This window comes from Delftia sp. WSY_16, assembly GCF_043104415.1.
In the GTDB taxonomy this organism is placed as follows: Bacteria; Pseudomonadota; Gammaproteobacteria; order Burkholderiales; family Burkholderiaceae_C; genus Comamonas; species Comamonas tsuruhatensis.
In genome coordinates, this window is record NZ_JBICKS010000019.1 from 624,709 (window position 1) to 679,813 (window position 55,105).

At 66.1% G+C, this 55,105-nt stretch carries 54 protein-coding genes and 1 tRNA gene (2 of these 55 running past the window's edge); 14 read left to right on the plus strand and 41 right to left on the minus strand.

Annotated elements, in window-relative coordinates; all coding sequences use genetic code 11:
* A protein-coding gene (gene secA / locus ACF8O7_RS12245; protein WP_016451020.1) for a preprotein translocase subunit SecA crosses the window boundary here: on the minus strand, positions 1-395 show its beginning. It extends 2,353 nt beyond the left edge of the window; the window shows 395 of its 2,748 coding nt (coding positions 1-395); its start codon is at positions 393-395; its stop codon lies off the left edge, out of view.
* A gap of 310 nt (positions 396-705) precedes the next feature.
* On the opposite strand from secA, the gene ACF8O7_RS12250 reads away from it, so the two are divergent.
* Positions 706-1,011 (plus strand): hypothetical protein, encoded by a 306-nt coding sequence (locus tag ACF8O7_RS12250; RefSeq protein WP_016445601.1) that lies wholly within the window; start codon positions 706-708, stop codon positions 1,009-1,011.
* A gap of 69 nt (positions 1,012-1,080) precedes the next feature.
* Here ACF8O7_RS12250 and ACF8O7_RS12255 read toward each other — a convergent pair.
* The 6 genes from ACF8O7_RS12255 to petA form a co-directional block, all read right to left on the minus strand.
* A tRNA-Thr gene (locus ACF8O7_RS12255) sits at positions 1,081-1,156 on the minus strand.
* Between the two features lie 99 nt (positions 1,157-1,255).
* Entirely contained in the window at positions 1,256-1,786 is a 531-nt protein-coding gene (locus ACF8O7_RS12260; protein WP_017405520.1) for a ClpXP protease specificity-enhancing factor, read from the minus strand.
* Between the two features lie 110 nt (positions 1,787-1,896).
* The gene (locus tag ACF8O7_RS12265; protein WP_012207298.1) at positions 1,897-2,508 is read right to left on the minus strand and encodes a glutathione S-transferase N-terminal domain-containing protein; all 612 of its coding nucleotides are present in this window, start codon (positions 2,506-2,508) and stop codon (positions 1,897-1,899) included.
* A 104-nt stretch (positions 2,509-2,612) separates the two neighbouring features.
* Entirely contained in the window at positions 2,613-3,368 is a 756-nt protein-coding gene (locus ACF8O7_RS12270) for a cytochrome c1 (protein WP_016445599.1), read from the minus strand.
* Positions 3,369-3,385: 17 nt separating this feature from the next.
* Positions 3,386-4,801, minus strand: a complete 1,416-nt coding sequence (locus ACF8O7_RS12275) for a cytochrome bc complex cytochrome b subunit (RefSeq protein WP_016451018.1) — start codon at positions 4,799-4,801, stop codon at positions 3,386-3,388.
* A gap of 14 nt (positions 4,802-4,815) precedes the next feature.
* Complete coding sequence (petA, locus tag ACF8O7_RS12280) at positions 4,816-5,412, minus strand: ubiquinol-cytochrome c reductase iron-sulfur subunit (protein WP_016445597.1); 597 nt, start codon at positions 5,410-5,412, stop codon at positions 4,816-4,818.
* A 149-nt stretch (positions 5,413-5,561) separates the two neighbouring features.
* On the opposite strand from petA, the gene mscL reads away from it, so the two are divergent.
* Positions 5,562-5,990 (plus strand): large conductance mechanosensitive channel protein MscL, encoded by a 429-nt coding sequence (gene mscL / locus ACF8O7_RS12285; protein WP_012207302.1) that lies wholly within the window; start codon positions 5,562-5,564, stop codon positions 5,988-5,990.
* 92 nt (positions 5,991-6,082) lie between these two features.
* On the opposite strand, the gene pdxA is transcribed toward mscL, so the two are convergent.
* The 3 genes from pdxA to ACF8O7_RS12300 all read right to left on the minus strand — a co-directional run bounded on the left by pdxA (position 6,083) and on the right by ACF8O7_RS12300 (position 9,406).
* Entirely contained in the window at positions 6,083-7,144 is a 1,062-nt protein-coding gene (pdxA, locus tag ACF8O7_RS12290) for a 4-hydroxythreonine-4-phosphate dehydrogenase PdxA (protein WP_392443417.1), read from the minus strand.
* A gap of 101 nt (positions 7,145-7,245) precedes the next feature.
* A complete protein-coding gene (locus tag ACF8O7_RS12295; protein ID WP_392443420.1) occupies positions 7,246-8,007 on the minus strand; it encodes a Nif3-like dinuclear metal center hexameric protein in 762 nt (253 codons plus the stop codon).
* Between the two features lie 73 nt (positions 8,008-8,080).
* Positions 8,081-9,406, minus strand: coding sequence for an MFS transporter (locus ACF8O7_RS12300; RefSeq protein WP_016445594.1), 1,326 nt, complete (start codon positions 9,404-9,406; stop codon positions 8,081-8,083).
* A 299-nt stretch (positions 9,407-9,705) separates the two neighbouring features.
* Here ACF8O7_RS12300 and ACF8O7_RS12305 point away from each other — a divergent pair, with 299 nt between their 5' ends.
* Complete coding sequence (locus ACF8O7_RS12305; RefSeq protein WP_034364763.1) at positions 9,706-10,857, plus strand: S1C family serine protease; 1,152 nt, start codon at positions 9,706-9,708, stop codon at positions 10,855-10,857.
* Positions 10,858-10,927: 70 nt separating this feature from the next.
* Here the strand turns inward: ACF8O7_RS12305 and ACF8O7_RS12310 are convergent, their stop codons facing one another.
* On the minus strand, positions 10,928-11,830 hold the full coding sequence (locus ACF8O7_RS12310) for a D-hexose-6-phosphate mutarotase (RefSeq protein ID WP_227472463.1): 903 nt from the start codon (positions 11,828-11,830) through the stop codon (positions 10,928-10,930).
* 85 nt (positions 11,831-11,915) lie between these two features.
* On the opposite strand from ACF8O7_RS12310, the gene ACF8O7_RS12315 reads away from it, so the two are divergent.
* Positions 11,916-13,100, plus strand: a complete 1,185-nt coding sequence (locus ACF8O7_RS12315) for a spherulation-specific family 4 protein (protein ID WP_034364765.1) — start codon at positions 11,916-11,918, stop codon at positions 13,098-13,100.
* Between the two features lie 85 nt (positions 13,101-13,185).
* Here ACF8O7_RS12315 and hisA read toward each other — a convergent pair whose 3' ends face one another.
* From hisA to ACF8O7_RS12455, 28 genes are all read right to left on the minus strand, one after another.
* Complete coding sequence (gene hisA / locus ACF8O7_RS12320) at positions 13,186-13,926, minus strand: 1-(5-phosphoribosyl)-5-[(5-phosphoribosylamino)methylideneamino]imidazole-4-carboxamide isomerase (protein ID WP_016445590.1); 741 nt, start codon at positions 13,924-13,926, stop codon at positions 13,186-13,188.
* Positions 13,927-13,987: 61 nt separating this feature from the next.
* Positions 13,988-14,656, minus strand: a complete 669-nt coding sequence (gene hisH, locus ACF8O7_RS12325; protein ID WP_126310909.1) for an imidazole glycerol phosphate synthase subunit HisH — start codon at positions 14,654-14,656, stop codon at positions 13,988-13,990.
* An 81-nt stretch (positions 14,657-14,737) separates the two neighbouring features.
* Positions 14,738-15,343 (minus strand): imidazoleglycerol-phosphate dehydratase HisB, encoded by a 606-nt coding sequence (gene hisB / locus ACF8O7_RS12330; RefSeq protein WP_016445588.1) that lies wholly within the window; start codon positions 15,341-15,343, stop codon positions 14,738-14,740.
* On the minus strand, positions 15,340-16,464 hold the full coding sequence (hisC, locus tag ACF8O7_RS12335; RefSeq protein WP_017405474.1) for a histidinol-phosphate transaminase: 1,125 nt from the start codon (positions 16,462-16,464) through the stop codon (positions 15,340-15,342). The genes hisB and hisC overlap by 4 nt, the downstream gene beginning before the upstream one ends.
* 53 nt (positions 16,465-16,517) lie before the next feature.
* On the minus strand, positions 16,518-16,955 hold the full coding sequence (locus ACF8O7_RS12340; RefSeq protein ID WP_016445586.1) for a PIN domain-containing protein: 438 nt from the start codon (positions 16,953-16,955) through the stop codon (positions 16,518-16,520).
* Positions 16,952-17,257 (minus strand): hypothetical protein, encoded by a 306-nt coding sequence (locus tag ACF8O7_RS12345; RefSeq protein ID WP_174538854.1) that lies wholly within the window; start codon positions 17,255-17,257, stop codon positions 16,952-16,954. Before ACF8O7_RS12345 ends, ACF8O7_RS12340 begins: the two co-directional genes overlap by 4 nt.
* Positions 17,258-17,334: 77 nt before the next feature.
* On the minus strand, positions 17,335-18,651 hold the full coding sequence (gene hisD, locus ACF8O7_RS12350; protein ID WP_034364866.1) for a histidinol dehydrogenase: 1,317 nt from the start codon (positions 18,649-18,651) through the stop codon (positions 17,335-17,337).
* 13 nt (positions 18,652-18,664) lie between these two features.
* A complete protein-coding gene (gene hisG, locus ACF8O7_RS12355; protein ID WP_017405470.1) occupies positions 18,665-19,309 on the minus strand; it encodes an ATP phosphoribosyltransferase in 645 nt (214 codons plus the stop codon).
* A complete protein-coding gene (murA, locus tag ACF8O7_RS12360) occupies positions 19,306-20,574 on the minus strand; it encodes a UDP-N-acetylglucosamine 1-carboxyvinyltransferase (protein ID WP_016445582.1) in 1,269 nt (422 codons plus the stop codon). Before murA ends, hisG begins: the two co-directional genes overlap by 4 nt.
* A 104-nt stretch (positions 20,575-20,678) precedes the next feature.
* A complete protein-coding gene (locus ACF8O7_RS12365) occupies positions 20,679-20,927 on the minus strand; it encodes a BolA family protein (protein WP_012207326.1) in 249 nt (82 codons plus the stop codon).
* A 126-nt stretch (positions 20,928-21,053) separates the two neighbouring features.
* Positions 21,054-21,809: an ABC transporter permease gene (locus ACF8O7_RS12370; RefSeq protein WP_016445581.1), complete on the minus strand. Its 756-nt coding sequence runs from the start codon at positions 21,807-21,809 to the stop codon at positions 21,054-21,056.
* Positions 21,806-22,735, minus strand: a complete 930-nt coding sequence (locus ACF8O7_RS12375) for an ABC transporter ATP-binding protein (protein WP_013800798.1) — start codon at positions 22,733-22,735, stop codon at positions 21,806-21,808. The genes ACF8O7_RS12370 and ACF8O7_RS12375 overlap by 4 nt, the downstream gene beginning before the upstream one ends.
* A 73-nt stretch (positions 22,736-22,808) precedes the next feature.
* Positions 22,809-23,096 (minus strand): lipid asymmetry maintenance protein MlaB, encoded by a 288-nt coding sequence (locus tag ACF8O7_RS12380; RefSeq protein ID WP_016445580.1) that lies wholly within the window; start codon positions 23,094-23,096, stop codon positions 22,809-22,811.
* Positions 23,097-23,116: 20 nt separating this feature from the next.
* Positions 23,117-23,758: a phospholipid-binding protein MlaC gene (locus ACF8O7_RS12385; RefSeq protein WP_016445579.1), complete on the minus strand. Its 642-nt coding sequence runs from the start codon at positions 23,756-23,758 to the stop codon at positions 23,117-23,119.
* Between the two features lie 115 nt (positions 23,759-23,873).
* Complete coding sequence (locus ACF8O7_RS12390; RefSeq protein ID WP_046239369.1) at positions 23,874-24,674, minus strand: VacJ family lipoprotein; 801 nt, start codon at positions 24,672-24,674, stop codon at positions 23,874-23,876.
* Positions 24,671-25,156 carry an outer membrane lipid asymmetry maintenance protein MlaD gene (mlaD, locus tag ACF8O7_RS12395; protein ID WP_016445577.1) on the minus strand — a complete coding sequence of 162 codons (486 nt, stop codon included), beginning with the start codon at positions 25,154-25,156 and terminating at the stop codon, positions 24,671-24,673. Before mlaD ends, ACF8O7_RS12390 begins: the two co-directional genes overlap by 4 nt.
* 43 nt (positions 25,157-25,199) lie before the next feature.
* Positions 25,200-25,982, minus strand: a complete 783-nt coding sequence (gene mlaE, locus ACF8O7_RS12400) for a lipid asymmetry maintenance ABC transporter permease subunit MlaE (protein ID WP_016445576.1) — start codon at positions 25,980-25,982, stop codon at positions 25,200-25,202.
* Positions 25,979-26,818 carry an ABC transporter ATP-binding protein gene (locus ACF8O7_RS12405; RefSeq protein ID WP_034364774.1) on the minus strand — a complete coding sequence of 280 codons (840 nt, stop codon included), beginning with the start codon at positions 26,816-26,818 and terminating at the stop codon, positions 25,979-25,981. The genes mlaE and ACF8O7_RS12405 overlap by 4 nt, the downstream gene beginning before the upstream one ends.
* A 218-nt stretch (positions 26,819-27,036) precedes the next feature.
* The gene (locus ACF8O7_RS12410) at positions 27,037-27,825 is read right to left on the minus strand and encodes an amino acid ABC transporter ATP-binding protein (protein ID WP_392406271.1); all 789 of its coding nucleotides are present in this window, start codon (positions 27,823-27,825) and stop codon (positions 27,037-27,039) included.
* Entirely contained in the window at positions 27,806-28,459 is a 654-nt protein-coding gene (locus ACF8O7_RS12415; RefSeq protein ID WP_012207336.1) for an amino acid ABC transporter permease, read from the minus strand. Before ACF8O7_RS12415 ends, ACF8O7_RS12410 begins: the two co-directional genes overlap by 20 nt.
* Before the next feature lie 131 nt (positions 28,460-28,590).
* On the minus strand, positions 28,591-29,397 hold the full coding sequence (locus tag ACF8O7_RS12420) for an amino acid ABC transporter substrate-binding protein (RefSeq protein WP_016445573.1): 807 nt from the start codon (positions 29,395-29,397) through the stop codon (positions 28,591-28,593).
* A gap of 208 nt (positions 29,398-29,605) precedes the next feature.
* Complete coding sequence (pelG, locus tag ACF8O7_RS12425; protein WP_016445572.1) at positions 29,606-30,979, minus strand: exopolysaccharide Pel transporter PelG; 1,374 nt, start codon at positions 30,977-30,979, stop codon at positions 29,606-29,608.
* The gene (pelF, locus tag ACF8O7_RS12430) at positions 30,979-32,535 is read right to left on the minus strand and encodes a GT4 family glycosyltransferase PelF (protein WP_392443423.1); all 1,557 of its coding nucleotides are present in this window, start codon (positions 32,533-32,535) and stop codon (positions 30,979-30,981) included. The genes pelG and pelF overlap by 1 nt, the downstream gene beginning before the upstream one ends.
* Entirely contained in the window at positions 32,532-33,554 is a 1,023-nt protein-coding gene (locus ACF8O7_RS12435) for a hypothetical protein (protein ID WP_392443426.1), read from the minus strand. The genes pelF and ACF8O7_RS12435 overlap by 4 nt, the downstream gene beginning before the upstream one ends.
* Positions 33,547-34,926 carry a PelD GGDEF domain-containing protein gene (locus ACF8O7_RS12440; protein WP_016445569.1) on the minus strand — a complete coding sequence of 460 codons (1,380 nt, stop codon included), beginning with the start codon at positions 34,924-34,926 and terminating at the stop codon, positions 33,547-33,549. Before ACF8O7_RS12440 ends, ACF8O7_RS12435 begins: the two co-directional genes overlap by 8 nt.
* Positions 34,927-34,948: 22 nt before the next feature.
* Positions 34,949-35,500 (minus strand): hypothetical protein, encoded by a 552-nt coding sequence (locus ACF8O7_RS12445; protein ID WP_016445568.1) that lies wholly within the window; start codon positions 35,498-35,500, stop codon positions 34,949-34,951.
* Between the two features lie 25 nt (positions 35,501-35,525).
* Positions 35,526-39,374 (minus strand): tetratricopeptide repeat protein, encoded by a 3,849-nt coding sequence (locus tag ACF8O7_RS12450; protein ID WP_392443428.1) that lies wholly within the window; start codon positions 39,372-39,374, stop codon positions 35,526-35,528.
* Positions 39,340-42,159 (minus strand): bifunctional glycoside hydrolase 114/ polysaccharide deacetylase family protein, encoded by a 2,820-nt coding sequence (locus ACF8O7_RS12455; RefSeq protein ID WP_392443430.1) that lies wholly within the window; start codon positions 42,157-42,159, stop codon positions 39,340-39,342. The genes ACF8O7_RS12450 and ACF8O7_RS12455 overlap by 35 nt, the downstream gene beginning before the upstream one ends.
* A 234-nt stretch (positions 42,160-42,393) precedes the next feature.
* On the opposite strand from ACF8O7_RS12455, the gene galE reads away from it, so the two are divergent.
* The 10 genes from galE to tatC all read left to right on the plus strand — a co-directional run bounded on the left by galE (position 42,394) and on the right by tatC (position 49,068).
* On the plus strand, positions 42,394-43,404 hold the full coding sequence (galE, locus tag ACF8O7_RS12460; protein ID WP_074921477.1) for a UDP-glucose 4-epimerase GalE: 1,011 nt from the start codon (positions 42,394-42,396) through the stop codon (positions 43,402-43,404).
* Between the two features lie 76 nt (positions 43,405-43,480).
* A complete protein-coding gene (gene hisF, locus ACF8O7_RS12465) occupies positions 43,481-44,281 on the plus strand; it encodes an imidazole glycerol phosphate synthase subunit HisF (RefSeq protein WP_126310912.1) in 801 nt (266 codons plus the stop codon).
* 244 nt (positions 44,282-44,525) lie between these two features.
* The gene (gene hisI / locus ACF8O7_RS12470) at positions 44,526-44,924 is read left to right on the plus strand and encodes a phosphoribosyl-AMP cyclohydrolase (RefSeq protein ID WP_174538852.1); all 399 of its coding nucleotides are present in this window, start codon (positions 44,526-44,528) and stop codon (positions 44,922-44,924) included.
* A complete protein-coding gene (locus ACF8O7_RS12475; RefSeq protein ID WP_016445563.1) occupies positions 44,921-45,334 on the plus strand; it encodes a phosphoribosyl-ATP diphosphatase in 414 nt (137 codons plus the stop codon). The genes hisI and ACF8O7_RS12475 overlap by 4 nt, the downstream gene beginning before the upstream one ends.
* Complete coding sequence (locus ACF8O7_RS12480; protein ID WP_013800783.1) at positions 45,331-45,723, plus strand: membrane protein; 393 nt, start codon at positions 45,331-45,333, stop codon at positions 45,721-45,723. The genes ACF8O7_RS12475 and ACF8O7_RS12480 overlap by 4 nt, the downstream gene beginning before the upstream one ends.
* Before the next feature lie 19 nt (positions 45,724-45,742).
* Positions 45,743-46,774 carry a patatin-like phospholipase family protein gene (locus ACF8O7_RS12485; RefSeq protein WP_016445562.1) on the plus strand — a complete coding sequence of 344 codons (1,032 nt, stop codon included), beginning with the start codon at positions 45,743-45,745 and terminating at the stop codon, positions 46,772-46,774.
* A gap of 42 nt (positions 46,775-46,816) precedes the next feature.
* Positions 46,817-47,179, plus strand: a complete 363-nt coding sequence (locus ACF8O7_RS12490; protein WP_016445561.1) for a histidine triad nucleotide-binding protein — start codon at positions 46,817-46,819, stop codon at positions 47,177-47,179.
* Between the two features lie 155 nt (positions 47,180-47,334).
* Positions 47,335-47,574 (plus strand): Sec-independent protein translocase subunit TatA, encoded by a 240-nt coding sequence (gene tatA / locus ACF8O7_RS12495; RefSeq protein ID WP_016445560.1) that lies wholly within the window; start codon positions 47,335-47,337, stop codon positions 47,572-47,574.
* Between the two features lie 21 nt (positions 47,575-47,595).
* The gene (gene tatB / locus ACF8O7_RS12500; protein WP_016445559.1) at positions 47,596-48,093 is read left to right on the plus strand and encodes a Sec-independent protein translocase protein TatB; all 498 of its coding nucleotides are present in this window, start codon (positions 47,596-47,598) and stop codon (positions 48,091-48,093) included.
* A 150-nt stretch (positions 48,094-48,243) separates the two neighbouring features.
* The gene (gene tatC, locus ACF8O7_RS12505; RefSeq protein ID WP_016445558.1) at positions 48,244-49,068 is read left to right on the plus strand and encodes a twin-arginine translocase subunit TatC; all 825 of its coding nucleotides are present in this window, start codon (positions 48,244-48,246) and stop codon (positions 49,066-49,068) included.
* Between the two features lie 210 nt (positions 49,069-49,278).
* On the opposite strand, the gene ACF8O7_RS12510 is transcribed toward tatC, so the two are convergent.
* Both ACF8O7_RS12510 and ACF8O7_RS12515 read right to left on the minus strand, forming a co-directional pair.
* The gene (locus ACF8O7_RS12510; protein ID WP_016445557.1) at positions 49,279-50,754 is read right to left on the minus strand and encodes a glutamate synthase subunit beta; all 1,476 of its coding nucleotides are present in this window, start codon (positions 50,752-50,754) and stop codon (positions 49,279-49,281) included.
* A 69-nt stretch (positions 50,755-50,823) separates the two neighbouring features.
* Positions 50,824-55,105, minus strand: partial view of a glutamate synthase-related protein gene (locus ACF8O7_RS12515; RefSeq protein WP_392443433.1) — the 3' portion only. 449 nt of this gene lie beyond the right edge of the window; the window shows 4,282 of its 4,731 coding nt (coding positions 450-4,731); its start codon lies beyond the right edge, outside the window; its stop codon occupies positions 50,824-50,826.

Consider the following 55,105-nt stretch of genomic DNA (forward strand, 5'->3'; position numbering starts at 1 on the left):
TTCACCGTCACCACGTGAACGCCATTGCCCGACAGTGCGTTCAGGTAGACCGGCAGCGTGGCGGTCAGCGTCTTGCCTTCGCCGGTGCGCATTTCCGCGATCTTGCCGTAGTGCAGTGCCATGCCGCCCAGCAACTGGACGTCGAAGTGGCGCATCTTCATGACACGCTTGGACCCTTCGCGCACCACGGCGAAGGCTTCGGGCAGCAGGTCGTCCAGCGACTCTCCCTTGGCCACACGCTCCTTGAATTCCTGCGTCTTTGCGCGCAGATCCTCGTCGCTGAGCTTCTCGTAGTCGGGCTCCATCGCATTGATGCGAACGACCGTCTTGCGGTATTGCTTGAGAAGCCGATCGTTTCGGCTGCCGAATAGTTTGGTGAGGAAGTTGGTGGCCATGCGAAAAAGACACACCGCCACCCGCTGAAGCGGACTGCGGTGTGCCTGGAATCCCTAGATTGTTGGATTTCAGATGGGGCCGCTCCACCTGCCTGCAAGTACCCTGCTGGAGAACACATGCGGCCGGGCTGAAGCGAGAACCGAACAATTGATTCTAACTGTCTCTGTCCAACCCTCTTCCAGGCAGGCCGACGCATGCGGCCGCAGAGCCCTGAACCCGAATTCCCGGACCCGCGTCGCCCTGCAGATGCTGCTATAACGAGGGTCCCGGCTGGCGCATGCCTACGCTGCCTGACCAGCCTTCAAGCCCATGACCTTCACACGCCGCAACCACGCCGTCACCGCCCTGCACGCTGTCGAGAACTCGCCGACACTGGCCCGGCTCGCCCAGCTCACACGCGACTCCAGCAATCGCCTGACGGCCATCCTGCCCCTGGTGCCGCCGCTGCTGCGCGACAGCCTGCAGGCAGGCCCCATCGAGGGCAGCACCTGGTGCCTGCTGGTGCGCAACAACGCGGCAGCGGCCAAGATACGCCAGCTGCTGCCGGCCATGGCCGCCCACTTGCGCACCAAGGGCTGGGATGTGGCCGAGATCCGCCTCAAGGTCCAGGCCTGACCGGCCACTGAAGAGCGGCTGCTGAAATCGGGGCACGGAAATGAAAAAAGGCCTCCTGAGGAGACCTTCTGGTGCCGGTTGTCGGATTCGAACTGACGACCTACCGCTTACAAGGCGGGTGCTCTACCAACTGAGCTAAACCGGCGAAGCACGCATTCTAGCGCAGAAAAATGCTGCCTCGGACTTTCCCGATGGGGCCAAGCACGCTTGCGGGAGCAACGGCATGCGCGCCGATGCGAAAAACCTACTTGACCAGCTTCAGCGAAGGCCGCGTGCCCGAAGGCGGCGGCGTGCGCGGGGGCTCTTCGTCATCACCTTCGCTGTGGATGCTCACCAGCTGCACCACGCGCTCGTCGGATGCAGGCTCGGCCGGCACCTCAGCGGCGGCGTCCTGTGGCACAGGCTCATCGGACGCCTGCCCGGGCGAAACATCGTTGTCGGCTTCGGCCTCAGGCTCCGGCGCCGGGAAAGCCATGCCTTGCCCGGTCTCGCGTGCGTAGATGGCCATCACCTGCTCCACGGGCACCATGATTTCGCGGGGCTTGCCGCCAAAGCGGGCCGTGAAGCTGATGAAATCATTGCCCATCTGCAGGCCGCTGGTGGCGTCGTAGCTGACGTTGAGCACGATCTCGCCGTCGCGCACGAACTCGCGCGGCACCTGCACATTGCGGTCCACACGCACGGCGATGTGGGGCGTGAAGCCGTTGTCGGTGCACCACTCGTACAGTGCCCGGATCAGGTAGGGGCGGGTGGAAGTTGCTTCGGGGGCAGTCATGACGATCCCAGGAAATGAGTGGTCTGAGTGGTCGGAACACGAAAACGGGCAGGATGGCGACCGGTTGACCGCCTTCCCTGCCCGTGCAATCAGTCGTCAACCGATGCGAATTACTTGCGCATCACCTTCTCGGAAGGCGTCAGCGCTTCGATGTAGGCAGGGCGCGAGAAGATGCGCTCGGCGTACTTGAGCAGCGGGGCGGCGTTCTTGGACACCTCGATGCCGTAGTAGTCCAGGCGCCACAGCAGCGGGGCGATGGCCACGTCCAGCATGGAGAAGTTCTCGCCCAGCATGTACTTGTTCTTGAGGAACACGGGAGCCAGCTGCGTCAGGCGGTCGCGGATGTGGGCGCGGGCCTTCTCGATGGCCTTTTCGTTGCCCTTGACGTTGCGCTCCTCGAGCGTGCTCACGTGGACGAACAGTTCCTTTTCGAAATTCAGCAGGAACAGGCGCACGCGGGCGCGGTCCACCGGGTCGCCGGGCATCAGCTGGGGGTGCGGGAAGCGCTCGTCGATGTACTCGTTGATGATGTTCGATTCGTACAGGATCAGGTCGCGCTCGACCAGGATGGGCACCTGGCCGTACGGATTCATCACGCTGATGTCTTCAGGCTTGCTGAACAGGTCCACATCGCGGATCTCGAAGTCCATGCCTTTTTCGAACAGGACGAAGCGGCAACGGTGTGAAAAGGGGCAGGTCGTTCCCGAATAAAGCACCATCATGGTGGAGGCTCCTAAAAATCAAAAAGAGTGGGTCGCTCGCGGCGCCCACTCTGCACACAGTTCAGCCGCAGCAATTGCTTGCACGGCCTTCTGCAGTCACGGTTTTATTTGACGTCTTTCCAGAACGCGGCGTTGAGGCGCCATGCGATGAAGATGAAGACCGCCAGGAAAAGCAGCACACCCACGCCAATGCGGGTGCGGCTGTTCTGTGCCGGCTCACCCATCCATTGCAGGTAGTTCACCAGATCGCCAACTGCCTGATCGTACTGCACTGCGCTCATGCTGCCAGGAGAGACCTGCTCCCACCCCTTGAAAACCTGGGTCTTCACACCGTGCTCCTCGGCTTCTTCGAAGATGGCGCGGCGCTCGCCCTGCAGTTGCCACAGCGCATGGGGCATGCCTACGCTGGGGAAGGCCAGATTGTTCCAGCCCGTGGCCTTGGTGTCGTCGCGGTAGAAGGTGCGCAGGAAGGTGTAGAGGTAGTCGGCGCCCGTGCCGTTGTGGCCGGCACGCGAACGTGCGATCACCGTCAGGTCCGGAGGATTGGCGCCGAACCACTCCTTGGCTTCCTTGGGGTTGATGGCCGCCTTCATGGTCTCGCCGACCTTATCGGTGGTGAAAAGCAGGTTGTCCTTGATTTCCTGCTCGGTCAGCCCGATGTCCTGCAGCCGGTTGAAGCGCATGAATGCGGCCGAGTGGCAGCTCAGGCAGTAGTTGACGAACAGCTTGGCGCCGTTTTGCAGCGATGCCGTGTCATTCGTCTTGCCCGGGGCCTTGTCCCAGGCGATGCCGCCTTCGGCAGCCTGTGCACCGGTCACGATGCCCAGGGCCGCGATCAACGTGAGAATCAGTTTCTTCATTGTTGTTCTCTCCAGCTTCAGTGCGGCTTGAACGTCACACGATCGGGAACGGGTTTTGTCTTGCCCAGACGGCTCCACCAGGGCATCAGCAGGAAGAAGCCGAAGTAGAACAGCGTTCCGACCTGGGACACGCGCTCGCCGATGGGCGAAGGCGGCTGCACGCCGAGATAGGCCAGGATCACGAAGTTGATTACGAAGATGCCGTAGAGATACTTGTGCCAGCTCGGGCGGTAGCGGATGGACTTGACCGGGCTGCAATCGAGCCAGGGCAGCGCGAACAGGATGATCACGGCACCGCCCATCACCACCACACCCCAGAACTTGGCATCGATGGACAGCATCATGGCGATGACACCCAGGGCCACGATGGCGACCACACCCTTGACGGCGGCCGGCAGGCGCGACTTGAGCACGCCAAAGCCCGCACCCAGCACCACGCAGGCGATGAGCACGTACATCATCTCGCTGGTGATGGCACGCAGCATCGAGTAGAACGGCGTGAAGTACCAGACCGGCGCAATGTGCGAAGGCGTCTTCAGCGGATCGGCCGGGATGAAGTTGTTGTACTCCAGGAAGTAGCCGCCGAACTCGGGCGCGAAGAACACCACGGCCGAGAACAGGAACAGGAACACCGTCACGCCGAAGATGTCGTGCACCGTGTAGTAGGGATGGAAGGGAATGCCGTCCAGCGGATGGCCCTTGGCGTCCTTGGGCGCGTTGGGGCCCTTGATCTCGATGCCATCCGGGTTGTTGGAGCCCACATCGTGCAGCGCCAGCAAGTGGGCCACGACCAGGCCCAGCAGCACCAGGGGCACGGCGATCACGTGGAAGCTGAAGAAGCGGTTGAGCGTGGCATCGCCCACCACGTAGTCGCCACGGATCAGCAGCGCCAGGTCAGGGCCGATGAAGGGAATCGCCGAGAACAGGTTCACGATCACCTGGGCGCCCCAGTACGACATCTGGCCCCAGGGCAGCAGGTAGCCCATGAAGGCCTCGGCCATCAGCACCAGGAAGATGGCGCAGCCGAAGATCCAGACCAGTTCGCGCGGCTTGCGGTACGAACCGTACAGAAGACCGCGGAACATGTGCAGATAGACGACGACGAAGAAGGCCGACGCACCCGTGGAGTGCATGTAGCGGATCAGCCAGCCCCAGGGCACATCGCGCATGATGTACTCCACCGAGGCGAACGCCTTCTCGGCGTCCGGCTTGTAGTGCATCACCAGGAAGATGCCGGTGACGATCTGGATCACCAGCACCAGCAGCGCCAGCGAGCCGAAGATGTACCAGAAGTTGAAATTCTTCGGAGCGTAGTACTCCGACATGTGCACGCGATAGGCGTCGAAAGCCGTGGGAAAACGGTTCTCGAACCAGTTCGTGAGCTTGGCGCCGGCGGGCGCATTCGGATCGATGTCCTTGAATTCGTGGGCCATTGTTCTTGTCTCCCTCAAGCCTTGTCTTCACCAATGAGGAGCTTGGTCTCCGACAGGTACATGTGCGGCGGCACCTGCAGGTTGTCGGGAGCCGGCTTGTTCTTGAAGACACGGCCAGCCATATCGAAGGTCGAGCCATGGCAGGGGCACAGGAAGCCGCCCTTCCAGTCGCTGGGCAGCGAGGGCTGGGCGCCCGGCTGGAACTTGTCGGAAGGCGAGCAGCCCAGATGCGTGCAGATGCCGACGACGACCAGCACTTCGGGCTTGATCGAGCGGGCCTCGTTCATCGCATAGGGCGGCGTGAACTCTTCAGGGTGGCGCTTGGATTGGGGATCGGCCAACTGGCTGTCCAGTTCGGGCAGCTCCTTGATCTGGTCAGGCGTGCGCTTGATGATCCAGACGGGCTTGCCGCGCCACTCGACCGTGAGCTTCTCGCCGTCCTTGAGGGCGGAGATATCGACCTCCACTGCAGCCCCGGCGGCTTTGGCCTTCTCGGATGGCTGGAAGGTGCTCACGAACGGGACGGCTGTCGCCACGCCGCCCACCGCACCAGCGCACGCCGACGTGATGATCCACGTCCGCTTGCTGGAGTCGATTGGAGTGTCACTCATGGGGTTCCTCGAACTACGTCGCTTGAGTTGGGGTCAACAATAAATTGTAGCGGGGCGAGTATGGTTATTCCATGCTGCTTGTGCCGTTGACAGGCTCCAAAGCCGCGCAATACTGCGCTATCTCAAACTCTTTCCAGATGGAGCCAGCCATGGGCATGATGCAGGAATTTCGTGAGTTCGCAGTTAAGGGAAACGTGGTAGATCTCGCCGTGGGCGTCATCATTGGTGGAGCGTTTGGCAAAATCGTCGATTCCGTGGTAAACGACCTGATCATGCCGGTCGTGGGCCTGGTTTTCGGCAAGCTGGACTTCTCCAATCTGTTCGTCGTGCTGGGCAGCGTACCCCCCGGAACGGCGATGACGCTCGATGCGCTCAAGAAGGCCGGCGTCCCCGTATTTGCCTATGGAAACTTCATCACGGTGGCAGTGAACTTCATCATCCTGGCCTTCATCATTTTCATGATGGTCAAGCAGATCAACCGCCTGCGCCGCGAGGCACCGGCAGCCCCCGCTCCCGCGCCCGTCACCCCCGAAGACATCGTGCTGCTGCGCGAGATTCGCGACAGCCTCAAGCGCTGAAATCCGTGTTTTGACGCAAATCAAAACGCCCGTGGCATGGTTGCCACGGGCGTTTTCCATTACTGCGAATTCCCGATGCTTGGGCTAGCCATTCAAGCCGCCAATTTGCGCGCCATTCGCACGGCCTCAATCAGGCTTCCGGCCTCTGCAACACCCTGCCCCGCAATATCGAAAGCCGTGCCGTGATCCGGACTGGTGCGTACCAGCGGCAGCCCCAATGTGACATTCACGCCTTTTTCCACGCCCAGGTACTTCACGGGAATCAGTCCCTGGTCGTGGTACATGGCCAGCACCGCGTCGAACTCGCCGGGATGGCCGGGCGCATTGCGGGCGCGCATGAACACCGTATCGGGCGCAAAAGGCCCGTGGGCGTCCAGGCCCTCGGCGCGCGCCTGGGCGATGGCCGGGGCAATGATCTCCACCTCCTCGCTGCCGAACAGGCCGCCCTCGCCCGCATGCGGGTTCAGCCCTGCCACACCGATCCGCGGCGGGCGGCCCAGGCTGCGAGACAGGGCCTCATGCGTGATGCGCAAGGTCTGCAGCAGGTTGTCCTTCGTTACCGCATCGATCGCCTTGCGCAGCGAGGTATGGATGCTGACCAGCACCGTGCGCAGCTCATCGTTGGCCAGCATCATGCGCACCGGCATGTGCGACAGCTCCACGCCCGCGTGCCGGGCCGCCTCGAATTGCAGCAATTCCGTGTGGCCGGGGAAGTCCACGCCTGCGGCATGCAGCGCCTCCTTGTGCAGCGGCGCCGTCACCAGAGCCGCGATCTCGCCGCGCAAGGTAGCCCGCGCAGCCCAGACCACGCAGCGCGCGGCCGCGTCACCGGCGCTGGCGCTCACCTGCCCCCAGGGCGCAGGACCGGGCAGCCCGGGCAGCTCCAGCAAAGGGATGCAATGGGGCGGCACCTGCCACAGTTGCCCAGCCGACTCGATGACGGCCACGGGCATGGGAATGGCGTTGTCGCCATCGCGCGCACGCGCCGCCACGGCGGCTGCCCGGCGCAGCGTCTGCAACTCGCCGACGACGAAGCAGCCGCGCATCTGCTCGGGCGCGTCCATGAACGCCTTGGCAATGGTCTCGGGCCCCACCCCGGCAGAGTCGCCCTGGGTGATGGCCATCAAGGCCGTGGACTGTGTGGAATCAGGCATTTTCAGTATCCGGATCAGGCAAGCCGGGCATTCGCGCCGCGCTTGCAGCAAAAGGCCTCGCCCCCTGGGCGGGCCAATAGTGGGCCACTAACAGGCCAGCATCAGGCCGGATTGTCGATCTCGATGAAACGGTGCTCCAGCCCCAGCTCCAATGCCACCTGGCCCGCCAGGGCCGGCGCGCCGTAGCGCTCCGTGGCATGGTGGCCTGCCGCCAGGAAGGCCACGCCCGTTTCCCGGGCCAGATGCGCCTGCGGCTCGGAAATCTCGCCCGTGATGAAGGCATCGGCCCCAGCGGCAATCGCGGCCTCGAAGAAACCTTGCGCGCCGCCCGTGCACCAGGCAATGCGGCGAATGGGGTGATTGGGGCGCAGGCGCTCTCCCCCCACGCAGACAGGCGTGCGCCCCAGCGCCTGCTCCACATGCCTGCCCAACGCAGCCGCATCGGCAAAATCCGCTGCCGCCATCCAGCCCAGGTTCTGCTCGCCAAACGTTGCCTGGCCCTCAAGCCCCAGTTGCAGGCCCAGCTGCGCGTTGTTGCCCCACTGCGGATGGGCATCCAGCGGCAGATGGTAGGCAAAGAGATTGATGTCGTGGGCCAGCAGCAGGCGGATGCGCTCCTTGAGCCAGCCCGTGATGCGGCCATCCATGCCGCGCCAGAACAGGCCGTGGTGCACGAAGATGGCATCGGCCTGCGCCTCGATGGCCGCCTCGATCAGCGCGCGGCTGGCCGTCACCCCGCTGACGATGCGGCGGATCTCGCCGCGCCCCTCCACCTGCAGGCCGTTGGGACCATAGTCCTTGAAGCGCTCGGGCTGCAGCAAACCGTCGAAGTGGGCCAGGAGTTCTTGTCGCGTGGTGCTCATGAAAGGATTGTCAGCGATCCATGCGGCGCCCAGGAAAAAGGGCAGCCATGCTGCCCTCATTCCACTGCCAAGCTCAGCCGCGCCTGGGTTGCCAACCACGGCAGGCCAGGGGCCAGAAGCCGATGGCCGCGCCCAGGATGCCCATGGCCGCCACATAGTGCGCAGGCGCCATCACATCAACCTGCTGCCACACGGACACCAGCATGGGCGTCATGCCGCCGAACACCGCATAGGCCATGTTGTATGCAAAGGACAGGCCCGTGAAACGCACCTCGGCCGGGAAAGCGCGCACGCCCACCACCGGCAGCAGCGCAATGCTGCCCACGAAAAAGCCCACCAGCGCATAGCTCCACACCAGCGAGGACGCCGTGCCCGGCAGGTTCAGATAGAACGCATAGGCCGTCACCGTCATGCCCAGCCAGCCCGTGACCATGGCCACACGCGTGCCCATCCGGTCGGACAGCCAGCCCCAGAACACGCAGCCCAGCGTCAGCGTCACCGTGGCCACGGCATTGGCCTTCATGGCCAGGGCCGCGTCGATGTGGAAGACCTTTTGCAGATAGGCCGGAGTGAACAGCACCACCACCACGATGGCCGTGGACAGCACCCAGGTCATCAGCGCCACCAGCACGCAGGCCTGGCGGTGGTCGCGCACGATGGTCTTGAGCGGCAGTTCGCGGTCGGCCTGCTTGCGCGCCATCAGCTCCTGGAAGATGGGTGTCTCGTGCAGGAACTTGCGCAGGTAGACCGACACCAGGCCGAACACGCCGCCCAGGATGAAGGGCATGCGCCAGGCCCAGTCGTGGATCTCCTCGGCGCTGTAGGTGCTGTTGAGCCAGACACCGATGATGGAGCCCAGGAAAATGCCGCCCGTGATGCCCGAAGTCAGCGAGCCGATGGCAAAGCCGTAGTGGCGCGCCGGCGCATGCTCGGCCACGAAGACCCAGGCGCCCGGCATCTCGCCGCCAATAGCCGCGCCCTGCAGCACGCGCATGGCCAGCAGCAAAATCGGCGCGGCAATGCCGATGGAGGCATAGGTGGGCAGCAGGCCGATCACCAGCGTGGGCACGGCCATCAGGAAGATGGACAGCGTGAACATCTTCTTGCGGCCCAGGATGTCGCCAAAGTGCGCAATCAGAATGCCGCCGATGGGCCGGGCCAGGTAGCCCGCCGCAAAAATGCCCAGCGTCTGCAGCTGGCGCAGCCAGTCCGGCATCTCGGCCGGGAAGAACAGCTTGCCGATGACATTGGCGAAGAAAACGAAAACGACGAAGTCGTAGAACTCCAGGGTGCCCCCCAGGGCCGACAGGCCCAGGGTCTTGTAGTCCTGTCGGTTGAGAGGACGTGCGGTCGCAACAGCAGGGGCCATGCCCGGCTGCGCTTGGTCAAGCGTAGTCATGGTTTTTTTCCAGGGATCGAACAGCAGGACGGCGCGGTGGATGCCACGGCAACGGATGGGCGTGCGGCGGCAGATCGTTCTGCAAGACTTCGGGATCGGAGGACTTGGCTCTCTCTTGGGGCCGGCTTGTGAGCCGGCGCAACAGCGAACGCGGCGTGGCGCAGTCGTCGGGGGATTCTAGGGTTTGTACTGTAGCTGTGTGGGGAGCGCGGCTTTGGTGCTCGCCCGCCGGCCCACCGCCCCGCTCACGACATGCCTCACAATGGGGCCTTGTACTCCCGCACAGAACACCACACTTCATGAAACGCACCTGGCTGCTGTTTTCGCAGGCTGTCACCATCCTGGTGGCTGCCTACTTCGTCGTTGCCACCCTGCAGCCGGACTGGCTGCGCCGCGGCGCCGTGCGCAGCAACGCGGGCATTGCGTTGCTGGAGGCGCCGGCCACGCCCGTCGGAGAAGTCAGCCCGGGCAGCTTTGCACCTGCGGCCAAGAAGGCAGCGCCGGCCGTGGTGAGCATCAACACCAGCAAGGCGGTACGGCATCCGCGCAGCAACGATCCGTGGTTCCAGTTCTTCTTCGGCGACCAGGGCACGCAGGAGCAGGCAGGCCTGGGCAGCGGCGTGATCATCAGCCCGGACGGCTACATCCTGACCAACAACCATGTGGTCGAGGGCGCCGATGACATCGAGGTCACGCTGACCGACAGCCGCCAGGCCAAGGCCCAGGTGATCGGTACCGATCCCGAGACCGACCTGGCCGTGCTCAAGATCGCCCTGGACAAGCTGCCCGTCATCGTTCTGGGCAATTCCGACCAGATCGACGTGGGCGACCGCGTGCTGGCCATCGGCAACCCCTTCGGCGTGGGCCAGACGGTGACCAGCGGCATCGTCAGTGCCCTGGGCCGCAGCCAGCTGGGCATCAATACCTTCGAGAACTTCATCCAGACCGATGCGGCCATCAACCCCGGCAATTCGGGCGGCGCGCTGGTGGATGCCAGCGGCAATCTGCTGGGCATCAATACCGCCATCTATTCGCGCTCGGGCGGCAGCATGGGCATCGGCTTTGCGATTCCCGTGTCCACGGCCAAGCTGGTGCTGGACGGCATCGTCAAGGACGGCCGCGTGGTGCGCGGCTGGATCGGCGTGGAGCCCAATGAGCTGTCGCCGGAGCTGGCAGAGACCTTTGGCGTGAAGGCCGACTCCGGCGTGATCATCACCGGCGTGCTGCAGGCAGGCCCCGCTGCCCAGGCCGGCATGCGCCCGGGCGATGTGATCGTGCAGGTGGGCGACAAGCCCATCCGCAATGTGTCCGAGCTGCTGACCGCCGTGGCCGCGCTCAAGCCCGGCGAGGCCGCGAAATTCGATGTGCGCCGGGGCGAAGGCCCCGTGGAGCTGCAGATCACCCCGGGCCTGCGCCCTTCGCAGTCGGCACAGCGCATGCAGCGCCGCTGACCCGGCCCCCCGCCCCAACGAAAAAAGCGCCTGTTCACAGGCGCTTTTTCATTGCAGGGCCGGTGCTGAGCTACAGCTTGTGCAGGCGCTGGGCCGCGCGCCATTGCGCGCCGGGCGCCACATGCACGGGCGCATCGATGGCGGCGGCCTCCACGCACAGCATCTGCCGCCACCCCTGCGGCGGCATGTCGGGCAGACGTTCACACAGCGCGGGGCCGGGGTTCCAGACCACAGTCTCGCTCCAGGCGGCATCCTGCGAGATCCGCAAGCCGCCGCCAAGTGCGGCCAGCTCCATGGCGTTCCCGGGCCGGGGGTAGACGCGATCGAGCTCTTCGCCAAAGCGCACGTCACCGTGCTGCGTGGGATGGGTGTCGGCCACGGCATCCCAGTAAGGCAGGCCGTCAAGGCCTTGCAGCCGGCATTGCTCCACGTCCGCCACGCGCAGGTAGCTGTGCAAGGCGGCAGTGAAAGCCAAAGGCGTGTCGCCCCGGTTGTGCACTACCAGCTCCACGTCAAGCCGGCCGGGCAACAGCGTCACCTCCAGCCAGGTCTCGAAGGAATGCGGCCAGACGGCGCGCGTCTGCGGCGTGTCGGCGAGCCTGAGCCGCAGGAACAAGCCATCGCCGGCAAGAACCTCGGCCTGTGCTGCATCAGCCTGCCACGGCAGGGTGCGCGCAAAGCCGTGCTTGACCAGCGGGCCGCGTTGGTTGAACTGGGGAAAGCAGACCGGAATGCCGCCGCGTATGGGTGTGTGGCCGTCATGGGCGGCATGAGGGCTCAGGAACAGTTGCTCCTCGCCACCTGCCTGCCAGGACAGCAGTTGCGCCCCCTGCAAGGCCACCAGGGCAGCATCGCCGCAGGCCAGGCGCAGGCGGATGGCGGGCAGGCCCTGCCATGCATCAGCGCAGGCGCCGGGAGCTTGCGCGGCCGCAGGTAAAGCTGTTACTGCGGGAAAGGAAGATGTAACTTTCATGCTTGAATATAGCCTTTCCCCCGCCCAGCCTTCCTCTGTCATGCAACGCTCCCACGCTCCCTCTCCTCTTGTCCTGCGACTCGGCATGCTCGCCCTGGCCGCCTCCTTGGCTTCCTGCGGCGGAGGCGGTGGTGGTGACAGCAGCGCTGGCGGCGGCACCGGGGGCGATGGCGGCGGCACCGGCCAGCCCGGAGTGACCTCGGTCACCGTGCAATGGACGGCCCCTGCCGCCAGGGATGTGGTGACTGCAGGCTCGGCACTGACCCTGCGCGCAGGTGTTCTCGCAGATGGCGTGAATGCCGCCGATGGAACCGTGGTGAGCTTCAGCGCAGCCACAGGCGTCAGCACCTCGGCGCTGACCAGCTCCGGCGTGGCAACTGCCTCCCTGACCGGCGCCATGCCGGGCCGCCAGCAGGTGCAGGCCAGCGCCACCGTGGGAAGCCGCACGGGCAGCGCTTCGCAGACCTTCTATCTGCGCCCGGCTCCTGCGCCGCTGCGGGTGCTGGTGCCTGCGTATTTCTATCCCACGGGCGCGGGGGCCACGGCCTGGAATGCGCTGACGGCCAGCGCACAGGCGAATCCGACCGTGCAGATGACGGCCATCCTGAACCCGGCCAACGGCATTTTCAGTGGCCCGGATGCGAACATCACGCGCGCCGCAACCGCTTTTGCCAACGCGGGCGGGCAGTTGGTGGGCTATGTGAGCTCCAGCTATGGCACGGGCACGAGATCGCTGGCCAGCATCCAGACCAATATCGACAACTATTTCACGCACTACGGCGCAGGCCTGGTCAAGGGCTTCTTCATTGACGAGATGGCGGCCACCGCCAACCGGCTGGACTTCTACCGCAGCATCTACCAGTACATCAAGGCCAAGAATCCCGACCTGATCGTGATCGGCAATCCGGGCCTCGTGCCCGTGGCCGGTTATGCCGATGTGGCCGATGTGCTGACCACGTTCGAGGGCAAGGGCTCCACGTACGCCACCTACGATCCGCGCACGACCAGTTTCGATTGGCTGTACGGGCTGGCCAATAGCCACCAGGCCTCGCTGGTGCACAACGTGTCGGGCTGCGCGGCCATGCAGACGGCCGTGCAGTCGGCCGCCTCGGCACGCTACCAGGCGGGATGGATCTATGTGACCCAGCTGGAGTTCGAGCCCAGCACCGGCGTGGGCAACCCCTGGGCCGGGCTGCCGAATTACTGGGATGCCTTTGTGCAGACCGTGCGCGCCACCAATGCCGGGCAAGCCCTTCCCGCCTGCTCGTAGAGGCCGCTTGAAACCCCGGCGCTGAATGCAGCGCGGGCGCCTGTCAGGGACAGGCGCCCGCGAATATCGAGAAGGCGCAGGCCGCTCAGGCCGTGAGTTCGTCGGCGCGAGCCTGCGCTGCGGCGAAGTCGAGATCGCCCGAGTAGATGGCGCGACCGCAGATCACGCCCTCGATGCCTTCGTCCTCGACCTTGCACAGCGCCTCGATGTCGGCCATGCCCGCCAGGCCACCCGAGGCGATGACGGGGATCTTCAGCGATTGGGCAAGATTGACGGTGGCATCGATGTTGATGCCCGTGAGCATGCCGTCGCGGCCGATGTCGGTGTAGATGATGGACTCCACGCCCCAGTCCTCGAAGCGCTTGGCCACCGAGTGCACGTCCTGGCCCGTGAGCTTGCTCCAGCCGTCGATGGCGACCTTGCCGTCCTTGGCGTCGAGTCCGACGATCACATGGCCGCCGAAGGCGCTGCAGGCGTCCTGCAGAAAGCCGGGGTTCTTCACGGCAGCGGTGCCGATGATCACGTAGCTGATGCCGGCATCTATGTATTTCTCGATGGTGTCCAGGTCACGGATGCCTCCGCCGAGCTGCACCGGAATCCGGCCGTCCACCTCTTTGAGGATGGCCTTGATGGCCGCAAGGTTCTTGGGCTGGCCCGCAAACGCGCCATTGAGGTCCACCAGGTGCAGGCGGCGCGCGCCGGCGTCGAGCCAGCGGCGGGCGATGATGGCCGGGTCTTCGCCGAACGTGGTCGACTGGTCCATATCACCCTGGATGAGGCGTACGCAGTGGCCGTCCTTGAGGTCGATGGCAGGAATGAGCAGCATGATGGTTTGCGAGCAATGAAGGCCTGGGATTCAGCGGCCGGTGCGGGGAAGAAAAGGGGATTCAGGGCTTCCAGCCCAGAAAGTTGCGGAACAGGGCCAGGCCCTGGTCAGCGCTTTTTTCGGGGTGAAACTGCGTGGCGAAAATATTATCGCGCGCGATGGCGCAGGCAAAGCGCCTGCCGTAGTCAGCCTGCGCAGCGCAATGCTGCGGCTGCTGCACCACGGCATAGAAACTGTGCACGAAGTAGTAGAAGCTGTCTTCGGGAATTCCACGCCACAGCGGGTGGGCATGGCCGGCGTTGTGCGTCTGGTGCACGCGGTTCCAGCCCATCTGCGGAACCTTGAAGCGGCTGCCATCGGCCTGGGTGCGGCCCGCCAGATCGAACTTGCGCACGTTGCCGGGGATGAGGCCCAGGCCGGGCACGTCACCCTCGTCGCTGTGGTCCAGCAGCATCTGCATGCCCACGCAGACGCCGAACAGGGGCTTGTTGGCAGCGGCATGCAGCACGGCTTCCTGCAGGCCGGATTCGCGCAGCTCGCGCATGCAGTCGGGCATGGCGCCCTGGCCCGGCAGCACGACGCGGTCGGCGGCCAGGACCACCTCGGGATCGGAGGTCACAACGACCTGCCAGCCGGAATCGGCGGCGGCCGTGCGCACGGCCTGTGAAACCGAGCGCAGATTGCCCATGCCGTAATCGACGACGGCGACGGTGTTGTCAGTCAAACTCATAGCGTGTGGCGCGTGTTCTGTCGGATTTTCGGCGGGATTGCCCGGTCAGATCAAGTTCTGGCCGATGCCAATCGCTTCTCTTTACAGAGCGCCCTTGGTCGAGGGGATGACGCCGGCCATGCGCTCGTCATGCTCCAGCGCAAAGCGCAGGGCGCGTGCGAAGGCCTTGAAGATGGTCTCGCACTGGTGGTGGGCATTGAAGCCCTTGAGGTTGTCGATGTGCAGGGTCACGCCCGCATGGTTGACGAAGCCCTGGAAGAATTCGTAGACCAGCTGGGTGTCGAGCTGGCCGATGCTGCCGGCCGTGAATTTCACGTCCATGTGCAGCCCGGGACGGCCCGAGAAATCGATGACCACGCGGCTCAGGGCCTCGTCCAGCGGCACATAGGCGTGGCCGTAGCGGCGGATGCCCTTCTTGTCGCCCACGGCCTTGGCGAAGGCCTGGCCCAGGGTGATGCCGATGTCCTCCACCGTGTGGTGGCCGTCGATGTGCAGGTCGCCCTCGCACTCGATGTCCAGGTCGATCAGGCCGTGGCGCGCGATCTGGTCGAGCATGTGATCCAGAAAGCCGATGCCCGAGTGCAGGCTGGCCTTGCCCGTGCCGTCCAGGTTGATGGCGACCTTGATCCGGGTCTCGGCGGTGTTGCGCTGCACTTCGGCGGTGCGTGCGGGGACTGCATTGCTCATAGGGATTCCTTCAGGGCCGCCAGCATCTGGGCGTTTTCTTCGTGGGTGCCCACGGTCAGGCGCAGGCAATTGGCCAGCAGCGGGTGCATGGCACTGACGTTCTTCACCAGCACGCCCCGGGCCTTCATCTCGGCCTGGGCACGCGCGGCATCGCGCACGCGCAGCAAGACCATGTTGGCCTCGGATGGCCAGATCTTTTCCACACCCGGCAGCGCGGTCAGCGCGTCGATCAGCGGCTGGCGCTCGGCGCGGATGGCCACGGCCTGCTGCGCATACAGCGCCTCGTGCTCCAGCGCGAAGATGGCCGTCTCGCAGTTGAGCACGCTGATGTTGTAGGGCGGGCGCACCTTGTCGATCTCGCCGACGATGGCGGCCGGGCCGATCAGGTAGCCCAGGCGCGCACCGGCCAGGCCGAACTTGCTGAGCGTGCGCATCAGCAGCACATGGGCGTTGCGGGCCGGGTCGGCGCGCATGTTCTCTGCCCAGCTGCGGCGGGCGAAGGGCTGGTAGGCCTCGTCCATGACGACCAGGCCGCCGATGGCGCCGACCGCGTCGATCACGGCCTGCACATCGGCCTCGGCCCAGAGCGTGGCCGTGGGATTGTTGGGATAGGCGATATAGGTGATGGCGGGGCGGTGCTCGGCAATGGCGGCGCGCATGGCGGGCACGTCCAGCTCGAAGTCGGCCGTCAGGTCGACCCCCACAAAGTCCAGGCCCTGCAGCCTGGCGCTCATGGGATACATGACGAAGCCCGGCATGGGCGCCAGCATGGTGGCGCGGCCCTCGGCGTGGGGCTGGGCACAGGCCAGGGCCAGCAGCGTGATGATCTCGTCCGAGCCATTGCCCAGCAGGACGGCGCTGCCGGCCGGCGCCTGCGCGTAGCGGGCCAGCATGTCCTTGAGCACTTCCTGGCGCTCGCCAGGGTAGCGGTTGATCTCCAGCCGGCCCAGGCGCTCGCCCAGCGCGGCCTGCAGCTCGGGTGGCAGTCGGAAGGGGTTCTCCATCGTGTCCATCTTGAGCAGGCCTTGCGAGGGCTGCACATGGTAGGCATGCATGGAGCGGACATCGGCGCGGATGCGCTCCAGGGCCAGGGCCTGAACCTGCGGAATGGAAGCTGTCATGGCATGCACACTTTCACGAGTCAGTGGGGGAAGAAATCCATCAGCGAAGCCGCTCAGGCCTGCTGCTGCGGCGGCGCCTGGTGCAGCGGGTGCACCATGGCGACGCCGCCAAACTGGGCGCCGTGCGGCAGGTGCAGGGTCAGCATCTGCTCGCAGCCGCTGTGCTGGGCACAGGCCACGGCCAGACAGTCGCCAAAGGCCAGCTGGTGGCGCGATTGCACGGCCCAGGCGGTCTCCAGCGTGGCGGCATCGGTCTTCCAGGGCGTCCAGGTCTGGTAGCGGCGGATGGCGGCGCGCGCATCGCCCTGCGGCAAAGGCTGGGCGGCCGTGGTGACCTGTTCATAGAACTCGCACAGCGACTGGCTGCCGGTGCGCCCGCTGCGCGTGCGCCACAGCAGGTCCAGCCACTGCAGCACGGCGGCATGCAAGGCGCCCTGCCCCGTGTCTTCGGCAGCGACCAGCACGGAGGTATCGACGAAGACGGTGTTCATGCCTGGCCCTCGCGGCGCAGCGCGGCACTGCGCTGGGCGGGCTGCGTGGATGACGGCTGGCCGCCGTCCCAGCCGCGCTCGTCGGTGCGCCAGGCCAGGTAGGCGCGCTCGTAGGCGTCCTCGCGGCGCTGCATCTCGGCCATGAAGTCGCCCACCATGCGCGAGACGCTGGTGCCGCGGCGCGCGGCCTCGATGCGCGCCCATTCGAGCACGCTGTCTTCGACGGTGATGGTGAGGTTCTTCACAGGGTGCAAGTCTACACGAAATTCGTGCTCCACTGATTTCGTGTCGATTCTTGACATACTTGCTCTAGCGTTCAGGCAGCAAAAAGCGCCGCCCCTTTCGGTGACGGCGCCTTCGTCCAATAGGAAGCGAGTGTCTACTTCAGGCGCATTTCGGCCGCGCGCGCATGGCCTTGCAGGCCTTCGCCATGCGCCAGCACCGAGGCGATGCGGCCCAGGGTCTGGGCGCCCTGCTCGCTGACCTCGATGAGGCTGGATCGTTTCTGGAAGTCATAGACCCCCAGCGGCGAGGAAAAGCGCGCCGTGCCGCTGGTGGGCAGCACATGGTTGGGGCCGGCACAGTAGTCGCCCAGGCTTTCGCTGGTGTAGGCCCCCAGGAAGATGGCGCCTGCATGGCGCAGCAGCGGCTCCCACTGGTGGGGATCGTTGCTGGAGACTTCCAGGTGCTCTGGCGCGATGCGGTTGCTGATGGCGCAGGCCTCCTGCATGTCGCGCGTGAGGATGAGGGCACCCCGGTCGCTCAGGCTCTTGGCGATGATGGCGCGCCGCGGCATCTCGGGCAGCAGGCGGTCGATCTCGCGCTGGACGGCGGCGATGTAGTCGGCATCCGGGCACAGCAGGATGCTCTGCGCCAGCTCGTCATGCTCGGCCTGGCTGAACAGGTCCATGGCCACCCAGTCGGGCGGCGTGCTGCCGTCGGCCAGCACCAGGATTTCACTGGGGCCGGCAATCATGTCGATGCCCACGGTGCCGAACACCCGCTTCTTGGCGCTGGCCACATAGGCATTGCCGGGGCCGGTGATCTTGTCCACCTTGGGGATGGTGGCCGTGCCGTAGGCCAGGGCCGCCACGGCCTGGGCACCGCCGATGGTGAAGCCGCGCGTGACGCCCGCCACATAGGCGGCAGCCAGCACCAGGGCATTCTTCTCGCCGCGCGGCGTGGGCACGACCATGATGATTTCCTGCACGCCAGCCACGTGGGCGGGAATGGCATTCATCAGCACGCTGGACGGATAGGCCGCCTTGCCGCCGGGCACATAGATGCCCACGCGGTCCAGCGGCGTGACCTTCTGGCCCAGCAGGGTGCCATCGGCGTCGCGGTAGCTCCAGCTCTCGCCGCTGGCGCGCTTTTGTGCCTCGTGGTAGGTGCGCACGCGCTGGGCGGCGGCCGTCAGCGCATCGCGCTGCTCATCGCCCAGGCTGTCGAAGGCGGCCTTGAGCTCGGCCTGCGTCAGCTCCAGCGCTGCCATGCCGTCCACCTGCAATCCGTCGAAGCGCGCCGTGTACTCCAGCACGGCCGCATCGCCGCGCTTTTGCACATCGGCCAGGATGTCGGCCACGCGCTGCTCGATGGCCGCGTCCGTGTCCGCCGACCAATGCAGGCGCTGCGCAAAATCGTGTTCGAAGTTGGCGTCAAGCGTGGACAGGCGGGCGGGAGCGGCTTGGTATTCCATGGTGCAGAGGGCTTCAGTCTTGGGGAATGGCCGATGCGAAGGCATCGATGATCTTGCGCAGAGGGGCCTGCTTGAGCTTGAGCGAGGCCTGGTTGACCACCAGGCGCGAGCTGATCTCCATGATGGGCTCGACCTCGACCAGGTCATTGGCCCTGAGCGTGTTGCCGGTGGACACCAGGTCGACGATGGCGTCGGCCATGCCGGTCAGCGGGGCCAGTTCCATGGAGCCGTAGAGCTTGACCATGTCCACGTGCACGCCCTTGGTGGCGAAGAAGTTGCGCGCGATCTCGGGATACTTGGTGGCGATGCGCAGACGGGCGCCCTGCTTGACGGCCAGCGCGTAGTCGAAGCCGTTGCGCACGGCGACGCTGACGCGGCAGCGCGCGATCTTCAGGTCCAGGGGCTGGTACAGGCCCTGGGCACCATGCTCGATCAGGGAGTCCAGGCCGGCCACGCCGAGGTCGGCGCCGCCGTACTGCACGTAGACCGGCACGTCGGAGGCGCGCACCAGCACCACGCGCACGTGGCTCTGGTTGGTCTCGAAGATCAGCTTGCGCGACTTTTCAATGTCTTCGGTGACCGAGATGCCGGCAGCGGCCAGCAGCGGCACGGTTTCGTCGTAGATGCGGCCCTTGGACAGGGCAATCGTGATGGTCATTGGGAAACTCTTTCGATGTCGGCACCCAGGCCGCGCAGCTTGTCTTCCATGCGATCGTAGCCGCGGTCCAGATGATAGATGCGATCGACCAGGGTCTCGCCCTTGGCCACGAGGCCGGCGATGACCAGGCTGGCCGAAGCGCGCAGGTCGGTGGCCATGACGGCCGCGCCCGACAGCGACTGGCTGCCGGTGATGGTGGCCACGCGTCCGTCGGTGGTGATCTGCGCGCCCAGGCGCAGCATCTCGTCGACGTGCATGAAGCGGTTCTCGAAGATGGTCTCGGTGACCATGCTGCAGCCTTCGGCCACCAGGTTCAGCGCCATGAACTGCGCCTGCATGTCGGTGGGAAAGCCCGGGTACTCGGTGGTGCGGAAACTCTGGGCCTTGAGCTTGCCGGCAGCGCGCACGCGGATGCCGCCCTCCTCGGCGGACACTTCGGCCCCAGCGTCCTTGAGCTTGTCGATGACCGCGCCCAGGTGGTCGGCACGGCCATTGCGCAGCAGCGCCTCGCCGCCCGTGGCCGCCACGGCGCACAGGAAGGTGCCGGCCTCGATGCGGTCGGCCACCACCTGGTGCTCGCAGCCGCTCAGCCGCTCCACACCCTGGATGACGATGCGGCTGGTGCCGTGCCCTTCGATCCTTGCGCCCATCTTGATGAGCATTTCGGCCAGGTCGCCGATCTCGGGCTCCATGGCGGCGTTTTCCAGCACCGTCTCGCCTTCGGCCAGCACGGCGGCCATCAGGAAGTTCTCGGTGCCCGTGACCGTCACCATGTCGGTGGTGATGCGGGCGCCCTGCAGGCGCTTGAGATGCCCGGGCAGGCACGCGTGCATGTAGCCGTTCTCGACAACGATCTCGGCACCCATGGCCTGCAGGCCCTTGATGTGCTGGTCCACGGGGCGCGAGCCGATGGCGCAGCCGCCGGGCAGCGAGACGCGGGCCTGGCCGAATCGGGCCAGCAGCGGGCCCAGGGCCAGGACCGAGGCGCGCATGGTCTTGACCAGTTCGTAGGGTGCCTCGGGGTTGGACAGCGAGCCGGCGTGGATGCGCACGGTGCCGCTGTCATCGTGCTCGGCGCCGACACCCATGTTGCGGATGAGCTTGAGCATGGTGGCCACGTCCTGCAGACGCGGCACATTGCGCAGGGTGACGGGCTCGGACGACAGCAGCGCGGCGCACAGCTCGGGCAGGGCGGCATTCTTGGCGCCGGAGACCGTCACCTCGCCATGCAGCGCTCGGCCACCGCGAATCAGGAGTTTGTCCATGGCTGACAGACTTGAATCTGGAAATCGGGAAAAAGGAGATGCCGCACGGGCCGTATCGACCAGTTGCGGCAGAAAGTCTGAGGCGTCGTGACCGGGCTGTGCGCTCAGGCCTGGCCGGCCTGGGCAGCCCACTCGGCGGGCGTGTAGGTCTTCATGGACAGCGCATGGACCTCGTCGGTATGCATGCGCTGGCCCAGCGTGGCGTAGACCAGGCGCTGGCGCTGCAGCAGGCGCTGGCCCTCGAATTGGGCCGAGACGATGGTGGCAAACCAGTGCCGTCCGTCGCCTTCCAGCGCAATGTGTTCGCAAGGCAGGCCGGTGGCGATCAGTTCCTTGAGTTGGTCTGCAGTCATGGGGAAGCTTTCCTGCCATGCATCGCGGCATGGCCTTGGTTGGCGGCGGCGCCGGGCGCCGGCCGCCTGTTCATGGGTGGGTTCGAAAATGCCGGCACAGCGCCCGCCGCAGCCTGAGAAAAAACCTCAGCCGCGGATCTTGTAGCCGATGCGCAGCAGATGCACGGCCAGGGCACTCACTGCCAGCCAGGCCGAGCCGACGATGGCCAGGCTGACCCAGGGCGATACGTCGCTCTGGCCGAAGAAGCCGTAGCGGAAACCGTCGATCATGTAGAAAAACGGGTTCAGATGGCTGACTTTTTGCCAAAAAGGCGGCAGGGACTGGATCGAATAGAACACGCCCGACAGGAACGTCATGGGCATGATCAGGAAGTTCTGAAAGGCCGCCATCTGGTCGAACTTGTCGGCCCACAGGCCGGCGATCACACCCAGCGTGCCCAGCAGCGCCGCGCCCAGCAGGCCGAAGACCAGAATCCACAGCGGTGCCGTGAACTCGGGAATGGCGAAGTACAGCGTGACGACGAACACGCCCGCGCCCACCAGCAGCCCGCGCAGCACCGACGCTCCCACATAGGCCCCGAACCAGGCCCAGTGCGACAGCGGCGTGAGCAGCACGAAGACCATGGAGCCCATGATCTTGCTCTGCACCAGGCTGGAGGAGCTGTTGGCGAAGGCGTTCTGCAGCACGCTCATCATCACCAGGCCAGGGATCAGGAAGGCCGTGTAGCTGATGCGGTCGTACACAAGCACCCGGCCTTCGAGCACATGGCCGAAGATCAGCAGATAGAGCACGGCCGTGAGCACGGGTGCGGCCACGGTCTGGAAGCTGACCTTCCAAAAGCGCAGCACTTCCTTCTTGAGCAGGGTCTGCCAGCCGTTCATGCCGAAGCTCCCTGCGAAGTCTGTCCCTGCTCATTCATCACATGGATGAAGACGTCCTCCAGATCGGCGCGGCGGATTTCCACGTCCTCGGGCACGACGGAGCCCTCGCGCAGCGCGGCGAGCAGGCGCTCCACATCGCTGGCGTCGTTGGCGGGTATCTGCACGATGCGGCCGGTCACCCGCGCACGCGCGGCCAGGGCCGGCGGCAAGGCGGTATCGGTCTTGAACTGCAGCACGTTGGAGGAGGCGGACTTGAGCAGATCCGACATGGTCGAGAGCTTGACGATGTTGCCCTGCTTGAGCATGGCCACGCGGCTGCACAGCGCCTCGGCCTCTTCCAGGTAGTGGGTGGTGAGCAGCACGGTATGGCCTTCGCGGTTCAGGCGTGCGATGAAGTGCCACAGCGTCTGGCGCAGCTCCACGTCCACGCCGGCCGTGGGCTCGTCGAGCACGATGATGGGCGGCTTGTGCACCAGCGCCTGGGCCACCAGCACGCGGCGCTTCATGCCGCCGGACAGCTGGCGCATGTTGGAGTTGGCCTTGTCGGTCAGCCCCAGGCTGTGCAGCAGCTCGTCGATCCAGTCGTCATTGTTCCTGACGCCGAAATAGCCGGACTGAAAGCGCAGCGCCTCGCGCACATTGAAGAAGGGATCGAAGACCAGCTCCTGCGGCACGATGCCCAGCTTGCGCCGGGCAGCCGAGTAGTCGGCATGCACGTCGCTGCCCTGGACCAGCACGCGGCCGCTGGTGGCGCGCGACAGGCCGGCCAGGATGCTGATCATCGTGGTCTTGCCAGCGCCATTGGGACCGAGCAGGCCGAAGAACTCGCCCTCCTCGATGTCCAGACTCACGTGGTTGAGCGCCTGGAAGGCCCCCTTGGGGGTCTGGTAGGTCTTGGAGATGGATTGGAATGAGACGGCAGACATGCGAGGCGCGATTCTAGGCCCTTGCAGCCAAACCTGCCTTGCAGGGCTCTTTGCAGCGGCGCGCTGCGCCGGCTCAGGAGGGGGAGGATGCGGCCGTGTCGGCCAGCAGCCCGTCGACGCCATACAGCGCTGCCATGGACTGCAGGCCCTGCGGCAGGCCCACGACCACCAATTGCTTGTCTGCCGCCTTCGCGGTGCGGCGGCAGGCCAGCAGCACGGCCAGTGCGGACGAGTCGAAGACCTCGACACCGCTGGCATCGACACGCACCTGGGCGCCATCGAAGGCCTGCACCTGGGGCCGCAGCTGCACGAGACAGCTGCGCGCCTGGCGGTAGGTCAGTTCACGGGGGAGCTGCAGCATGGCGCGTGCGTCCGCGGCTGTCAGCCCTTGGAGGGCGGCGTGGCCGGCATCTTGCTGCGCGTGGCCAGGGTCTCGATCAGGCCGTCGATGCCGCGGGCATTGATTTCCTGGCTGAACTGGTTGCGGTAGGTTTCCACCAGCCACACGCCCAGCACGTTCAGGTTGTAGATCTTCCAGCCGTCGCCGGACTTCTCGAGCCGGTAGTCCAGCTGCACGGGCTCGCCGCGGCCCAGCACCTCGGTGCGCACCAGCACATCGGTGTCGCCGGCTGCCGCGCGCAGGGGCTTGACGTTGATGGTCTGGTTGCTGACCTGCGTCAGCGCGCCCGAATAGGTGCGGATCAGCAGGGCCTTGAACTCGGTCTCCAGCTTCTCGCGCTGCGCAGGCGTTGCCTGGCGCCAGGCCGGCCCCACCGAGGCGGAGGTCATGCGGCGGAAATTCACATACGGCATGACCTTGTCATTGACCAGCGCATTGACCTTGGAGACATCGCCCTCGCGCAGCGAGGGGTCCTTCTTGATGGTTTCCAGCACGTCGGTGGAGACACGCTTGATCAGCGCATCGGGGGTCTCGCCGGCTGCGCGGGCCGGCAGTGCCGCGCCAAGGGTTCCCATGGCCAGCATGGCTGCAGCGGCAGCGCTCCAGGCACGTCGATTGATCATCACTCTTCCTTTCCCAGCAGGGCCTCATGCCCCGGACCGGGTTGATATTGCACATTTTTCCGGCCGCGCCATGTCAGGCAGCGGCCGTTTTTCATCTCGGGATGTTACGAACTGCTTACTTCGCGCCGTCTTCGGGCGGCAGCTTGCCGGCATCGTCGTCGTAATCCTCGATGCGACCGTCATCACCCGACTTGCCACGCCGCAGGTTCAGGTAGACATCGCGCGTCAGGCTGTAGCGGTCGAGCGCGACGGAGTCCAGTGTGTCGGAGGCATTGAGCAGGCGGGCACGTGTATCCACCAGTCGCAGCACATACAGGCTGTTGCGAACCGGGATGTCGTTGATCGCCGACATGGGGTTGCCCCAGGCATCCACCGGAAGAGCCGCCGTGTCACGCACCGTGGACGGGCCCAGCAGCGGCAGCACCAGGTACGGCCCGGTGGGCACGCCCCAACGACCCAGGGTCTGGCCGAAGTCCTGCTTTTGGCGCTCGATGCCGGCCTCGCTGGCGATGTCGAGCAAGCCGCCCAGGCCGAAGACCGTATTCACCGAGAACCGCACGACGGAGTTGTAGGCGCCTTCGGCCTGGCCCTGCAGCGCGTTGTTCACGAAGGACCAGACATCGCTGAGGTTGGAGAAGAAATTGCTCACGCCATCGCGGGCCAGACGCGGAGTGACGTCGCGGTAGGCCGTGGCCACCGGCTTCAGGACGGCACGGTCCAGGCCGTCGTTGAACGAGTAGACGCTGCGGTTGAACGGCTCGAACGGGTCCTGGGGATTGCGGGCCTCGCCCGGCGCGGTGGCGCAGCCGCTGAGCAGCGAAGCGGCGGCCAATGTGCCCAGCATGGCTGCGCGCTGCCAGGATGCTGCCTGGACTGCAGGGCGACCCACGGTCGCCTGTTCATGGTTGGTTGTCATTCTTTGCCTCCTGCACCGGAGCTGCCACCCTGCTCGGCCTTGCCGTAGAGGAACTGTCCGATCAGATTTTCCAGCACAACGGCCGACTGGGTTGCGACGACGCGGTCGCCATCCTTGAGGTTGTGGTCATCTGCGCCGGCTTCGATGCCGATGTACTGGTCGCCGAGCAGGCCGCTGGTCAGGATCTTCAGGGAACTGTCCTTGGGAAACGCGTAGCGGTTTTCCATGGCCATGGTCACGCTGGCCTGAAAGACCTGATCGTCGAAGGTGATGGATTCCACGCGGCCCACGACGACGCCCGCGCTGCGCACGGCCGCCTTGGGCTTGAGTCCGCCGATGTTGTCGAAGCGCGCGGTCAGCGTGTAGGTTTTCTGGAAGCTCAGGCTCAGCAGGTTGGCCGACTGCAGCGCCAGGAACACCAGCGCCGCAGCGCCGATCAGCACGAACAGTCCGACCCAGACATCACTCTTGGATTGCTGCATGGTTTGTTTTTCCTTGTTTTGCGGGGGTGGCTTCGGCGCCGTGTCAAAGGCTGAACATCGTGGCCGTGAGCAGGAAGTCCAGCCCCAGCACGGCCAGCGAGGCCATCACCACCGTGCGCGTGGTCGCGCGGGACACGCCTTCGGGCGTGGGCTTGGCTGCATAGCCCTGCAGCAGCGCGATGAAGGTCACCGCCACGCCGAACACCAGGCTCTTGAGAACGCCGTTGCCCAGGTCATACCACCAGTCCACGCCGTTTTGCATCTGGCCCCAGAAGGCACCGCCATCGACGCCGATCATGACCACGCCCACCAGCCAGCCGCCGATCACGCCGACGGCGCTGAAGACAGCGGCCAGCAGCGGCATGGCGATCAGGCCGGCCACGAAGCGCGGCGCCAGGATGCGGCGCACGGGGTCCACGGCCATCATTTCCATGGCCGACAACTGCTCGCCGGCCTTCATGAGGCCGATCTCGGCCGTCAGCGCCGTGCCGGCACGGCCGGCAAACAGCAGCGCCGTGACGACGGGGCCGAGCTCGCGCACCAGGGAGAGCGCCACCAGCAGGCCCAGCGCCTCGGCCGAGCCGTAGCGCTGCAGGGTGTAGTAGCCCTGCAGGCCCAGCACGAAACCGACGAACAGGCCGGACACGCCGATGATGGCCAGCGAATAGTTGCCCAGGAAATGGATCTGGTCGCCAATCAGCCGCGGCCTGCCCAGCGCCGGCCCCATCAGCGCGAGCAGGCGGCCGAACAGGCGGGTGCCCATGCCCAGCTGGGTCAATTGGTGGCGCACTGCCGCGCCGATGCGAGCGGGATGCAGCCGGTTCATGCGCGCCTCCGGCCGTTGGCCTTGACCGGGCTTTCAGGCGTGCCGAAATCCTCTTCGGCACTCACGCCGGGGTAATGGAAGGGTACGGGGCCGGTGGCGCGTGCGTGGATGAACTGCTGCACCAGCGGATCGGGATTGGCCTTGACTTCCTCGGGCGAGCCCTGGGCGGCGACACCGCCGTTGCCCAGGATGACCACATGGTCGGCCACATGGAAGGTTTCCTCCACGTCATGGGACACCAGGATGGAGGTCAGGCCCATGGCGTCGTTGAGTTCTCGGATCAGTTGGGCAGCGGTGCCCAGGGAAATGGGGTCCAGCCCGGCGAAGGGCTCGTCGTACATGACCAGTTCGGGGTCCAGTGCAATGGCCCGCGCCAGCGCCACGCGGCGGGCCATGCCGCCCGATATCTCGCTGGGCATGAGGTCGCGCGCACCGCGCAGACCCACGGCATGCAGCTTCATGAGCACGATGTCGCGGACCAGTTCGTCGGGAAGGTCGGTGTGCTCGCGCAGCGGGAAGGCCACGTTGTCGAACACGCTCATGTCGGTGAACAGGGCGCCGAACTGGAACAGCATGCCCATGCGCCGGCGCGCAGCGTACAGGCCCGCGGCGTCCATGGCGGTGACGTCCTTGCCATCGAACAGCACCTGCCCCTGCTGGGCATGCTGCTGGCCGCCGATCAGGCGCAGCACGGTGGTCTTGCCCCCGCCCGATGCGCCCATCAGGGCCGTGACTTTGCCGCGCGGCACCTGCAGCGACAGGTCGCGCAGGATCACACGCTCGCCATAGCCGAAGGTGACGTTGCGCAACTCCACGAAAGAGGCGGTTGGGATCATGCTGTGGTGCGGTCGATAAATGTTCGCAGGCAAGCCCGCTATTGTGCAGACAGGTGCCGCTGCTTGCTCACCACCGACCGAGATAAACATACATCCGTGTATGTTTCTCAAAAAGTCATGGCAGAAACCGCCATAAAAAAAAGAGCATGCTTTGCTTGCTACACAAGCGTTGCACGCTCTCTGGACCTGGGGAAAATCCGGACTGGACAGATGTTTTTTTACAACATGTTCTGCAGGAATGCCTGGGTCCGTGTGTGCTGCGGCGCCGCAAAGAATGCTTCCGCAGGGCCTTGCTCGACGATCTCCCCCTTGTCCATGAAGATCACGCGATTGGCCACTTCACGGGCAAAGCCCATCTCGTGGGTCACGACCAGCATGGTCATGTGCTCCTGCGCCAGCTCGCGCATGGTGCGCAGCACCTCGCCGGTCAGCTCGGGGTCCAGCGCGGAGGTGGGCTCGTCGAACAGCAGGATGTCGGGCTCCATGGCCAGGGCCCGGGCAATGGCCACGCGCTGCTTTTGCCCGCCCGACAGACGGTTGGGATAGGCATCGCGCTTTTCCAGCAGGCCCACCTTGTGCAGCAGCGCCTCGGCCTTGGGCACGATCTGCTCGCGCCTGAGGCCCTTGACGACGATCGGCGCCTCGATGACGTTCTCCAGCACCGTGAGGTGCGGGAACAGGTTGAAGGACTGGAACACCATGCCCATCTTGCGGCCGATCTGGCGGATCTGCGCCTCGGGCACGTAGTGGGCGCGGCCGTCCGCGCCGCTGTCCACCAGCACTTCGCCTTCAACGGCGACACGGCCGCTGTCAATGGTTTCCAGGTGGTTGAGGCAGCGCAAAAAGGTGCTCTTGCCCGATCCCGAGGGACCGATGATGGCCACCACCTCGCCACGCGCCAGCTCCAGCGAAACGCCGCGCAGCACCGGCACGCCGCCAAAGCCCTTGCAGATGTTCTGCGCCGAGATCATGGTCTCGGGCGCGTTATCACGCGTCGTATTTGGCATGGCGTTTTTCTAGGTATTGGAAGATCCAGGTCAACACGAGAGTCATGACCAGATAGAAGCCTGCGGCCACCACGAAGGGCGTGATGGTGAAATCGCGCTGCACGATGCCGCGCGCCGCGCGCAGCAGATCGTTCAGGGCCAGCACGTAGATGAGCGAGGTGTCCTTGACCAGGGTGATGGTCTCGTTGCTCACAGGCGGGATGATGCGCGCCCACATCTGCGGCAGGATGATGCGGCGCATGGTCTGGCCGTAGCTCATGCCCAGCACCTTGGCGCCCTCGTACTGGCCGCGGTCCACGGACTGGATGCCCGCGCGGAAGATTTCGGCGAAGTAGGCGGCGTAGTTCAGCGCGAAGGCGACCACGGCGGCCGGGAAATCGGGCAGGCGCACGCCGATCACGGGCACGAAGGGCAGCGCGAAGTAGATGAACAGCATCTGCAGCATCAGCGGCGTGCCGCGCATCAGCCAGATGTAGCCGCCGACCAGCCGGCTCAGGGCGGGAAAGCGGGAGATGCGCATCAGCGCCAGCGACAGTCCCAGGGGAATGGACAGCGCCAGGGTGATGACGAAGAGCTTGAGGGTGACCAGGGCGCCAGCGGACAGCGGCCCCATGAGCGAGATTACATATTCCATCGAATGGCCTCAGTGCGGTGCGCGGCCCCGCCGGCATCGGCAGGATCCGGGCAGCCACGGGCGCGTGCGTCCCAGAACGCAAAAGACCGGCAATGCCAGGCTGGCCTTGCCGGTCGCATGGTGTGCCGGATTTACTTGATGATGTCCTTGCCGAACCACTTGGAGGCGATTTCGGCGGCCTTGCCGTCCTTCTTCATCTCGGCCAGCGCGGCTTCAAGCTTGCCCAGAACTTCGGTGTCTTCCTTGCGCAGGCCCACGCCGTAGTCCTCGGTGCCGAAGTTGTCCTCGAGCACCAGGTACTCGCCAGCCTTCTTGGCCACGTGGAAGCGCCCCACGACCTCGTCGACCACGACGGCGTCCAGGCGGCCGGCCGACAGGTCCATCAGCGCGGTGATGTTGTCGCCGAAGGTCTTCAGGTCCTTGAAGCTGGCGGCCACGGCGGCGTCCTTCTTGATGGCGTCCACGGCCGAGCTGCCATCCTGTGCACCCACGACCTTGCCGGCCAGGCCGGCCTTGTCCTTGATGTCGGAGTCGGCGCGCACGATGATGATCTGGTGGTTCTCCATGTAGGGCGCGGTGAAGGCGATGTTCTTCTTGCGCTCTTCGGTGATGGTCAGGCCGTTCCACAGCGCGTCGACGCGCTTGCCGACCAGCTCGGCCTCCTTGGCGCTCCAGTCGATGGGCTTGAAGTCCACCTCCACGTTCATGCGCTTGGCGGCTTCACGCGCCATGTCGATGTCGAAGCCGACGATCTCGTTCTTGTCGTCACGAAAGCCCATGGGCGGGAAGTTGTCGTCCAGGCCGATCACCAACTTGGTCATGGCTGCCGGCACGGGGGCGGCAACCGGCGCGGCGGCGGTCGATGCGGACTCGTTCTTGCCGCAGGCTGCCAGCAGTGCAGACAGGGCCACCATGGCCAAGAGGGTGCGTTTTTTCATGGCTTAAAGCTTTGGAGTGGAAAAAGCGAAAGGCGGCGGCCGCTGCACGCAAGGTGCGCAATCGTTGTAATGAATGGTTCCTTGGCGGAACCTTTGTCTCGGTTGGGTGCCGGCGCCGAATCCCGTATTGTCGCGCAGACCGGCGCCCCCCGCCAACACGCTGGATCAAGACCGTGCAAATCGGCAAAGGGCGAGAGATGCCTGCCGGTCACTGCAGCATGAAGGTCTTGTACTCGAGCCGGTTGAGTTCGCGCGAGAGCATGAACAGGCCCACGCACAGCGTCACCAGCATGGCCAGGCAAAAGCCGTAGCCATAGAACGCGGCGCCCAGCGCCAGCGAAATGCCCGTGAAGGCGATGTTCAGCACCACCAGAAGCAGGCACAGCATGAAGACGATGCGCCGCTCGTCCAGATAGAAGAACACGTTGAGCACGGCCATCACGCCCACCTGCAGCCCGGCGCCGACCACCTGCACATGCAGCAGCGGCAGGTACAGCTGGGAGATGCCCAGCAACTGCAGGATGGCCGGTCCGGCCACCAGGGTGACGAGAACGGCCAGCGTCTGCACCTTGGCGATCTCGCCCAGGCCCGCCTGGATGGCGTAGACCATTTCGTTGCGCATGGACTCGATGTACTCGAGCGATCCGCCGCCGCGCACGGCATCGAAGAACTTGTCGTAGTACTCGACGAAGTCGGTCTCGATGCGCACCAGAAAGACCGCCATGCCCGGGATGATGGACAGGTAGGACAGGAACACCGGCAGGTCGTAGATCAGCGAGGCCCTGAGCCCGCCGATGATCTGCTGCGAGGTCGGCGGGTAGTACCAGAACATGAACTTGTCGATCCAGATGCCCAGGTTGTAGAGCACGCCGATGGCGATCAGCGCCGGAAAGATCAGCGAGCGCTGCGTGAAGTCGAAGGCGATCCAGCGCTTTTGCAGCGGAAAGCTGCGCAGCACGATCAGCCACATGCCGGCCAGCAGCAGCACGTGGCCGATCACGAAGCTGGCCAGCAGCCCTTCCAGCCCCCAGTACCGCAGCGGCAGCGCCAGCAGCACGATGAGCAGGTAGGTGGCGCCGAACAGCCCGGCAATGGCCCGGTAGTGCTTGAGGCCCGACAGCAGCACGGTCATGACCCAGACCACGCACATCAGCGTGAAGCCGGCCAGCATCAGCACGCGGTACAGCAGGCCCTGGCCCGGCAGCACCACGAACAGCGCCAGCGTGCCCAGCGCGCTGGCCGTGGCCACGACCACCAGCAGCAGGCCATGCAGGTTGGGCAGGATGCTTTCGTCCTTCTTGAGGAACAGCTGGTCCGAGACAAAGCGCGTGAATGCCAGCTGCGCCGCCCCGGTCAGGATCAGGCTGCTGGCCACCAGGTAGGTGACCGAGGTCTGGAACTGCGTGACCAGCAGCGGCGGCGCCACTACGCTGACGCTGAACACCCCCACCAGCAGGATGCCGATGATGGAGAACACCCACGGCCCCGAGCCGATCACGCCCGCATAGGCGTAGGCCTGGAGCACGCTGGTCAGCGTGTTCTTGCGCAGCAGGTGGCGCAGTTCGAATCCAATGCCGGCCATCAGTGTTTTTCCTCGGACTGTTGCAGCGCCCTGTCATAGACCTGCCTGTAGCGCTCGAACAGCAGCCGGTCGGAGTAGTAGCGCTCCACGCGCGCAATCCCGGCCGCGCTGGCGGCCTGCCATTGCCCGGGCGATGCCAGCAGCTCCAGGCAGGCATCGGCCAGTGCCTCGGGGTTGGCAATGCCGACCACGCGCCCGCACGAGCCCAGGGCCTGGTCCTCGGGCCCCAGCCCGTCGATGAGCTGGCGGCACGAGCCCACGTCGGTGCTGACGACGGGCACGCCGGCGGCCTGTGCTTCGAGAATCACCAGGGGCAGCGCCTCGCTGATGGACGACAGCACGACCACGCCCACCTTGGGCAGCAACTCCTCCACCTTCTGCATGCCCAGAAAGCGTACGTTGGCCTGCAGGCCCAGGCTGTCCACGAGGTTCTGGCATTCATCGGCATAGGCCGGGTCTTCGGCCGTGGGGCCGGCCACCCAGGCCTGGGCCTGGGGCATCCGGTTGACCACGCGGCGCATGGCGCGGATGAAGGTCTTGATGTCCTTGATGGGCACCACGCGGCCGATCAGGCACAGCACGGGCGGCGTCTCGGCCGGCCGTTGGGTGCGCAGCGGCGCAAAGCGCTCTATGCGGATGCCGTTGGGAATGCTGACCGTGCGCTCTGCCGCCGCGCCATCGGCCACCTGGCGCAGGCGGTTGTTCTCGTACAGCGCAATGATGGGGTCGGCCGCGCCATAGCAAAAGCGCCCCATCCAGTCGAAAAACCGTATCCACATCTGCCGGAAGAACGACACCTCCATGGGGTCGCGCTGGAAGATGTTGCGGTTGTCGCGTATCCAGGTGCTCTGCAGCAGGTCGATCTGCCGTTCCTTGGTGTAGATGCCATGCTCGGACAGCACCAGCGGCAGGCCGCGCGAATGGTGCAGCAGCCCCCCCAGAAACCCCGCATAGCCCGTGGAGACCGTGTGCAGCACGCGCACCGGAATCAGCCCGTGGGCGATGCGCGCCATCAGCCACAGCGGCTGCAGCATGATGCGCACGGTCCAGAAGAAGTCCACGAACGATGGATCGGTGCAGTGGCGCCGGTAGCTGTCGCGGATCAGGTCCCAGGCGAATTCGCTGTGCAGGAAATCCTCCAGCGGCAGGCTGCCGCCGGGCTGCAGCTCCAGCGCAATGGAGCGCATGGCCGCCAGCACCTTGGCCCGGCTTTCGGCACTGCCGTCATGCGCCTCCAGCGCACCCAGGAATTCCTGGGCCTTGGCCAAGGCTTCGGGATGGCCGCGCGAAGGGGCGGGCTGGATATTGGAGTGCAGCGCGTCAAACAGGTAGTGCTGCTCGAAGTGCACCACGTTGGGCGGCAGTGCGTAGCGGAAATCGCCATAGTCCTCGCGCCGGCTGCCCAGGAAGACAATGGCAAAGCGGTGCTCGGGATAGGCCTGCAGGATCTGGTTGACCCAGCTGGACACACCACCGCTGACATAGGGGAAAGTGCCTTCCAGCAGCAGCGCGATGTCCGCATTGGCCGCCGTGGGGAACTGGCTCGCACGGCTCATGAGGCACTCCAGTAGCGGATGCTGGGCTTCAGGCGCGGCAGGGCTTGCTCGATGTCCAGCGAACGCATCAGGGCCTGCGCCCTGGCGAATTCGCGCCGATCGAACAGCAGCTCGGCCTGGTAGGGCACGACGCGTGCCGGCTCCATGCCCAGCGCCAGCGAGCGCTCATAGCAGGCCAGCGACTCCACCGCCCTGCCCTGCATGTGCAGCAGCCGGCCACGGCGCAGCAGCAGCAAGGCGTTGTCGGGCCGCTGAGCGAGCACCAGGTCGCAGTAGTGCAGGGATTGCTTGATGGCGTGGTCGCGCACATCGCCCTGCGCCACGCCCTGGTAGACCAGCTCCGCGTAGAGGTCGGTCAGCGCCCGCGCCGCCTGCAGGCCACGCGGCCCGTAGGGCGCATCGCCCTCGGACTGGCGGGCATGCTCGAACAGCTGCAGCTCCTGGTGGATGGTCTTGCTGATCTCGCGCTCCTTGGCGTCCAGCATGCTGTAGGCCAGCAGGCGCAGGTCCTCGCTGGAATCGCCCAGCGCCGTGCGCAGCATGGGCGAGGCAATGCGCCCCGGAACGCTGCCCAGCGCCACCATGGCTCGCATGCGCGAGGCGACGGGCACATTGGGATTGGCCAAGAAGGACTGCAGGCCCGCCTGGCGGCGGCTGGTGCCGGACTGCTGGTGCGGGTCGAAATCGGGCAGGGGCATCACCGGAAAGCGCTGGCCACCGCGCGGGCCGCGCTGCGTGTGCAGCGCAATGGTGGCCACGACGGCGCCCAGGATGCCGGCCACCGGCACGGCATAGGCAAACAGCCCCATCAGCGCCACCAGGGCCAGGCGCTGGCGCACCGACCTGGCCGAGGTGGCCAGGAACGGCGCCAGGCACAGCGCCAGCAGGCCGCTGGCCAATCCATGGGCCATGAGATAGCCCAGCAGGGCGGCGTCCGACTGGCTGCGCAGCAGCCACAGGCTGCTCCAGGAGGCGATTTCCGCGGCCAGCGCGCCCAGGGCCAGCTTGAGGTTAAGCATGGCCCTGCCCCATCTGGTGCAGCCGCTCCAGCACGCTGATGGCCGAGCAGCGGTCCAGCAAGATGGTGCGCGGGAAGATGCCCGCATCGGCCAGCGAGGCCACGCCGCGCTGGGCCAGCCAGGCCTCGATGCGGTTCAGGTAGCCCTCGGCCGTGGCGTTGGTGCCCAGCGGCATGAAGATGGCCAGCAGCTGCCGGCCATCGCGTTCCTGCAGCCAGGAACGGTCCAGCATGCGCTCCAGCCGCATGATCTGCTGGGCCATCTGCGCCTGGACGGCCGATGGCGACAGCTCCAGCGCCACCACCACGCTGCTCAGGCGCGCGCTGCGGTTCACATGCTCCATGCGCTGCACCTCGAAGGCGAAGTGCGGCGGGCAGTCGGGATAGGCCTGCAGCAGCGGTGCGGCCAGGCTGTTGGCAGCCACGCTGTCGGTGTAGTAGCCCAGCAGCAGGTTGATGGTCTGCAGCGCTTCTTCCTGCAGTGCGAAGAAAGGCATTTCCTCGACCAGCAGCAGGCCGTAGATCTCGCCTTCCAGGTCCAGCATGGGCGCCACGACGATGTACTGCGTCTGCTGGCCTTGCGCCATGCTTTGCGAGATATGGCACAGCACATGGCTGTCCAGCGCCTGGCGCACCAGCGGGTCATGGACATGGATGGGCCGCTCGCCGCCCAGCTGGGCAATGGGCGTGGGGTCCAGCACATCGTTGCGCACGGGCACCAGGCTGGCCACGCTGATCTGGCTGAAGCGCGCCAGCAGGTTGAGCAGGCTTTGCGCATCGCCCTCGGCGCCGCTGAGGCCGCTGAGCACGTTGATGGCGTCGCGCATGGACACGGGACGGCCTATGAGCTCCTGCTCGAGGCGGTCATGCGACAGGCGCAGCAGGTAGTGCTGGCGGATCAGCTGCTCGGTGCGCTGGTCCATGTAGTTCTGCGCCGTGCGCGCACGGCGTATGCGCGCGCGCCACAGGCTGGAGATCTCGCCCACGACCATGACCAGGATCAGGCCGCCCAGGAAATACTGTTCGGGAAACAGCGACAGATCCCGCTGGTTGACGCCCAGCCATGCCAGCAGCAGCACACCGGACGCCGACAGACCGGCAACGGGCCCGTAGCGCAGGGCCACGACCACGGGCGCCAGCCAGGCCCAGGGAAACTCCGCCTCCACCCACAGGGGGTTGGCGGGGTTGGCCCACATGCCGACCAACAGGGCCAGCAACGGCAAAAGCAGCGTCTCTCCCACCACCACCCAGGGCTTGGCGCTTGTCTGCACAAGCAGGCCCAGGGGCGAACCCCTGAATTCCGCGGCAATGCCGGCTCGGCGCGGTGCATCGGGATGCGGTGCCGCCTTGGGCGTGGTGGCTTGGTCTGGCATGGAAAATCGTTCCTCGATGCGCTTATCGGGCGTTGGCCAGGCCCGTGCCCAGCAGATTGCGGATCAGCTTCTGGCCCACGGCGGCCAGGGCCTCGCGGCTCCAGCCGCTTTGCGCGCCCGCGCCGCTCCACACGGTGGCGCCGGTGCCCACATCCACGATCTCCAGCGTCACGCCCACGGCCGGTTCGCCATCCACTCCGACCTTGTAGCGCCATTCGTCCACCGCGCCCGTCAGCGCATAGCGCACGCCTTCGCCGCGCGCCCAGGCCAGGGCGTCCTCGCGGCGCTTGGCGTCGCGGCCGTCGAACAGCGTCTCCTGCAGCGCATCGCCCGTGTAGCGCTTGACCTGGCCCACGCCGCGCGCATTGATCAGCGCCGTGGCGATGGCGGCGGCGCGGTTGCCGGCCATGGGTGTCTCGGTGTGGTTCTCGAAGGGCAGCACGGCCCAGCTGGCGTTCGTCTCCAGAGCGGGCGCCGTGCCCCGGTCGATGGTCGAGCAGGCAGACAGCAGGCCGACAAGGGCCATACCCGTGAGCACGCGAAGGCGGGAGGCAAAAGAAGTGCGGTGTGTCATGGAAAGGCTCCTTGAAGTCTTCGGATCAGTAGTGGAGGCGGTAGGTGAGCAACAGCTCGCGGGTATTGCCCACGGTGTTGATGCCCGACTTGGACAGGTTCAGGCCCAGCGCGAGGTGGTCCGCGCCGAACAGGCTGGTGGCCAGGCCCATGCCCAGCTCGTAGCCCGCGCCGTTGATGCTGTGGTGCGTCAGGGCCAGGCTGGCATAGGGCCGCAGCGCGCGCGTGTATTGCTGCTCGTAGCCCGTGTTGAACATCATCTGCAGGCCCGAGAAGCGGAAGCTGCGCGGCAACAGATAGTCGATGGTGGGATCGTTGAACGCAGGCAGGTAGCCCAGGATGGCCGCATCCCTGCCCTGCAGCAGCGCCGGGTCGGTGCGGCTGTAGCGGTGCCAGGAGGTGAAGGCGCCGAACTGCAGGGTGGGCGCCTCGCTGCGATAGGTGTGCAGGTATTGCAGCATCGCATGGTTGCCGGAGCCCACGCGGGCGCCGCTTTGCACGCGGTAGCGCTCCGATGCCAGCTCCAGCGTGATCTGGTCCAGGCGCGAGAGCTGGTAGCTGCTGCCCAGCGACACGCGGTCCTTCATGCCGCCCATGCGCATGGCCAGCGTTTCCTGCGTGGCCAGGTGCCGGCCCAGCGATGCCTGCAGGCTCCAGCGGCTGTCCACGTTGTAGGTCTGCGTGAACTGCATCGGCGTGTAGCTCTCCAGGCTTTCGCGCCGGCCCAGCATGAACTCGCTGGAGGCCGACTGCGTCTTGCGCGTCAGGCGCAGGCCGATGCCCCGTTCCTGGGAGGGTCCGCGCACCAGGGTGCTTTTGTTGACCGTGCGGCGCACGTCCTCGGCATCCAGGTCCAGCGCCCAGCGGGGGTTGAGACCCACATGCCAGCGCAGCCGCGAGACCTGCTCGTCGATGGCGTCCATGCGGCGATTGCGCAACTGCAGGCCGCCGTAGTCGCTGAAGGCCAGCAACTGCTCGGTCAGCCCCAGGTGAAGGGGATCGTCGTCGGGCTGGTAGGCCATGCTCTCGAAGCCCGCGGTCTGCGCCAGCCGCACATCGCCCACCATGGCCGCCGCGTTGATGCGGTCGTAGCGCGGCAGTGCCTCGTCATGGCGCTGCAGCAGCTGCCCGGCCTGGGCCACATCCTTTTCCGCCAGGGCCACCGTGATCTCGGCCCACAGCGGTGCGCTGGCACTCTTGCTGCGGCTGCGCGCGTACTGCTGCCAAAGGTAGCCGCGCTCGGCCTGGTATTCGCCGCGCTCCTGCAGCCAGGCGATGGCCAGCTCGGCCGCAGCGGCGGAATGCTCGCGGCGCCCGCCTTCCAGGTCCATGCGCAGCAGCTCGCGCATCAGGGCGAATTCGGCATCTCCCTGGGTATGAAAGAGCATGAGCCGGCTGCGTGCCTGGCGCTGGACCTCGTCCAGGCCCTCGGCGGTCAGCCAGCGGCGGGCCGCATCGGCCGAAGGGCCCTGCTGCGCACGCGTGCGCGCCTTCTCGCGCTGCCACAGCTGCTGCCTCAGGTTCCAGGCCTGGTCCGCCTGCTGGTTCTGCTCCAGCGCGTCCGCGTACTGCATCATCCACAGGAAGTCGTCGGCATGCTCCGTGCGGTGCGGCTTCAGATACCGCTCCAGCGCAACGGCCGGGCGCGACAGCGTCATGTAGGCCGCCGCCAGGGCGCCGTGCATGTCGGCATCACGTGCCCACACGGGCTCGGCCGCCGCCAGCAGCAGCTTGAGGGCCGCCGCGTTCTGCGTGTCGATCAGCAGCCACATCAGGCCCTGGCGCAGCGGCGTGGAGCCTGGGTCCAGCGCCAGGCCCTTCTCGAATGCCTCCATGGCTTTTTTCGATTGCGCCGTGCGCTGGTAGTAGGCGCCCAGGATCTGGAAGAAGGTGGGCTGGCCCTGCAGGCGCTTGACCAGGGCCGGGTCGGCCAAGATGCGTTCGACCTGGCTGCCGATCTGCGTCCAGTCCTCCAGATCCTCCAGCAGATAGAAGGCCTGCGTCAGATGGCGCACGTCATGGAACTGCTCCCAGGCGTGCAGGGACATCTGGGCCGCCTCGCGCCGGTCGGCGCGCTGCAGCAGGCGTATCACCTCGTCGTAGTCGCTGATGCCGGCGTGCGGCGTCTGCAGCAGGCGGCGGTAGGCCTTCAGCGTCAGTGCTTCCTGGCGCTGGTCCTGGGCCAGGTCGCCCAGCAGGCGCCAGTACTCGCCCTCGTCCTGCATGCCGGCGGGAATGCGCGTCTGCGCATCCTCCAGCCAGCGCAGGCCCAGGGCCGGCTCGCCCTGCAGCAGCGCGAGCACGGCGGCGGGCATGGCATGGGCCGGCGTGCGCTGCTCGGGATCGGCAAGCACACGCTTCCAGGCCTGCAGCGCCAGTTGCGACCGGCCTGCGCGTTCGGCCAGCTGGGCCAGCAGGATCTGCGACTGCGGCGTGCTGCCGTGCTTTTGCAGATAGTCGATGGCCTCGCCGGGCTCGGCCTGGCGCTCGTAGGCCTGGACCAGCGCCTGCTGCAGCGCGGCATCCTGGGGACGGCGGCTCAACTGGTGGCGCAGGCCGGCAATCAGGGCGCGGTCGTCGAACAGGCCCGGCGCCAGGCGCATCACCGTCTTCCAGGCATCTTCACGGCCCGTGTTCTGCGCAATGACCAGCCAGTTGTCCAGGGCCTGCTGCTGCTGCCCCATCCATTCGGACACCTGGGCCAGGCGCTCGCGCCAGGCCATGTCCTGCGGCGCCTGGCGCACCGCGGCCGTGGCCACGCGCCAGGCGTCCTCCAGATTGCGGTTCTCGAGGAACACCTCGTAGCCCAGCTGGTAGGTCTTGTCGTCAAAGGGCAGGCCCGGCGGCGGCTTGCGCGCGGGGTCGGCCGTGCGCAGCATGCGCCAGCCCGGGGCGGTCCAGGCCACGGGCTGCAGTGCCCAGGCGCCGTCGTCGGCCACTGCGGACGCTACGGCCGGGCCTGCTCCCGAAGCGCCTGCCGCCTGCACCTGCCATTGCTGCAGCAGGGACAGCTGCAGCAGCCGCTTGGCATAGCGCTCGGCCTCGGCCCGGTTGCCGGCCGCGCGCGCCAGACCGATGAGCCTTCGCAGCGTTTCCGGGTCGCTGCCCAACAGTTCTTCCTGCTGGCGCGCCAGCGCCAGCGCTTCGCTGGCACGGTTGCCGGACTGCAGCACCTGCAGGGCCTGCCAGAGATAGGCGCGCGACTGCTGGACGTCTTCGGTCGTGGCGCTGGCCTGGCGCAGCAGCCGCGCCGATTCCTCGTACAGCGACATGCCCAGCGCCTGCCGCGCTGCGGACTCATAGACCTGCGCCTTGCGCGCGGGATCGCCCTGGCGGGCGGCCACATCGTCGTAGATGCCCAGGGCCAGCGGTGCGTCCTTGAGTACCAGCGCCGAAGAGGCCAGGTACAGCGCCTGCTCCTGGGTCAGACCCGCCAGCGGGACCTCCTTGAGCGCCTGCATCACCTGGAGCGCCAGGGCATCGGCCTGCCCTCCGGCGCGATGGTCCTGCTTTTGCGCCTCCAGATAGTTCTGGTAGGCGGCCTGCCAGCGCTCCCAGGCCTGGACGGCGGCGCTGGGCAGCGCCTGCTTGGCTGCCTCTTCACGCGCCAGCTTGATGGCTTTCAGGCGCTCCTCCTTGGCCTTGAGCAGGGCGCGCAGGTTTTCATTGCCCGGGTCGCTCTTGAGCAGGTTGCTCAGGTAGTTGTAGGACAGCTCGGAATCATCTCCGGTGACGGAGAGCCGGCGCTCCAGATCCTGCTTGGGAAACAGCATCCACAGGGCGCCACCGATCAGTACCGCCAGCAGCACGATCAGCCAGAAGGGAACCGTGACGGGGCGCTCAGAGCCCCCGGCATTGCGCTTGGAGTTCAACACTGTGATGGGTACTTCTGAAGGAACGGAGGTTGGAGCTGCCCGTATCGGCACCCGCCACGGCAATGAGGGGATTGGCGGCGTTCAGGGAACTCAGCGCACAGCCGGACGGCAGGTGCATGCGCAGCTCCAGCGGCACATGTCCCTGCAGGGTCAAGCGCACGCCGCCATCGGCCTGGGGCAGCCATTGCGTGAGCCGGGCATTGGCATCCACCAGATAGGGGCGCGCCGCGGAGGCGGCCGCGCCTGCGGCATCCTGCTGCACCAGGTATCCGGCGCCGCCGGCCAGGTGAAGGTAGTTTCCGTCCGTGCCCTTGGCATAGCCGGCGATGCCGCGGCTGGCAGCCATGGACGGCAGGGCCATGCCGGGCGGCATGCGCAGCGTGCGCAACTGGCCCGGGCCCCGCAGGCGCCAGCCCTGCGCGTCGCGGCCGATGGCGAATTCGTAGAAATCCTGCACCTTGCGGATGTACTCGGAGCTGTAGACCGGGTTCAGCCGCTGCGCCAGCGCCCACTGGTAGACCTTGTGCAGGGCCTTGATGCTGGCCTGCTTGCTGGCGGAGTAGGAGTGGTAGTAGATGTCCACGGCCTTCATGCGCCGGGGTGCGTCGGTCATCTCGAAGGTTTCGATGACGCGCTCGAAGCCGTAGAACGGCCCGTGCCAGAGGTTGGTGTAGATGTTCTCGTTGGTGACGGGCGCATAGATCTGCAGATGGCCGCCCTTGCGCAGGCCCCAGCTGCGCACCTCCGTCAGCGAGGGATTGCTGCGCGTGATGGCCGTGTCGCCGCCATTCATGTTGAGCAGTCCCGCCGCGTCGGAGATGGCCAGGGCCTCGGCGCTGGGCGCCGTGTTGCCGGTCCACAGGAACACGTCCACCGGCTTGCCGGGCGGCGCCAGGCGCTTGCGGATGTAGTCGACCGAGCCATTGATCTCCCGGTTCATGTCCATCTGGTAGCCGGGGATGTGGAGGTTGAGGTTCACCTCCTTGCTGTCATCCCCGTCGGGCGCTGCCCCGGGCTCCCAGAAGAAGGGGTGCGAGTAGGAATGGCTGGCGATCTCGACATGGGGCATGGCGAAGATGCGCTTGGCAATGCCCTCCAGCTGGTCGGCCCACTGCGGATACAGGCCCTGCGGCGAGACTTCGGCCTCGATGACCGAGATGGTGTGCGGAATCCTGTAGCGCTCCAGGATCTCGCGGCGCAGCACCTCGCCCGCGAAGGGCGTGCCCGGCAGCTCGGCCTTGGAAGGAAAGCCGTCCCCGTCCACATGGGCCAGCAGCAGGCGGCGGCCGTTCTCGGTGGTGACGTCGGGCACCGGAAAGTCCTGCAGGCGCAGCGCCTCGCGCAACAGCGCGAAGGGGTCGATCACCCAGCGCGACTGGTCGGTGCCCGGCATGCCCACCACCACATAGGGCATGAGTGCAAAGCCGCCCCAGGGCGTGATGGCGGCCGACACGAAGCGGCGCCCCCGCTTGTCGTCGAAGGACAGCAACTCGCGGCTGCCCCTGGCCATCTGCGGCGTGAACTCCCAGCCCTCGTAATCGTGCGCTGGCTCGGCCGGCTGTATCTCGAAACCCATGACCGGCGCCTTTTCGGCGCGCCGCAGCGGGAACACGGGTGCCGCTTCCGTGCTGCGCGTGCCCAGGGCGGCCGACATGGTGCGGTCCTGTGACAGGCCCAGCGTATTGAGCACCAGCAGCGGCATGCCCTGCTGCACCTGGTTGGCCAGCCACTGCCGCACGCTTTTGGCCCGCATCTCGGGCACCGCGCCGCCGAACCAGCTCACCACGCCGGCATAGCGGTCACGCGCCACGCCTTCAGGCAGGGGCTCGCGCACATCGGCGTAGTCGGCGACGTAGCCCATGTAGTTCAGGGGCATTTCCAGGAAGCGGTGCGCCGATGCGCCGTTGATGGACGGATAGTCGGCACCGTTGTAGAGAATCAACACCCTGCGCGCCACCGCCTCCACCTGGCCTATGCCCAGGGTCTGCAGCCCGGCATCGGAAACCCAGGGGATGATGCCCAGCTGCGCAATGCGGCGGGCGGTCTCGCGCGTGGCGTCGCGGTCATGCGGGGCCACGTAGTCGATGGACAGCACCGGCAGGCGGTCGCGCTCGCGGATGGTCTGCAGTTGCTGCAGCAGCCATTCGCGGTCTTTCTCGGGCACGTTCACATAGCGCTTGAGGCTGGCATCCCAGCCCCGCAACAGCGACTCGGCCGCCACCATCTGTACCTTGTCCCTCACGCGCGGCACGATCTCGAAGCCCCGGTTCAGGATCAGGCGGATGCCGGGATAGCGCTGGTGCAGCGTCTCGATAACGCGCACCAGGCCGTCCTGCTGGGCCTTTTCGTCGAAATTCGTGGCCAGGCGGTAGGAGTCCAGCGTGTCCAGGAAGAAGCCGCGAAAGCCCTGCTTCCACAGCGGCGCGATCACCTCGTCGGCAAAGAAGGCGGGCCACTGCGCGGGTGTCTGGTCCAGGACGATGGACTGCCAGGCGCCGTTGCGCGCCATCTTCCAGGCCTCGGGAATCTTGCCGAAGTAGGCGCGCTCGGGCAGCACCTCGGCCACGGAAGCGTAGGCATACAGCTCGCTGCCCGGGGCCTGCTTGCGGAACCGGACCGGGTCATAGCCATGGCCCGGCTCCACGACGGCAATGTCGTAGAGGCTCAATTCACTGAGCGATGCCTTGTTCCCGTAATAGACAGCCACCGCGGGTTCGGCAGCCTGCACCACCCAGCCGCACAGCAACCCCCAGCAGACCAGGCAGCTTCGCAGGAAACCGTTCACGGCCTTCTCCTCAGGGCGTGGTGATGCCCCATCAATTCATAGTTTTTATGCATCAAATTTCTTAACAATTTGATGAAAGCTATCGTCAATCCGACGAAAAGCGGGCCGAGCATAACGTTGTTTGTCTACAAATGTGTTTTCTCCCTACTTTTGTGCTCAGCCCACTTGAACCCGGGGAGAAGCTGGGTTATTGCGATACTAGGCACGCCAAAAAATCACCAATGAGAGGTATTCATGATCCTGGTCACAGGCGGCGCCGGCTTCATCGGCTCCCACACCTGCGTGGAGCTGGCCGCCGCAGGCGAGCCCTACCTGATCTACGACAACTTCAGCAACAGCAGCGCCGACGTGCTCGACCGCATGGAACGCATCACGGGCCGGCGCCCGCTGTGCGTGGAAGGCGATGTGCGCGACCGCGCCGCGCTGGACCGGGTGTTTGCCGAGCACTCCATCCGCGAGGTGATCCACTTCGCCGCACTCAAGGCCGTGGGCGAATCCGTGGCCCAGCCACTGCGCTACTACGAACACAACGTGGGCGGCACGGTCGCCCTGCTGCAGGCCATGCAGGCGGCGGGCGTGCACAGCCTGGTGTTCTCCTCCTCGGCCACGGTCTACGGCGACCCGGCCAGCCTGCCGATCCGCGAGGATTTCCCGCTGTCTGCCACCAACCCCTACGGCCGCAGCAAGCTGTGGATCGAGGAAATGCTGGCCGACCTGGACCGCGCCGAGCCCGGCCAGTGGCGCCTGGCACGGCTGCGCTACTTCAATCCCGTGGGCGCCCATGAAAGCGGCCTGATCGGCGAGGACCCGCGCGACATCCCCAACAACCTCATGCCCTATGTGTCGCAGGTCGCCATCGGCCAGCGCCAGCAGCTCAGTGTCTATGGGGATGACTACGCCACGCCGGACGGCACAGGCGTGCGTGACTACATCCACGTCACCGACCTGGCGCGCGGCCACCTGGCGGCGCTGCGCTATCTGCGCGAGCAGCAGGGCCTGCTGACCGTGAACCTGGGCACGGGGCGCCCGGTCTCGGTGCTGGAGATGGTCAAGGCCTTCGAGCGCGCCAGCGGCCGCCCCGTGCCCTACCAGATCGTGGCGCGCCGCCCCGGCGACGTGGCCCAGTGCTGGGCCGACCCCGCCGAGGCCGAGCGCCTGCTGGGCTGGAAGGCCATGCTGGACCTGGACCGCATGTGCGAGGACGCATGGCGCTGGCAAAGCCAGGCCGCAGGTCTCAAGCGCTGAACCCCGCAGCACCTGCGGGCGCCGAGGGCGTGGTATCTTTTCGCCCTTGTTTCACGCCCTAGCCACGAGTCTGCCCATGCTTGCCAAACGCATCATCCCCTGTCTTGACGTCACGGGAGGGCGCGTCGTCAAAGGCGTGAACTTCGTGGAGCTGCGCGATGCGGGCGACCCGGTGGAGATCGCCGCGCGCTACAACGCCCAGGGCGCGGACGAGCTGACCTTCCTGGACATCACGGCCACCAGCGATGGCCGAGACCTGATCCTGCCCATCATCGAATCGGTGGCCAGCCAGGTCTTCATTCCGCTGACCGTGGGCGGTGGCGTGCGCACCGTCGAGGACGTGCGCCGCCTGCTCAACGCGGGCGCCGACAAGACCAGCTTCAACTCGGCCGCCATCGCCAATCCCGATGTGATCAATGCCGCCTCCGACAAGTACGGCGCGCAGTGCATCGTCGTGGCCATCGACGCCAAGCGCCGCACCGCCGAAGACGAGCAGCGCATCGGCACCGACGGCCGCGCCGTCGGCCCCGGCTGGGATGTCTACAGCCACGGCGGACGCAAGAACACCGGCCTGGACGCCGTGCAGTGGGCCGCCGAGATGGCGCGCCGCGGCGCGGGCGAGATCCTGCTGACCAGCATGGACCGCGACGGCACCAAGTCCGGGTTCGACCTGAAGCTCACGCGCGCCGTCAGCGACGCCGTGCCCGTGCCCGTGATCGCCTCCGGCGGCGTGGGCTCGCTGGACGACCTGGCCGATGGCGTGACCCTGGGCGGCGCCGACGCCGTGCTGGCCGCCAGCATCTTCCACTATGGCGAATTCACCGTGGGCCAGGCCAAGCAGCGCATGGCCGAGCGCGGCGTGCCCGTGCGCCTCTGATACGGCGCGTCGGCGGACTCCTTCATTTCAGTTTTCCATGGCGCTCGCGCCGCCCACAACCCATGAAACCGGCGCGGCCCAAGGGACCAGGGACAGCGAGCAAGGGCCGCCCCGCAGCAAGGCTGTCGTCTCCCTCCCGCGCAGCGAGAGAGGGGGAAGGCGCGAAGCGACTCAGGGGGTGTATTTTCAATCCAGGCAATTCCTGACAATGCTGTCACAGGGATTCCAACCCAGGATATTCACAATGCAGGCAATGAACTGGCTAGATCAAGTCAAATGGGATGCGCAGGGCCTGGTGCCCGTGATCGCGCAGGAAAAGGACACGGGCGACGTGCTGATGTTCGCCTGGATGAACCGCGAGGCCCTGGCCAAGACGGCCGAGCTGGGCCGCGCCGTCTATTTCAGCCGCTCGCGCAACAAGCTGTGGTTCAAGGGCGAGGAATCGGGCCACGTGCAGACCGTGCACGAGGTGCGCATCGACTGCGACAACGACGTGGTCCTGCTCAAGATCACCCAGACCGGCCACGAGCCCGGCATTGCCTGCCACACGGGGCGCCACAGCTGCTTCTACAGCGTGCTGCGCGATGGTCAGTGGCAGGCCGTCGATCCGGTCTTGAAAGACCCCGAATCGATCTACAAATGAATTCCACGAACATGAACGACACCGCAAGCACTTCCTCGCAGGACGCCCTGGCGCGCCTGGCCGCCGTCATCGAAAGCCGCAAGCCCGCCAACGGCGGCGACCCCGACAAGAGCTACGTCGCCCGCCTGCTGCACAAGGGCCCGGATGCCTTTTTGAAGAAGATCGGCGAAGAGGCCACCGAAGTGGTCATGGCCGCCAAGGACGCAGACCATGGCGGGGACGCCGGCAAAATCCTCTACGAAGTGGCCGATCTGTGGTTCCATAGCATGATCGCCCTGGCCCACTATGGCCTGACGCCCGCCCAGGTCGTCGCCGAGCTGGAGCGCCGCGAAGGCACCAGCGGCATCGAGGAAAAGGCGCTGCGCAAGGCCCAGGAACGTGATGTGAACGAGAAAGGACCGCTGCCATGAATGACGATTACATCGAAGTCCGTGCCCTGGACCAGTCCCGCATCGAAGGCCTCAAGGCCTGGGGCTGGGTCAGCTACCTGCTGCACCTGGTGGTGGCCGTGGCCGCCGTCGTGCCCGGCGCCCAGCCCAGCATCGCGCTGCTGGTGATCGCCCTGATCATCGACCTGGTCAAGCGCGGCGACGCCGAAGGCAGCTGGATGGCCAACCATTTCTCGTGGCGCATCCGCAGCGTGATCTGGGCCGGCATCCTGTACCTGGTCACGGCACCGCTGTGGCTGCTGTTCTTCGTGCCCGGCTGGATCGCCTGGACGGTGATCTCCATCTGGTTCCTGTACCGCATCGTGCGCGGCATGGTCGCCATGAACCGCAACCAGGCCGTGGACCGCTGAAGCCGCCGGCCCGCCCGCCATGTCCTCCACCCCGACCTGCAAGATCAACCTCGCCCTGCAGGGCGGGGGCTCGCACGGCGCCCTGACCTGGGGCGTGCTGGACGCACTGCTGGAAGACGGCAGCCTTGTCTTCGACGGCATCAGCGGCACCAGCGCCGGCGCCATGAATGCCGTGGCCCTGGCACAGGGCTTTGCCCAGGCCGCGCGCCAGGAAAGCGATCCTGTGGCCGCCCAGGCGCTGGGCGCCCAATTGGCCCGCGCCTCGCTGACCGAACTGTGGGAAGGCGTGGGCACCATGGGCAGCCTGATGTGGGGCGCGCCATTGCCGGGCAGCCCCTTCATGGGCGTGCTCAACCAGTTCTTCTCGCCCTACCAGACCAACCCGCTGGACATCAACCCGCTGCGCAAGCTGCTCGAACGGGTCGTGGATTTCGAGGCGCTGACGCGTCCGCCCGTGGAGGGCGTGGTGCCCAAAGTCTTTGTCTGCGCCACCAATGTGCGCACAGGCCGGGGAAGCATCTTTTCGGGCAGAAGGCTCAGTGCCGACGCGGTCATGGCCTCGGCCTGCCTGCCCCAGCTGTTCAAGGCCGTGGAAATCGATGGCGAGCCTTACTGGGACGGCGGTTTCTCGGGCAATCCCGCCCTGTATCCCCTGATCTACGGCACGGCGTCCAGCGACATCCTGCTGGTGCAGATCAATCCCATCGAGCACACCGACCTGCCCAACACGGCGGCCGACATCATGGACCGCATGAACGAGGTCACCTTCAACGCCGGCCTGCTGTCCGAGCTGCGCGCCATCGAGTTCGTCAAGCGCCTGCTGGAGCAGGGCAAGCTGGACCCGGCACGCTACAAAAAGGTGCTGCTGCACCGCGTGGACGGCGGGGCGGTGCTCAAGGGCTACGGCGCCTCGACCAAGACGCGCTCCGACATGCGTTTCGTGCGCGAGCTGTTCGAGCTGGGGCGCGAGCAGGGGCAGCACTGGCTCCAGCAGCACCGCAGCGACATCGGCGTGCGCCAGACACTGCACATCAACGACAATTCACCCTGATTTTTCGATCCAACGCCAGCTTCCCAGGACTCCCGTAGCGCCATGCACGACCACGACCCGAACTGCCTGTTTTGCCGCATCATCAAAGGCGAGATCCCTTCCCGCAAGGTCTATGAGGACGATGAAGTCTTCGCCTTCCACGACATCCATCCCGGCGCGCCCATCCACTTTCTGATGGTGCCCAAGAAGCACATCCCCTCCATGGCCCAGGTCCAGGCCGACGACGCTGCGCTGCTGGGCCGCATGATGGTGCTGGCGCCCCGCCTGGCCGCCGAGCAAGGCTGCAATCCGTATCCCGACGGCGGTTTCCGTCTGGTGGTCAACACGGGCACCGAGGGCGGACAGGAAGTCCACCACCTGCACATCCATGTCATGGGCGGCCCCCGCCCCTGGCTGAAGGGCTGAAGCCTTTGCTGGACGCAGGCTTGCGCGCAAGATGGCCCGCCTCTTGCTTGCGACTTCTGCGTACATGCGCCGGCCGAACGGCTTTTGTGGGGCCTTGCGAACTGCCGCCATGGCCCGGCGTCTAAAATGATCTGCAATTCTTAGGAGAGATTCTCATGGGCTCGTTTTCCATCTGGCATTGGCTGATCGTCCTGGCCATCGTGGTTCTGGTGTTCGGAACCAAGAAGCTGAAGAACATCGGTTCCGACCTTGGCGGTGCAGTCAAGGGCTTCAAGGACGGTGTGAAGGACGGCTCGACCTCCACCGACACCCCCGCAGCTGCCCCTGGCCAGGTTGCAGGCCAGACAGCCACCGACAAGGCCACCATCGACGTCGAAGCCAAGCAAAAGAGCTGATGCTCCGCACGCCAAGCCTCCATGTTTGATATCGGTCTGTCCAAGATGGCGCTGATCGGCGCCGTGGCTCTCGTGGTCATCGGCCCCGAGAAGCTGCCGCGCGTGGCGCGCACCGTCGGTACCCTGCTGGGCAAGGCCCAGCGCTACGTCTCCGATGTGAAGGCCGAGGTCAACCGTTCGATGGAACTCGACGAGTTGCGCAAGATGAAGGACACGGTGGAAGGCGCGGCGCGTGACGTCGAGCAGTCCATCCACACTTCGGCCGCCAATTTCGAGAAGGACTGGAACGAGTCCACGGCATCGCTCAACGGCACGTCTTCCTCGTACGACTCCTCTTCCTACGATTCAGGCAGCGATACGTACAGCGCCGTGGCGCCGGCCTACCGCCACCCGGGCAAGAACTGGCGCCTCAAGCGTGCTGCCGTGCCCCAGTGGTACAAGGCCCGTGCCGGCGTGCGCACCAAGGCGCAGTCGGGCGCGGCGCGCGTGGCGCGCTTTCGTCCCCAGAAGTCCCGCTGAAGATGCTGGCGCGCAGCGGGCCACGAGGCAACCGGCCCAGCCTCTGCCATCCGGGCACCCGCCATCGCCCCACCCTGCCCGATCCGTCGGGCTTTCTGCTTTTCATACCAGGTCCGTGGACGCCCTTGCGGCCCGCCGCGGTTTCGCACCATGTCCGACATTCCACCTAAAGACGACGAGCTGGCAGGCACCGAGCAGCCTTTCGTCCAGCACCTGATGGAGCTGCGCGACCGCCTGCTCTACTGCATCTACGGCATCGGTCTGGCGATCGCCGTGCTGGCCGTATGGCCCGGCCCCAACGGGCTGATCGACTTCATCGCCCACCCGATCAAGGCCCACATGCCGCCCGATGCCAAGCTCATCGCAGTCGGCGTGTTCACCCCCTTCTTCGTGCCGCTCAAGGTACTGATGATGGTGGGCATCTTGGCCGTGCTGCCCTGGATCATGTACCAGATGTGGGCCTTCGTGGCGCCCGGCCTGTACAGCCATGAAAAGCGCTTTGCGCTGCCGCTGATCATCTTCGGCAGCCTGCTGGCCTATATCGGCATCGCCTTCGTGCAGTTCTTCGTGCTCGACAAGATGTTCGCCTTCATCCAGGGCTTCACCCCGGACAGCGTGGCGGCCACGCCGGACATTGCATCGTATGTGGAGGCCATCCTGTCGCTGTACCTGGCCTTTGGCCTGGCCTTCCAGGTGCCCATCGTGGTCATGCTGCTGGTGCGCTTCGGCCTGGTGGACATCGCCAAGCTCAAGTCCTTCCGCGGCTATTTCATCGTGGTGGCCTTCATCATCGCCGCCGTGGTCACGCCGCCCGACGTGATCTCCCAGCTGGCCCTGGCCGTGCCCATGTGCATTCTTTACGAGATCGGCATCCTGGGCGCCGGCTGGTTCAGCCGCGTCTCCAAGGCGCCGGAAGAAGAAGCCGAACCCGGCACCGCAGTGGACAAGCCCGCAGAGGATAAACCCTCCCCCTGAGTCGCTTCGCGCCTTCCCCCAGAGGGGGACGACACCCTCGGTGCGGGGCGGCGCGGCCGGCCCAGGCCCTTCCTCGGTGTCCCTCGCTTTAGGGCGCGCCAGTTTCAAGGGCCTACGCTGAAACACGAGGAATTTGTAATAAAAAGCCCTTGGTTCATCACCAAGGGCTTTTTCTTTGTCTATGGCCAAGCCCCTTCCGGGGTTGGCATCTCACCGAGGCAGGTCGGACGTGCCCATGAGGAACTCGTCAATGGAGCGAGCGGCCTGGCGGCCTTCGCGGATGGCCCAGACCACCAGGGACTGGCCGCGGCGCACGTCGCCGGCGGCGAAGAGCTTGGGCACGCTGGTGGCGTAGCCGCCCGTGAAGTCGGTGGTGGCCTTGGCGTTGCCGCGTGCGTCCTTGTCCACGCCAAAGGCATCGAGCACGGCCTGCACGGGGCTGACGAAGCCCATGGCCAGCAGCACCAGGTCGGCCTTGAGCACCTGCTCGCTGCCGGGCACCTCGACCATCTTGCCATCCTTCATTTCGATGCGCACGGTCTTGACGGCCGTGACTTGGCCCTTCTCGCCGATGAACTCCTTGGTGGCGATGGCGAACTCGCGCTCGCAGCCTTCCTCGTGGCTGGAGCTGGTGCGCAGCTTGATCGGCCAGTAGGGCCAGACCAGGGGCTTGTTCTCCTGCTCGGGCGGCATGGGCATCAGCTCGAACTGGGTCACGCTGACGGCGCCGTGGCGGTTGCTGGTGCCCACGCAGTCGGAGCCCGTGTCGCCGCCACCGATGACGATGACATGCTTGCCATCGGCACGCAGCTGGCCCTTGAGCTTGTCGCCGGCGTTGACCTTGTTTTGCTGCGGCAGGAACTCCATGGCGAAATGGATGCCCTTGAGTTCACGGCCGGGCACGGGCAGGTCGCGCGACTGCTCGGCACCGCCGGTCAGCAGCACGGCGTCGAACTCGGCCATGAGCTGCTCGGGGCTGACGGTTTCCTTGGCCCAGTTGGTGACCTTGGAGTCTTCGCCCAGGCCGTCCTTGCCCGCCACCAGCACGCCGGTGCGGATCTTGACGCCTTCGGCCACGAGCTGCTCGACACGGCGGTCGATGTGCGACTTCTCCATCTTGAAGTCGGGAATGCCGTAGCGCAGCAGGCCGCCGACGCGGTCGTTCTTCTCGAACAGCGTGACATCGTGGCCGGCGCGGGCCAGTTGCTGCGATGCGGCCAGGCCTGCGGGGCCGGCGCCGACCACGGCGACCTTCTTGCCGGTCTTGCGGCTGCTGGGCAGCGGCTTGACCCAGCCTTCGGCCCAGGCACGGTCGATGATGGCGTGCTCGATGGACTTGATGCCCACGGCGTCGTCGTTGATGTTCAGGGTGCAGGCGGCCTCGCAGGGTGCGGGGCAGATGCGGCCCGTGAACTCGGGGAAGTTGTTGGTGCTGTGCAGCACGGCGCTGGCGCTCTTCCAGCCGCCGTGGAAGACCAGGTCGTTGAAGTCCGGAATGATGTTGTTGACCGGGCAGCCGTTGTTGCAGAACGGCGTGCCGCAGTCCATGCAGCGCGCGCCCTGGATCTTGGCCTGGCTGTCATCGAGGCCGATGACGAATTCCTTGTAGTGCTTCACGCGCTCGGCGACGGGCGCATAGCCCTCCTCGAGGCGCTCATATTCCATGAAGCCGGTGGTCTTTCCCATGATTCGTTGTCCTGATGTGTGGGGTGCAGGGATGGGTGCGGGCCGCTGCCCGCATCCTTCGCTTCCTTGTTATTTGGCGGCCACCGCCTCCTTGGCGTGTTCCTCGACCTCGGGCGTGGCGGGCTCTTCCATCACCTGGCGCTCGTACATCTCGGACAGGGCACGCTTGTATTCGCTGGGGAAGACCTTGACGAACTTGGAGCGGGCCGCCGCCCAGTTGTCCAGCAGATCGCGGGCGCGCTTGGAGCCCGTCCAGCGGCTGTGCGCCTCGATCAGCGCGCGCAGTTGGCGCTCGTCGGTCTCGCGGCGGTGCCAGACGGCAGGCGAGACCTGGGCCAGGTGCTCGTCATGGGGCAGCACCTGGTCCAGCGAGACGGACGCCTTGTTGCAGCGCTCGGCGAAGCGGCCATCCTCGTCGTAGACATAGGCCACGCCGCCGCTCATGCCGGCAGCGAAGTTGCGGCCGGTCTTGCCCAGCACCACCACGGTGCCGCCGGTCATGTATTCGCAGCCGTGGTCGCCCACGCCTTCGACCACGGCGGTGGCGCCCGACAGGCGCACCGCGAAACGCTCGCCGGCCACGCCGCCGAAGAAGGCCTCGCCGCTGGTGGCGCCGAACATCACGGTGTTGCCGACGATGGTGTTGGTCGTCGTGTCGCCGCGGAATTCATGGCTGGCATGCACCACCACGCGGCCGCCGGACAGGCCCTTGCCCGTGTAGTCGTTGGCATCGCCGCGCAGGTTCAGCGTGATGCCGTTGCACAGGAAGGCACCGAAGGACTGGCCGCCGGTTCCCTCGAAGTGGATGCGGATGGTGTCATCGGGCAGTCCTTCGGGATGCACGCGCGTCACGGCACCGGAGAGCATGGCACCCACGGAGCGGTTGACGTTGCGCGCCACTTCCATGATGCGCACGCGCTCGCCGTTCTCGATGGCGGGCTTGCAGCGCTCGATGAGCTTCACGTCCAGCGCCTTGTCCAGCAGGTGATCCTGCTTTTCGACATGGAAGCGCGCCACGTCGGCGGGCACTTCGGGCTGGGCGAACAGGCGCGAGAAGTCCAGGCCCTGGGCCTTCCAGTGCTGCAGGCCCTTGCGGGTGTCCAGCAGGTCGGCACGGCCGATCAGGTCGTCGAACTTGGCAACGCCCAGCTGGGCCATGATCTGGCGCACTTCCTCGGCGATGAAGAAGAAGTAGTTCACCACATGCTCGGGCTTGCCCGAGAACTTGGCGCGCAGCACCGGGTCCTGCGTGGCCACGCCCACGGGGCAGGTGTTCAGGTGGCACTTGCGCATCATGATGCAGCCCTCGACGACCAGGGGCGCCGTGGCGAAGCCGAACTCGTCGGCGCCCAGCAGCGCGCCGATGACGACGTCGCGGCCGGTCTTCATCTGGCCGTCGGCCTGCACGCGGATGCGGCCGCGCAGGCGGTTGAGCACCAGGGTCTGCTGGGTCTCGGCCAGGCCGATTTCCCAGGGCGAGCCCGCATGCTTGATGGACGACCAGGGCGATGCGCCCGTGCCGCCGTCATGGCCTGCGATGACCACGTGGTCGCTCTTGCACTTGGCCACGCCGGCCGCGATGGTGCCCACGCCCACTTCGGACACGAGCTTGACCGAGATGTCGGCGTGCGGCGCCACGTTCTTCAGGTCATGGATCAGCTGGGCCAGATCCTCGATGGAGTAGATGTCGTGGTGGGGCGGGGGCGAGATCAGTCCGACGCCGGGCACTGAGTGGCGCAGCTTGCCGATGTAGTCGGACACCTTGCCGCCGGGAAGCTGGCCGCCCTCGCCGGGCTTGGCGCCCTGGGCCATCTTGATCTGCACCTGGTCCGAGGACGACAGGTACTCGGCCGTGACGCCGAAGCGGCCCGATGCCACCTGCTTGATCCTGGAGCGCAGCGAGTCGCCGTCCTGCAGCTCGATGTCGGCCTCGACCTTGTCGGCGCCGATGATGGAGCCCAGGGTCTCGCCCTTCCTGATCGGGATGCCCTTGAGCTCGTTGCGGTAGCGCTGGGGATCTTCCCCGCCTTCGCCGGTGTTGCTCTTGCCGCCGATGCGGTTCATGGCCACGGCCAGCGTGGCATGGGCCTCGGTGCTGATGGAGCCCAGCGACATGGCGCCCGTGGCAAAGCGCTTGACGATCTCCTTGGCCGACTCGACCTGGTCCAGCGGGATGGCCTTGGCCGGGTCGAACTTGAACTCGAACAGGCCGCGCAGCGTCATGTGGCGCTTGCTCTGGTCGTTGATCAGCTGGGCGTATTCCTTGTACGTGCTCCAGTTGTTGGAGCGCGTGGAATGCTGCAGCTTGGCGATGGCGTCGGGCGACCACATGTGCTCTTCGCCACGGGCGCGCCAGGCGTATTCGCCACCGGCGTCCAGCATGGTCTCCAGCACGGGATCGTCACCGAAGGCCGCGCGGTGGTTGCGGATGGTTTCCTCGGCGATCTCGAAGACGCCGATGCCCTCGACGCGGCTGGCCGTGCCGGTGAAGTACTTGTCCACGGTGTCGCTGTTCAGGCCGATCACCTCGAACAGTTGGGCGCCGCAATAGGACATGTAGGTGGACACGCCCATCTTGGACATGATCTTGGACAGGCCCTTGCCGATGGCCTTGACGTAGTTGTAGATGGCCTTGTCGGCCGACAGGTCGCCGCCCAGCTCCTTGTGCATGTCGGCCAGGGTTTCCATGGCCAGGTAGGGGTGCACGGCCTCTGCGCCGTAGCCTGCCAGCACGGCGAAGTGGTGCACTTCGCGCGCCGTGCCCGTTTCCACGACCAGGCCGGCCGTGGTGCGCAGGCCCTCGCGCACCAGGTGCTGGTGGATGGCCGACAGCGCCAGCAGCGCGGGGATGGCCACCTGGGTGGCGCTCACATGGCGGTCGCTGATGATCAGGATGTTGGCGCCGCCCTTGATGGCGTCCACGGCCTGCGCGCACAGCGATGCCAGCTTGGCTTCCACGCCCTGCTTGCCCCAGGACAGCGGGTAGGTGATGTCGATCGTTGCGCTCTTGAACTTGCCCTGCGTGTGGCGTTCGATGTCGCGCAGCTTGGCCATGTTGGCGAAGTCCAGCACGGGCTGGTGCACTTCCAGGCGCATGGGCGGGTTGACCTGGTTGATGTCCAGCAGGTTGGGCTTGGGTCCGATGAAGGACACCAGCGACATCACGATGGCTTCGCGGATGGGGTCGATCGGCGGGTTGGTCACCTGCGCGAACATCTGGCGGAAGTAGTTGTACAGCGGCTTGTTCTTGTCCGACAGCACGGCCAGCGGGCTGTCGTTGCCCATGGAGCCGATGCCTTCCTCGCCGTTCTTGGCCATGGGGGCCAGCAGGAACTTGATGTCTTCCTGCGTGAAGCCGAAGGCCTGCTGGCGCTCGAGCAGCGGCAGGCTGGCGGCCTCGGGGCCGGCATGGGTGTCACCGCCCACGCTGCCCAGCTTGATGCGCAGGTTCTCGATCCACTGCTTGTAGGGCTTGGTGTTGACGATGTTGGCCTTGAGCTCGTCGTCCTCGATCAGGCGGCCCTGCTCCAGGTCGATCAGCAGCATCTTGCCGGGCTGCAGACGCCACTTGCGCACGATGGCGCTGTCGGGCACGGGCAGCACGCCGGCTTCGGACGCCAGGATGACCAGGTCGTCATCGGTGATCACGTAGCGCGAGGGGCGCAGGCCGTTGCGGTCCAGCGTGGCGCCGATCTGGCGGCCGTCGGTGAACACGATGGAGGCCGGGCCGTCCCAGGGCTCCATCATGGCGGCGTGGTATTCATAGAAGGCGCGGCGGCGCTCGTCCATGGACTCGTGCTGTTCCCAGGGCTCGGGAATCATCATCATCACGGCCTGGCTGATGGGGTAGCCGGCCATGGTCAGCAGTTCCAGGCAGTTGTCGAACGTTGCCGTGTCGGACTGGCCGGCGAAGCTGATGGGATAGAGCTTCTTGAGGTCCTCGGCCAGCACGGGCGAGGCCATCACGCCTTCGCGCGCCAGCATCCAGTTGTAGTTGCCGCGCACGGTGTTGATTTCACCGTTGTGGGCCACGTAGCGGTAGGGGTGGGCCAGCGGCCACTCGGGGAAGGTGTTGGTCGAAAAGCGCTGGTGCACCAGGCCGATGGCCGAGACGCAGCGCTCGTCGGACAGGTCGTTGTAGTACACGCCCACCTGGTCGGCCAGCAGCAGGCCCTTGTAGACCACGGTGCGGCTGCTCATGCTGGGAACGTAGTATTCCTTGCTGTGCTTGAGCTTGAGGTTCTGGATGGCGGCGCTGGCCGTCTTGCGGATCACGTACAGCTTGCGCTCGAGCGCGTCCTGCACGATCACGTCGGCGCCGCGGCCGATGAAGACCTGGCGCAGGATGGGC

Bases quoted from the DNA above. Each gene is read 5' to 3' on its own strand.
- hisF (WP_126310912.1), top strand. From the start codon at position 43,481: ATGCTTGCCAAACGCATCATCCCCTGTCTTGACGTCACGGGAGGGCGC.
- ACF8O7_RS12305 (WP_034364763.1), top strand. From the start codon at position 9,706: ATGAAACGCACCTGGCTGCTGTTTTCGCAGGCTGTCACCATCCTGGTG.
- murA (WP_016445582.1), bottom strand. From the start codon at position 20,574: ATGGACAAACTCCTGATTCGCGGTGGCCGAGCGCTGCATGGCGAGGTG.
- ACF8O7_RS12510 (WP_016445557.1), bottom strand. From the start codon at position 50,754: ATGGGAAAGACCACCGGCTTCATGGAATATGAGCGCCTCGAGGAGGGC.
- mlaD (WP_016445577.1), bottom strand. From the start codon at position 25,156: ATGCAGCAATCCAAGAGTGATGTCTGGGTCGGACTGTTCGTGCTGATC.
- ACF8O7_RS12315 (WP_034364765.1), top strand. From the start codon at position 11,916: ATGCTCGCCCTGGCCGCCTCCTTGGCTTCCTGCGGCGGAGGCGGTGGT.
- ACF8O7_RS12490 (WP_016445561.1), top strand. From the start codon at position 46,817: ATGCACGACCACGACCCGAACTGCCTGTTTTGCCGCATCATCAAAGGC.
- galE (WP_074921477.1), top strand. From the start codon at position 42,394: ATGATCCTGGTCACAGGCGGCGCCGGCTTCATCGGCTCCCACACCTGC.
- ACF8O7_RS12410 (WP_392406271.1), bottom strand. From the start codon at position 27,825: ATGCCAAATACGACGCGTGATAACGCGCCCGAGACCATGATCTCGGCG.
- tatA (WP_016445560.1), top strand. From the start codon at position 47,335: ATGGGCTCGTTTTCCATCTGGCATTGGCTGATCGTCCTGGCCATCGTG.
- ACF8O7_RS12260 (WP_017405520.1), bottom strand. From the start codon at position 1,786: ATGACTGCCCCCGAAGCAACTTCCACCCGCCCCTACCTGATCCGGGCA.
- ACF8O7_RS12480 (WP_013800783.1), top strand. From the start codon at position 45,331: ATGAATGACGATTACATCGAAGTCCGTGCCCTGGACCAGTCCCGCATC.
- ACF8O7_RS12435 (WP_392443426.1), bottom strand. From the start codon at position 33,554: ATGCTTAACCTCAAGCTGGCCCTGGGCGCGCTGGCCGCGGAAATCGCC.
- hisC (WP_017405474.1), bottom strand. From the start codon at position 16,464: ATGACAGCTTCCATTCCGCAGGTTCAGGCCCTGGCCCTGGAGCGCATC.
- mlaE (WP_016445576.1), bottom strand. From the start codon at position 25,982: ATGAACCGGCTGCATCCCGCTCGCATCGGCGCGGCAGTGCGCCACCAA.
- hisH (WP_126310909.1), bottom strand. From the start codon at position 14,656: ATGAGTTTGACTGACAACACCGTCGCCGTCGTCGATTACGGCATGGGC.
- ACF8O7_RS12385 (WP_016445579.1), bottom strand. From the start codon at position 23,758: ATGATCAATCGACGTGCCTGGAGCGCTGCCGCTGCAGCCATGCTGGCC.
- mscL (WP_012207302.1), top strand. From the start codon at position 5,562: ATGGGCATGATGCAGGAATTTCGTGAGTTCGCAGTTAAGGGAAACGTG.
- hisB (WP_016445588.1), bottom strand. From the start codon at position 15,343: ATGAGCAATGCAGTCCCCGCACGCACCGCCGAAGTGCAGCGCAACACC.
- pelG (WP_016445572.1), bottom strand. From the start codon at position 30,979: ATGGCCGGCATTGGATTCGAACTGCGCCACCTGCTGCGCAAGAACACG.
- ACF8O7_RS12270 (WP_016445599.1), bottom strand. From the start codon at position 3,368: ATGAAGAAACTGATTCTCACGTTGATCGCGGCCCTGGGCATCGTGACC.
- ACF8O7_RS12485 (WP_016445562.1), top strand. From the start codon at position 45,743: ATGTCCTCCACCCCGACCTGCAAGATCAACCTCGCCCTGCAGGGCGGG.
- ACF8O7_RS12475 (WP_016445563.1), top strand. From the start codon at position 44,921: ATGAATTCCACGAACATGAACGACACCGCAAGCACTTCCTCGCAGGAC.
- ACF8O7_RS12265 (WP_012207298.1), bottom strand. From the start codon at position 2,508: ATGATGGTGCTTTATTCGGGAACGACCTGCCCCTTTTCACACCGTTGC.
- hisG (WP_017405470.1), bottom strand. From the start codon at position 19,309: ATGACCATCACGATTGCCCTGTCCAAGGGCCGCATCTACGACGAAACC.
- tatB (WP_016445559.1), top strand. From the start codon at position 47,596: ATGTTTGATATCGGTCTGTCCAAGATGGCGCTGATCGGCGCCGTGGCT.
- pelF (WP_392443423.1), bottom strand. From the start codon at position 32,535: ATGAGCCGTGCGAGCCAGTTCCCCACGGCGGCCAATGCGGACATCGCG.
- ACF8O7_RS12420 (WP_016445573.1), bottom strand. From the start codon at position 29,397: ATGAAAAAACGCACCCTCTTGGCCATGGTGGCCCTGTCTGCACTGCTG.
- hisI (WP_174538852.1), top strand. From the start codon at position 44,526: ATGCAGGCAATGAACTGGCTAGATCAAGTCAAATGGGATGCGCAGGGC.
- ACF8O7_RS12295 (WP_392443420.1), bottom strand. From the start codon at position 8,007: ATGAGCACCACGCGACAAGAACTCCTGGCCCACTTCGACGGTTTGCTG.
- ACF8O7_RS12345 (WP_174538854.1), bottom strand. From the start codon at position 17,257: ATGTCAAGAATCGACACGAAATCAGTGGAGCACGAATTTCGTGTAGAC.
- ACF8O7_RS12300 (WP_016445594.1), bottom strand. From the start codon at position 9,406: ATGACTACGCTTGACCAAGCGCAGCCGGGCATGGCCCCTGCTGTTGCG.
- ACF8O7_RS12370 (WP_016445581.1), bottom strand. From the start codon at position 21,809: ATGAACGGCTGGCAGACCCTGCTCAAGAAGGAAGTGCTGCGCTTTTGG.
- ACF8O7_RS12440 (WP_016445569.1), bottom strand. From the start codon at position 34,926: ATGCCAGACCAAGCCACCACGCCCAAGGCGGCACCGCATCCCGATGCA.
- hisA (WP_016445590.1), bottom strand. From the start codon at position 13,926: ATGCTGCTCATTCCTGCCATCGACCTCAAGGACGGCCACTGCGTACGC.
- tatC (WP_016445558.1), top strand. From the start codon at position 48,244: ATGTCCGACATTCCACCTAAAGACGACGAGCTGGCAGGCACCGAGCAG.
- pdxA (WP_392443417.1), bottom strand. From the start codon at position 7,144: ATGCCTGATTCCACACAGTCCACGGCCTTGATGGCCATCACCCAGGGC.
- ACF8O7_RS12375 (WP_013800798.1), bottom strand. From the start codon at position 22,735: ATGTCTGCCGTCTCATTCCAATCCATCTCCAAGACCTACCAGACCCCC.
- ACF8O7_RS12310 (WP_227472463.1), bottom strand. From the start codon at position 11,830: ATGAAAGTTACATCTTCCTTTCCCGCAGTAACAGCTTTACCTGCGGCC.
- ACF8O7_RS12250 (WP_016445601.1), top strand. From the start codon at position 706: ATGACCTTCACACGCCGCAACCACGCCGTCACCGCCCTGCACGCTGTC.
- ACF8O7_RS12340 (WP_016445586.1), bottom strand. From the start codon at position 16,955: ATGAACACCGTCTTCGTCGATACCTCCGTGCTGGTCGCTGCCGAAGAC.
- ACF8O7_RS12415 (WP_012207336.1), bottom strand. From the start codon at position 28,459: ATGGAATATGTAATCTCGCTCATGGGGCCGCTGTCCGCTGGCGCCCTG.
- ACF8O7_RS12365 (WP_012207326.1), bottom strand. From the start codon at position 20,927: ATGACTGCAGACCAACTCAAGGAACTGATCGCCACCGGCCTGCCTTGC.
- ACF8O7_RS12275 (WP_016451018.1), bottom strand. From the start codon at position 4,801: ATGGCCCACGAATTCAAGGACATCGATCCGAATGCGCCCGCCGGCGCC.
- ACF8O7_RS12445 (WP_016445568.1), bottom strand. From the start codon at position 35,500: ATGACACACCGCACTTCTTTTGCCTCCCGCCTTCGCGTGCTCACGGGT.
- hisD (WP_034364866.1), bottom strand. From the start codon at position 18,651: ATGGAATACCAAGCCGCTCCCGCCCGCCTGTCCACGCTTGACGCCAAC.
- petA (WP_016445597.1), bottom strand. From the start codon at position 5,412: ATGAGTGACACTCCAATCGACTCCAGCAAGCGGACGTGGATCATCACG.
- ACF8O7_RS12405 (WP_034364774.1), bottom strand. From the start codon at position 26,818: ATGATCCCAACCGCCTCTTTCGTGGAGTTGCGCAACGTCACCTTCGGC.
- ACF8O7_RS12390 (WP_046239369.1), bottom strand. From the start codon at position 24,674: ATGACAACCAACCATGAACAGGCGACCGTGGGTCGCCCTGCAGTCCAG.
- ACF8O7_RS12380 (WP_016445580.1), bottom strand. From the start codon at position 23,096: ATGCTGCAGCTCCCCCGTGAACTGACCTACCGCCAGGCGCGCAGCTGT.